General features: G+C 69.1%; 45 protein-coding genes (1 of these 45 cut by a window edge). 24 read left to right on the plus strand and 21 right to left on the minus strand.

Features of this window, described 5'->3' with window-relative positions:
* The 3 genes in view from GV007_RS00515 to ileS are tightly spaced (each overlapping or abutting the next) and all read right to left on the minus strand, a layout consistent with a single transcriptional unit that may run on beyond the window.
* Window positions 1-134, minus strand: the 5' portion of a protein-coding gene (locus GV007_RS00515) for a DUF4233 domain-containing protein (protein WP_236558222.1). The gene continues 319 nt to the left of window position 1, outside the view; only the first 134 of its 453 coding nucleotides appear in the window; its start codon is at window positions 132-134; the stop codon falls past the left edge of the window.
* Entirely contained in the window at window positions 131-1,693 is a 1,563-nt protein-coding gene (locus GV007_RS00520; RefSeq protein ID WP_328809406.1) for a bifunctional folylpolyglutamate synthase/dihydrofolate synthase, read from the minus strand. The genes GV007_RS00515 and GV007_RS00520 overlap by 4 nt, the downstream gene beginning before the upstream one ends.
* Window positions 1,690-4,980 (minus strand): isoleucine--tRNA ligase, encoded by a 3,291-nt coding sequence (ileS, locus tag GV007_RS00525; RefSeq protein WP_160070546.1) that lies wholly within the window; start codon window positions 4,978-4,980, stop codon window positions 1,690-1,692. The genes GV007_RS00520 and ileS overlap by 4 nt, the downstream gene beginning before the upstream one ends.
* Window positions 4,981-5,322: 342 nt before the next feature.
* On the opposite strand from ileS, the gene GV007_RS00530 reads away from it, so the two are divergent.
* The 3 genes from GV007_RS00530 to GV007_RS00540 all read left to right on the plus strand — a co-directional run bounded on the left by GV007_RS00530 (window position 5,323) and on the right by GV007_RS00540 (window position 7,575).
* Window positions 5,323-5,808 carry a hypothetical protein gene (locus GV007_RS00530; RefSeq protein ID WP_160070547.1) on the plus strand — a complete coding sequence of 162 codons (486 nt, stop codon included), beginning with the start codon at window positions 5,323-5,325 and terminating at the stop codon, window positions 5,806-5,808.
* A gap of 182 nt (window positions 5,809-5,990) precedes the next feature.
* On the plus strand, window positions 5,991-6,869 hold the full coding sequence (locus GV007_RS00535; protein ID WP_160070548.1) for a hypothetical protein: 879 nt from the start codon (window positions 5,991-5,993) through the stop codon (window positions 6,867-6,869).
* A 22-nt stretch (window positions 6,870-6,891) separates the two neighbouring features.
* Window positions 6,892-7,575 carry an HIRAN domain-containing protein gene (locus GV007_RS00540; RefSeq protein ID WP_160070549.1) on the plus strand — a complete coding sequence of 228 codons (684 nt, stop codon included), beginning with the start codon at window positions 6,892-6,894 and terminating at the stop codon, window positions 7,573-7,575.
* An 8-nt stretch (window positions 7,576-7,583) separates the two neighbouring features.
* Here the strand turns inward: GV007_RS00540 and GV007_RS00545 are convergent, their stop codons facing one another.
* Window positions 7,584-8,219: a TetR/AcrR family transcriptional regulator gene (locus GV007_RS00545; protein WP_160070550.1), complete on the minus strand. Its 636-nt coding sequence runs from the start codon at window positions 8,217-8,219 to the stop codon at window positions 7,584-7,586.
* A 49-nt stretch (window positions 8,220-8,268) separates the two neighbouring features.
* Between GV007_RS00545 and GV007_RS00550 the strand changes: the two genes are divergently transcribed.
* Genes GV007_RS00550 through nikE form a run of 4 tightly spaced genes read left to right on the plus strand, consistent with a single transcriptional unit; the run spans window position 8,269 to window position 13,439 of the window.
* Window positions 8,269-9,918 (plus strand): ABC transporter substrate-binding protein, encoded by a 1,650-nt coding sequence (locus GV007_RS00550; RefSeq protein WP_160070551.1) that lies wholly within the window; start codon window positions 8,269-8,271, stop codon window positions 9,916-9,918.
* Between the two features lie 40 nt (window positions 9,919-9,958).
* Window positions 9,959-10,942, plus strand: a complete 984-nt coding sequence (locus GV007_RS00555; RefSeq protein ID WP_160070552.1) for an ABC transporter permease — start codon at window positions 9,959-9,961, stop codon at window positions 10,940-10,942.
* The gene (locus GV007_RS00560; protein WP_160070553.1) at window positions 10,939-11,823 is read left to right on the plus strand and encodes an ABC transporter permease; all 885 of its coding nucleotides are present in this window, start codon (window positions 10,939-10,941) and stop codon (window positions 11,821-11,823) included. Before GV007_RS00555 ends, GV007_RS00560 begins: the two co-directional genes overlap by 4 nt.
* Window positions 11,820-13,439, plus strand: coding sequence for a nickel ABC transporter ATP-binding protein NikE (gene nikE / locus GV007_RS00565; RefSeq protein ID WP_160070554.1), 1,620 nt, complete (start codon window positions 11,820-11,822; stop codon window positions 13,437-13,439). The genes GV007_RS00560 and nikE overlap by 4 nt, the downstream gene beginning before the upstream one ends.
* A gap of 35 nt (window positions 13,440-13,474) precedes the next feature.
* On the opposite strand, the gene GV007_RS00570 is transcribed toward nikE, so the two are convergent.
* From GV007_RS00570 to GV007_RS00580, 3 genes are read right to left on the minus strand one after another with little or no spacing between them, the layout of a single operon-like run.
* Complete coding sequence (locus GV007_RS00570) at window positions 13,475-14,317, minus strand: hypothetical protein (RefSeq protein WP_160070555.1); 843 nt, start codon at window positions 14,315-14,317, stop codon at window positions 13,475-13,477.
* Window positions 14,314-15,042: a LuxR C-terminal-related transcriptional regulator gene (locus GV007_RS00575; protein WP_160070556.1), complete on the minus strand. Its 729-nt coding sequence runs from the start codon at window positions 15,040-15,042 to the stop codon at window positions 14,314-14,316. The genes GV007_RS00570 and GV007_RS00575 overlap by 4 nt, the downstream gene beginning before the upstream one ends.
* On the minus strand, window positions 15,030-16,259 hold the full coding sequence (locus tag GV007_RS00580) for a sensor histidine kinase (protein ID WP_160070557.1): 1,230 nt from the start codon (window positions 16,257-16,259) through the stop codon (window positions 15,030-15,032). The genes GV007_RS00575 and GV007_RS00580 overlap by 13 nt, the downstream gene beginning before the upstream one ends.
* 127 nt (window positions 16,260-16,386) lie before the next feature.
* Between GV007_RS00580 and GV007_RS00585 the strand changes: the two genes are divergently transcribed.
* Window positions 16,387-16,923, plus strand: coding sequence for a metallophosphoesterase family protein (locus GV007_RS00585; RefSeq protein WP_160070558.1), 537 nt, complete (start codon window positions 16,387-16,389; stop codon window positions 16,921-16,923).
* Between the two features lie 33 nt (window positions 16,924-16,956).
* Here the strand turns inward: GV007_RS00585 and GV007_RS00590 are convergent, their stop codons facing one another.
* A complete protein-coding gene (locus GV007_RS00590; protein WP_236558223.1) occupies window positions 16,957-18,408 on the minus strand; it encodes a helix-turn-helix transcriptional regulator in 1,452 nt (483 codons plus the stop codon).
* A gap of 231 nt (window positions 18,409-18,639) precedes the next feature.
* Here GV007_RS00590 and GV007_RS00595 point away from each other — a divergent pair, with 231 nt between their 5' ends.
* The 11 genes from GV007_RS00595 to GV007_RS00645 all read left to right on the plus strand — a co-directional run bounded on the left by GV007_RS00595 (window position 18,640) and on the right by GV007_RS00645 (window position 29,752).
* The gene (locus GV007_RS00595) at window positions 18,640-20,514 is read left to right on the plus strand and encodes a phosphoenolpyruvate carboxykinase (GTP) (protein WP_104240910.1); all 1,875 of its coding nucleotides are present in this window, start codon (window positions 18,640-18,642) and stop codon (window positions 20,512-20,514) included.
* Window positions 20,515-20,778: 264 nt separating this feature from the next.
* Window positions 20,779-23,406: a valine--tRNA ligase gene (gene valS, locus GV007_RS00600; RefSeq protein ID WP_160070560.1), complete on the plus strand. Its 2,628-nt coding sequence runs from the start codon at window positions 20,779-20,781 to the stop codon at window positions 23,404-23,406.
* Between the two features lie 67 nt (window positions 23,407-23,473).
* Window positions 23,474-24,001, plus strand: coding sequence for a hypothetical protein (locus tag GV007_RS00605; RefSeq protein WP_146080224.1), 528 nt, complete (start codon window positions 23,474-23,476; stop codon window positions 23,999-24,001).
* A gap of 2 nt (window positions 24,002-24,003) precedes the next feature.
* Complete coding sequence (locus tag GV007_RS00610) at window positions 24,004-24,354, plus strand: hypothetical protein (RefSeq protein ID WP_160070561.1); 351 nt, start codon at window positions 24,004-24,006, stop codon at window positions 24,352-24,354.
* Between the two features lie 201 nt (window positions 24,355-24,555).
* Window positions 24,556-26,646, plus strand: a complete 2,091-nt coding sequence (locus GV007_RS00615) for a M3 family metallopeptidase (protein ID WP_160070562.1) — start codon at window positions 24,556-24,558, stop codon at window positions 26,644-26,646.
* Window positions 26,647-26,867: 221 nt separating this feature from the next.
* Complete coding sequence (locus GV007_RS00620; protein ID WP_236558224.1) at window positions 26,868-27,149, plus strand: hypothetical protein; 282 nt, start codon at window positions 26,868-26,870, stop codon at window positions 27,147-27,149.
* Window positions 27,150-27,261: 112 nt separating this feature from the next.
* Entirely contained in the window at window positions 27,262-27,588 is a 327-nt protein-coding gene (locus GV007_RS00625; RefSeq protein WP_160070564.1) for a hypothetical protein, read from the plus strand.
* Window positions 27,585-28,682 carry a hypothetical protein gene (locus GV007_RS00630; RefSeq protein WP_160070565.1) on the plus strand — a complete coding sequence of 366 codons (1,098 nt, stop codon included), beginning with the start codon at window positions 27,585-27,587 and terminating at the stop codon, window positions 28,680-28,682. The genes GV007_RS00625 and GV007_RS00630 overlap by 4 nt, the downstream gene beginning before the upstream one ends.
* Window positions 28,683-28,795: 113 nt before the next feature.
* Window positions 28,796-29,032 carry a hypothetical protein gene (locus GV007_RS00635; protein ID WP_160070566.1) on the plus strand — a complete coding sequence of 79 codons (237 nt, stop codon included), beginning with the start codon at window positions 28,796-28,798 and terminating at the stop codon, window positions 29,030-29,032.
* A 27-nt stretch (window positions 29,033-29,059) separates the two neighbouring features.
* Window positions 29,060-29,314, plus strand: a complete 255-nt coding sequence (locus tag GV007_RS00640) for a GNAT family N-acetyltransferase (protein WP_268893478.1) — start codon at window positions 29,060-29,062, stop codon at window positions 29,312-29,314.
* Window positions 29,315-29,395: 81 nt separating this feature from the next.
* The gene (locus GV007_RS00645) at window positions 29,396-29,752 is read left to right on the plus strand and encodes a hypothetical protein (protein WP_160070568.1); all 357 of its coding nucleotides are present in this window, start codon (window positions 29,396-29,398) and stop codon (window positions 29,750-29,752) included.
* Here the strand turns inward: GV007_RS00645 and GV007_RS00650 are convergent.
* On the minus strand, window positions 29,749-30,441 hold the full coding sequence (locus GV007_RS00650) for a hypothetical protein (protein ID WP_160070569.1): 693 nt from the start codon (window positions 30,439-30,441) through the stop codon (window positions 29,749-29,751). The two genes, GV007_RS00645 and GV007_RS00650, sit on opposite strands and share 4 nt — an antisense overlap.
* A gap of 121 nt (window positions 30,442-30,562) precedes the next feature.
* Complete coding sequence (locus GV007_RS18990; RefSeq protein WP_201297531.1) at window positions 30,563-31,069, minus strand: hypothetical protein; 507 nt, start codon at window positions 31,067-31,069, stop codon at window positions 30,563-30,565.
* 115 nt (window positions 31,070-31,184) lie between these two features.
* On the opposite strand from GV007_RS18990, the gene GV007_RS00660 reads away from it, so the two are divergent.
* The 3 genes from GV007_RS00660 to GV007_RS00670 all read left to right on the plus strand — a co-directional run bounded on the left by GV007_RS00660 (window position 31,185) and on the right by GV007_RS00670 (window position 33,394).
* The gene (locus tag GV007_RS00660) at window positions 31,185-31,469 is read left to right on the plus strand and encodes a hypothetical protein (RefSeq protein ID WP_160070570.1); all 285 of its coding nucleotides are present in this window, start codon (window positions 31,185-31,187) and stop codon (window positions 31,467-31,469) included.
* 224 nt (window positions 31,470-31,693) lie between these two features.
* Window positions 31,694-32,629 carry a patatin-like phospholipase family protein gene (locus GV007_RS00665; RefSeq protein ID WP_160070571.1) on the plus strand — a complete coding sequence of 312 codons (936 nt, stop codon included), beginning with the start codon at window positions 31,694-31,696 and terminating at the stop codon, window positions 32,627-32,629.
* Between the two features lie 117 nt (window positions 32,630-32,746).
* Window positions 32,747-33,394, plus strand: coding sequence for a biliverdin-producing heme oxygenase (locus GV007_RS00670; protein ID WP_160070572.1), 648 nt, complete (start codon window positions 32,747-32,749; stop codon window positions 33,392-33,394).
* A 950-nt stretch (window positions 33,395-34,344) separates the two neighbouring features.
* Here GV007_RS00670 and GV007_RS00675 read toward each other — a convergent pair.
* The 6 genes from GV007_RS00675 to GV007_RS00700 form a co-directional block, all read right to left on the minus strand.
* Window positions 34,345-37,101: a fibronectin type III domain-containing protein gene (locus GV007_RS00675; RefSeq protein WP_160070573.1), complete on the minus strand. Its 2,757-nt coding sequence runs from the start codon at window positions 37,099-37,101 to the stop codon at window positions 34,345-34,347.
* Window positions 37,098-39,215: a heme ABC transporter ATP-binding protein gene (locus GV007_RS18995; protein WP_201297532.1), complete on the minus strand. Its 2,118-nt coding sequence runs from the start codon at window positions 39,213-39,215 to the stop codon at window positions 37,098-37,100. Before GV007_RS18995 ends, GV007_RS00675 begins: the two co-directional genes overlap by 4 nt.
* Window positions 39,212-40,390 (minus strand): FecCD family ABC transporter permease, encoded by a 1,179-nt coding sequence (locus GV007_RS00685; protein ID WP_442960366.1) that lies wholly within the window; start codon window positions 40,388-40,390, stop codon window positions 39,212-39,214. The genes GV007_RS18995 and GV007_RS00685 overlap by 4 nt, the downstream gene beginning before the upstream one ends.
* Window positions 40,391-40,404: 14 nt before the next feature.
* On the minus strand, window positions 40,405-41,634 hold the full coding sequence (locus tag GV007_RS00690; RefSeq protein WP_160070574.1) for a heme/hemin ABC transporter substrate-binding protein: 1,230 nt from the start codon (window positions 41,632-41,634) through the stop codon (window positions 40,405-40,407).
* 59 nt (window positions 41,635-41,693) lie between these two features.
* Window positions 41,694-43,139 carry a hypothetical protein gene (locus GV007_RS00695; RefSeq protein ID WP_160070575.1) on the minus strand — a complete coding sequence of 482 codons (1,446 nt, stop codon included), beginning with the start codon at window positions 43,137-43,139 and terminating at the stop codon, window positions 41,694-41,696.
* Window positions 43,140-43,286: 147 nt separating this feature from the next.
* Complete coding sequence (locus tag GV007_RS00700) at window positions 43,287-44,690, minus strand: HtaA domain-containing protein (RefSeq protein ID WP_160070576.1); 1,404 nt, start codon at window positions 44,688-44,690, stop codon at window positions 43,287-43,289.
* A gap of 253 nt (window positions 44,691-44,943) precedes the next feature.
* Between GV007_RS00700 and GV007_RS00705 the strand changes: the two genes are divergently transcribed.
* Both GV007_RS00705 and GV007_RS00710 read left to right on the plus strand, forming a co-directional pair.
* Window positions 44,944-48,882 carry a Pls/PosA family non-ribosomal peptide synthetase gene (locus GV007_RS00705; protein WP_160070577.1) on the plus strand — a complete coding sequence of 1,313 codons (3,939 nt, stop codon included), beginning with the start codon at window positions 44,944-44,946 and terminating at the stop codon, window positions 48,880-48,882.
* Complete coding sequence (locus GV007_RS00710; RefSeq protein ID WP_160070578.1) at window positions 48,879-50,237, plus strand: M1 family metallopeptidase; 1,359 nt, start codon at window positions 48,879-48,881, stop codon at window positions 50,235-50,237. Before GV007_RS00705 ends, GV007_RS00710 begins: the two co-directional genes overlap by 4 nt.
* Here the strand turns inward: GV007_RS00710 and GV007_RS00715 are convergent.
* The 5 genes from GV007_RS00715 to tig form a co-directional block, all read right to left on the minus strand.
* On the minus strand, window positions 50,218-50,829 hold the full coding sequence (locus tag GV007_RS00715) for a 4'-phosphopantetheinyl transferase family protein (protein ID WP_160070579.1): 612 nt from the start codon (window positions 50,827-50,829) through the stop codon (window positions 50,218-50,220). The genes GV007_RS00710 and GV007_RS00715 overlap by 20 nt on opposite strands.
* Before the next feature lie 131 nt (window positions 50,830-50,960).
* A complete protein-coding gene (clpX, locus tag GV007_RS00720; protein WP_104240772.1) occupies window positions 50,961-52,238 on the minus strand; it encodes an ATP-dependent Clp protease ATP-binding subunit ClpX in 1,278 nt (425 codons plus the stop codon).
* Between the two features lie 124 nt (window positions 52,239-52,362).
* Window positions 52,363-53,034, minus strand: coding sequence for an ATP-dependent Clp protease proteolytic subunit (locus GV007_RS00725; protein WP_160070580.1), 672 nt, complete (start codon window positions 53,032-53,034; stop codon window positions 52,363-52,365).
* A 14-nt stretch (window positions 53,035-53,048) separates the two neighbouring features.
* Entirely contained in the window at window positions 53,049-53,663 is a 615-nt protein-coding gene (locus tag GV007_RS00730) for an ATP-dependent Clp protease proteolytic subunit (RefSeq protein WP_104240770.1), read from the minus strand.
* A gap of 159 nt (window positions 53,664-53,822) precedes the next feature.
* Window positions 53,823-55,214 carry a trigger factor gene (tig, locus tag GV007_RS00735; protein ID WP_228503431.1) on the minus strand — a complete coding sequence of 464 codons (1,392 nt, stop codon included), beginning with the start codon at window positions 55,212-55,214 and terminating at the stop codon, window positions 53,823-53,825.
* Window positions 55,215-55,523 lie beyond the last annotated feature (309 nt).

The following is a 55,523-nucleotide window of genomic DNA, read 5'->3' on the forward strand; positions in this document are numbered from 1 at the left end:
TCGAGCACGCGCATCCCGAACACCAGCAGCGTACCGAGGAAGACGACGAAGAGCTCGAAGCCCAGGAAGATGGAGCCGATGACCTCGCGGATGCTGCGCTGACGGGGCAGCCGGCCGCTGTTGCGCCGACTCACGACTCCTGCGCCCAGCCTTCGTCGCGCGAGAGGGTGAGCGCCGTGCCGATGAGCGTGACGGAGCCCGTGATGAGCACCGCGGCGTTCCTGCCGTCCTCTGCGCCCTCGGCGAGGAGATCGAGGGCGATCTCGCGGGCTCGCTCGATGGCGTCCTCGGCTCGCTCGAGCACCTCGGGCTCGCCGCCGGTGACCTCGCGCACGATGTCGCCGAGTTCCTCAGCGTCGATGGCACGCACCGAGTCGGACTGGGTGACGACGAAGCGCTCCGCGATGGGCTGCAGGGCACGGACGATGCCGGCCGCGTCCTTGTCTGCTAGGACTCCGAGCACCACGACGACGCGCGAGAAGTCGAACGACTCGGTCACGGCCCTCGCGAGCGCCTCGGCGCCGTGCGGGTTGTGGGCGGCGTCGATGAGCATGGGCGGGGTGACGCCGATGCGCTCGAGGCGACCCGGCGACTTCACCTCGACGAACGCCGCCTCGACGAGCTCATCGCGCAGGCTCCGGTTCGCGCCGAAGAATGCCTCGACGGCAGCGAGTGCGACGGCAGCGTTGTGCGCCTGGTACTCACCGTCCAGCGGCAGCAGCAGGTCCTCGTACGTGCCAGCGACGCCGCGAACCGTCACGAGGCGTCCGCCGACGGCCAGCTGGTTGGTGACGACGGAGAAGTCCTTCGGCTCGGCGTACAGGTGCGCTTCGGACATCTCGGCGGCACGCGTGATCTCCGCGAGCACCTCGGTCTGCTGCTCTGCGGTGACGACGCGTGCGGCGGGCTTGATGATGCCGGCCTTGGTGCGCGCGATCTCCGAGAGCGTCCTGCCGAGTCGCTGCGTGTGGTCGAGCGCGATGGGCGTGAAGACGGCGACCTCGCCGTCGGCGACGTTCGTGGAGTCCCACTCACCTCCCATGCCCACCTCGACCACCGCGACATCCACGGGCGCGTCGGCGAAGCACGCGTAGGCGAGCACCGTGAGCGCCTCGAAGAACGTGAGGCGCGGCTCTCCCGCTGCCTCGAGCTCCGCATCCACGATCGAGAGGAAGGGCGTGATGTCCTCCCAGTTCGCGACGAGTCGCTCGTCGCTGATGGGACTCCCGTCGACGGCGATGCGCTCGTTGATGCGCTCGAGGTGCGGACTCGTGAGGAGGCCAGTGCGCAGGCCGTGGGCGCGCAGCACGGTCTCGATGATGCGTGCGGTCGAGCTCTTGCCGTTGGTGCCAGTGAGGTGGATGACCGGGTACGCCGTGTGCACGTCTCCCAGGAGCTCGACGGCGCGCCTCGTCGCGTGGAGTCGCGGCTCTGGGGCCGCCTCCCCCACGCGCTCCATGAGCTCGTCGAAGACACGCTCGCCTTCGCTGGCCCAGTCGGTGCCCTCGAGGAGCGTTCGCTCGTCTTCCTCGCGCTCCGTCAGGACCTCGTCCTCATCGTCGGAGAGCGCCGGCGTGAACGTCTCGGCGATGTCCCTCGGCTCGAGCTCGAAGTCGCCGGATGCGTCCAAGGCCTCCGATTCGCCGGACTGCTCTTCCCAGTCGCCGGAATCCTGCTGGTCGCGTTCGCTCACGCCACTACCTCCACGTCGATCTCAAGGGCACCATACGTGTCCGCGCTCACCTCGTCGTCAGCCGGCGACGCGAGTCCGCCGGTGACCTGGAACTCCACCGCGAGGGTCTCCCCCGAGATGAGCTCCCGGTGCGCCTCGATGGCGGCGACCGACGCGTCGTCGGCGCGCAGGGCGAGGCGGATGCGGTCGGAGACCTCGAGCCCTGCCTCCTTGCGTGCATCCTGGACCGCACGCACGACGTCGCGCGCGAGGCCCTCTGCGGCGAGCTCCGCACTCACGTTCGTGTCGAGCACGAGGATGCCGCCGCTCGGCAGCAGGGTGATGGCCCGGTCGTCGCTCTCGCCTGCGGTGACGAGCTTGACCTCGTACTCACCCGCCTCGAGCTGCAGTCCGCCGGCCGTGACGACGCCATCGACCTCGCTCCAGTCTCCGGACTTCGAGGCCTTGATCGCCAGCTGCACCTGCTTGCCGAGGCGCGGGCCGGCGGCGCGCGCGTTGACCTGCAGGACGCGGTCGATGCCGTACTTGGCCTCGGACTCGGCGACGAAGCGCTCGAACTCGACGGACTTCACGTTGAGCTCGTCGCGGAGGATGCTCGCGAAGGGCTCGAGCGCATCCGTGTCCGGCGCGACGACGGTGAGGCTCGCGAGTGGGAGGCGCACCCGGCGCCCGGCCTGCTTGCGAAGGGACAGCGCTGAGCTCGTGACGCGGCGGACCGCATCCATCGAGTCTACGAGCGCCTGATCGCTCGGGAACGCCGACGCGTCCGGCCAGTCGGTGAGGTGCACGCTGCGGCCGCCCGTGAGCCCGCGCCACACCGTCTCGGAGATGAGCGGCGTGAGCGGCGCGGCGACGCGCGTGAGCGTCTCGAGCACGGTGTAGAGCGTGTCGAACGCCTCGGTGCTCGTGGCGTCGTCGGTCACTCCCCGCCAGAAGCGGTCGCGCGAGCGACGCACGTACCAGTTGGTGAGCACGTCGCCGAAGTCGCGGAGGCGCGATGCGGCGGTCGTCGAGTCAAGTGCCTCGAGGTCTGCCTGCACCTCGGAGACGAGCACGCCCAGCTTGGCGAGGATGTACTGATCGAGCACGTCGCTCGAGTCGGTGCGGAACGTCGCCTCGTACGCCTCAGTCGAGCCGACCGCGGTGTTCGCGTAGGTCGTGAAGAAGTAGTACGTCGACCACAGCGGCAGGAGGAACTGGCGGACGCCCTCGCGGATCGTCTCCTCGGTCACGATGAGATTCCCGCCGCGCAGCACGGGGCTCGCCATGAGGAACCAGCGCATGGCATCCGACCCGTCCCGGTCGAACACCTCCTGCACGTCCGGGTAGTTGCGGAGGCTCTTCGACATCTTGCGACCGTCGTTGCCGAGCACGATGCCGTGGCTCACGACCCGCTTGAACGCGGGACGGTGAAAGAGCGCCGTCGAGAGCACGTGCATGACGTAGAACCAGCCGCGCGTCTGCCCGATGTACTCGACGATGAAGTCGGCGGGCGCGTGCGAGTCGAACCACTCGCGGTTCTCGAACGGGTAGTGCACCTGCGCGTACGGCATGGAGCCGGAGTCGAACCACACGTCGAGCACGTCGGGGATGCGCCGCATCGTGGATGCGCCGGTCGGGTCGTCCGGGTTCGGGCGCGTGAGCTCGTCGATGAACGGGCGGTGGAGGTCGGTCGGGCGCACCCCGAAGTCTCGCTCGATGTCGTCGAGCGATCCGTAGACGTCGATGCGCGGGTAGTCGGGGTTGTCGCTCTTCCACACCGGGATGGGGCTGCCCCAGTACCGGTTGCGGCTGATCGACCAGTCGCGGGCCCCTTCGAGCCACTTGCCGAACTGGCCGTCTTTGACGTTGTCCGGCACCCAATCGATCTGCTGGTTGAGTTCGACGAGCTCGTCGCGGAACTGCGTGACGCGCACGAACCAGCTCGAGACGGCCTTGTAGATGAGGGGCTTGCGGCAGCGCCAGCAGTGCGGGTAGGAGTGCTCGTAGCTGGCCTGCTTGAACAGCCGACCGTCGGCCCGCAGGAGCTGGGTGAGCGGCTTGTTGGCATCGAAGACCTGCAGACCCGCGACGGGCTCGACGGCTGAGAGGAACTTGCCGCCCTCGTCGACGGAGAGGATCGTGGGGATGCCGGCGGCGTCGCTGAGCACCTTGTCGTCCTCACCGTAGGCGGGGGCCTGGTGCACGATGCCGGTGCCGTCGCTCGTGGTGACGTAGTCGCCGAGCAGGAACTGCCACGCGTTCTGCGTGCCGTAGGTCTCGGTGTCGGCGTAGAAGTCCCACAGGCGCTGGTATCGGACGCCGGCGAGCTCGGCGCCCTTGAGGGTGCGGCTGGTCGCGGCGGCCGCGTCCTCCGCGCTCTCGTAGCCGAGCTCCTTTGCGTGGGCGGCGATGCGTGCGCTGGCGAGCAGGAAGGAGCCCGCGCCCGTCTCCGCGCCGTCTGCCGCGCCGAGCGGGCCAGCTGGTACGACGGCGTAGTCGATCTCGGGGCCGACCGCGAGGGCCAGGTTGGTCGGGAGCGTCCACGGGGTCGTCGTCCAGGCGAGCGCATTCACGCCGGCGAGGCCGAGCGCATCCGCCCGTTCCCCCTCGAGCGGGAAGGTGACGGTGACGGTCTGGTCCTGACGCATCTGGTAGACGTCGTCGTCCATGCGCAGCTCGTGGTTGGACAGGGGCGTCTCGTCGTTCCAGCAGTACGGCAGCACGCGGAAGCCCTCGTAGGCGAGGCCGTCGTCGTACAGCTTCTTGAAGGCCCAGAGCACCGACTCCATGTAGGAGATGTCGAGCGTCTTGTAGTCGTTCTCGAAGTCGACCCAGCGGGCCTGGCGGGTGACGTACTCCTGCCACTCGCGCGTGTACTTGAGCACCGACTCGCGGGCGGCGTCGTTGAACGTGTCGATGCCCATGGCCTCGATCTCGGCCTTCGACTGGATGCCGAGCTGGCGCATGGCCTCGAGCTCGGCGGGCAGGCCGTGCGTGTCCCAGCCGAAGCGGCGGTGCACCTGGCGGCCGCGCATCGTGAAGTAGCGGGGGAAGACGTCCTTCGCATACCCGGTGAGGAGGTGCCCGTAGTGCGGGAGGCCGTTCGCGAAGGGAGGGCCGTCGTAGAAGACCCACTCCTCGGCGCCCTCGCGCTGGTCGATGGAAGCCTGGAAGGTGCCGTCTTCTCGCCAGAAGTCGAGCACCCGCTCTTCGAGGCGCGGGAACGACGGTGAGGCGGCGATGCTGTCTCTTGTCGAGCTGGCGGGATCGGCGGCTGGTCCGAACGAGGCCTTCGGGTAGCTCATGCGGTGGAACTCCTGGCAGTAAGTGGATGTGCTTGGTCTGCTTCAGGGACGCCTTCCGGCGCGGTACCACCCCGATTGCGCGCTCCCCCGGATTATGCTCCGGAGGCGCTCGCCACTCGTTCCGGGCTGTGACGGGCCCTCCCGACCGGTTCTACTTGGCCTGCGCTCCTCGAGAGGCTCGCTCACCGTTCTTCCGGGGACTCCCCGCTGATGGGCGGATCACAGTCATGCTGTGAACATCGTACGCGCCTGGGCAGGCTGCGCGAAACGGACAGGCCAGGCTCAAGGGAAGGCTGTGTACGCTCGCCTCTTCTGGATTCACCGACGGACGGCACCCAACGCATGCTCACCTCTCACCTCTCCAAGCTCGCAGCGACCAGCATCTTCGCGACCATCGCGCTCACCGGCTGCTCAGCGCTCGGCGGAGGGGAGACGGCGACTCCGTCGCCCTCGGCTTCGACGACGACCGAGGCCACGACGGCTGACGGTGGCGGAACCTGCGCGGACGTGCAGGCCGAGATCGATTCGATCAGCACGAGCGTCCAGGGCATCGCCGACCAGGTGCCCGGTGACATCCCCGGAGCCGTCGCGACGCTCGCGACCATAGGTGCCAGCCTCACGACGCTGCAGCAGAGCGTCACGGACCCCGACCTCAAGACGCACGTCGACACGCTCGTCACCGAGGTGACAGAGCTGCAGACGACAGCTGGGGAGCTCGCGAACGGCGAGGGTGGCTTCGCGGCCGCCGCGAGCATCCTCACGCAGCTCGGCGAAGTCGAGTCTGCCCTCTCGTCGCTGACGGCCTACTGCGAGCTGCAGACGAGCTAGAGGAACCGGAGGGCTTCGCTGAGCCCCGGGTCAGCGGTGTCGATGTCCGTGGTGTGCGCTTGGCGGACAACGCGATCACCGGGAAGCTCCGGCATCAGACGGACGACTCGCTCGATCCCAGGAGTGTCGGCGGCACATGCCATAGTCGTGGAATGTTGCACCGGACCTGGAATTGGCGAGAGATGCGCGATTTCGATGAGATCGCCGATGAGCAGCTCGGTACCAAAGAGAAGTTCTGGGCCTACGACAAAAGTGGACAGCAGTGGCTCATCAAGTTCGCGCGAGGTCGCGGCCCTGAGACCCGAGGAGAGGATTGGGCCGAATGGGTCGTGCAGCACCTAGCGGAGGATGTAGGTATTCCGCATGCGGAGATCCTGCCAGTGCGGCACGAACACCGGAGGGCCATCGCCTCGCGAAACGTTCTCCGAGAGGATTCGTCGCAACGTCTCGTCCTCGGCAACGGGCTTCTCAGTGAAATCAGTTCGGGATACGAGGAGGAAATCGGTCGCCGGAACCCGGGATATAGCGTGCCGGCGATCAAGCAGGCGCTGTCTGCAGTCGACCAGCCCATCAGCTTCGTGGGTCCCGGCGAGCTCACTGGCTTCGATGTGTTCACCGGCTATTTGCTCCTCGATGCATGGGTTTCAGGCCGGGACCGACATCACGAGAACTGGGCGATCATCGACGAGAGCGGGAGACGGACCCTCTCACCGAGCTATGACCACGGCAACGCGCTCGGATTTCAGGAGCGGGACTCGAAGCGCGAGCGATGTCTCGAAGTTGAGTGCGTGTTCGCCAAGTGGATCGACAGGGGGACAAGTCCACACTTCGTGGGAAAACCGACGCTGGTCAAAGTCGCCTCCGACGCCCTTGCGCTGGCGACGCCAGCTGCGCACCAGCACTGGCGCTCGAAGTTCTCGAGCATAGACTTGCGATCAGTGGAGGCCGTCATCGACTCGGTGCCACGAGACGTAATGTCCGAGGTCACGGCTAGTTTCACGAAACAACTGCTGCAGAGGAACTTGGGGAGGTTGCATGATGCTCTCGGTCGCTTCGACTGACGTGTCCGAGCATCCTGCTGCTGTGACGCGTGAGCTCCTCCTCATCTGGCAGAACCCGAAGACTCGGAAGTTCCGCATCGCCGGTTCCCTGACTTACTCCGCGGACACGGGTTACAGCTTCCGGTATCAGCCCATGATCGCGTCAGACCCGGACTTCTTCCCTCTTGCCGAGTATCCAGATCTCGAGCACGAGTATGTAGCCGCGCATCTGCCCCCTTTCTTCGCGAACCGAGTCATGTCCACCAGACGCGGCTCCTACTCCCAGTACCTCGATTGGATGGGACTCGACGCCAGCGCCGCCGATCTCCCCATTGAACTCCTGGTCCGAACGGGAGCGTCGAAGGCAACCGACACCTTCCACATCGTCGAGAAACCTGCCAGGAGCGCGACTACGTTCACGAGCCGGTTCTTCGTGTCCGGAATACGCCACCAGCCCGGTGCCGAAGTGACGATTGGGGAGATTCAATCGGGCGAGGAGCTGCAACTTCAGCCTGAACCGGACAACCCTATGAACCCAGACGCACACATCGTGCTGCGGTCGCACGACGAACGGATCGGGTGGGTTCCCGACTGGCTCTGCGGTGAGGTTGCGGCCATGGCCGCGGACGGCTGGTCGTACCGGGTGATCGCTGAGCAGGTGAACCCGAATGCCCCCGCGCACATTCGCGTGCTGTGTCGCCTCGAGGCCGAACGCCTCCAGCGGTAGCCACAGGCCTACTCGGCCGAGTACGCCCGGAAGATCGGGGCGCTCGCCTCGTCCACGACTCTCGAGAAGCTGCCCCGGGTGGGCCCCTCCTCGATCCAGAACACGGTCGCGGCGATGGTCGCCGAGATGATGGACCCTGCGCAGACGGTGCGCTGCAGCCACCCCAGCCCCGGCTCCGCTCGGGCAAGGAAGTCCATGAGCGCCGCCTGCTGGGCCAGCGCGCGCTTCGTGCCAGTCGCGGCGAGGTCTGCGCTCGTGCCTGCCACGCTGCGCAGCGAGCCCGCCCAGCGGACGGTCTCGGGCTGCACCGTGTCGGCGATCTCGAGCAGCACCTTCCGGAGCGTCGCGAGGCCTTCTTCCCTCTTCGGGGCACCGCGCGCGACGAGCTCGGTCGCGGCTGCCTCGAGCCGCGGAGGAACCTCGGCGAGGAGCGGGTCGAGACCGACCCACAGCACGTCGGCCTTCGCTGTGAAGTAGTTGAAGAACGAGCTCCTCGCGACGCCGGCACGGCGGGCGATGTCGCTCGCGCTCGTCTGCTCGTAGCCCTGCTCGAGGAACAGCTCGAGGGCGGCCTCTTCGAGCGTCTCGCGACTCGACGCGGAGGGTCGGCCTCGACGCGCGACCCGTTCCTCGTGCTCCGTCATCATCTTCTCATTTCTGCATGGTGTTCAAATAAGCAGTTACACTCTCCGAGTGCCAGCATCAGCCACCCGCCGCGCGGCGAAGCCCATCGCGCTCCTCGCCCTCGCCGCAGCCCTCATCGTGCCACTTGCCGCATGCTCCAGCGAGGCGACCTCGTCGGACCAGCCGCAAACCCTCAGGTACGCCTCGGGAGACGCTGAGCCCACGTGCCTCGACCCGCACGTCGGAGGCAACTGGCCCCAGGCGATCCTCGCGAACCAGTTCCTGGAGTCGCTCTTCTCGAAGAACGACGCAGGGGAGATCATCCCATGGCTCGCAACGGGAGCCGAAGCGTCCGACGACCAGCTGAGCTGGACGATCACCCTCAAGGAGGGCGTGAGCTTCACCGACGGCACCCCGTTCGACGCGGACGCCGTCGTCGCGAACGTCGAGCACATCAAGGACCCCGAGACCGCCTCGTCGACGGCCATCCTCGCCCTCGGGAAGGTCTCCGAAGCGGTCGCGGTCGACGAGCGCACCGTGCGCTTCGACCTCAGCGAGCCCGACAGCGCGCTCCTGGAGTCGCTCGCACAGACCTGGCTGGCCATCGAGTCCCCCGCAGGGCTCGAGCGCGGGGCGGAGGAGAACTGCCTTGCCCCGATCGGCACCGGCGCCTTCCAGGTCGCGTCGTGGGAGAAGCAGTCCCAGGTCGTGCTGACGCGCAACGAGAACCACACGACAGCGCCGGAAGACGGCGTGACGAGCGAGGGCCAGCCCGGCGCGACGGTCGGCACCATCGAGTGGAAGTTCATCCCGGACGCCGCCACCCGCCTCGCCGCGCTCCAGTCCGACCAGGTCGACATCATCGACTCCGTGCAGCCGGATGCGCTCTCGCAGTTCCAGGCGAACGGCGCGGAGGAGACGCTCATCGGCGCCCGCCCCGGTGTGACGGCCCGCATCGAGCTCAACACGACGCGCGCGCCCTTCGACGACCCCAAGGTGCGCGAGGCGTTCGCCGCCTCGGCCGACATCGACGCTGCGGTCGAGTCGCTCTACTTCGGAACCCTCGACCGGTCGACCTCGGTGCTCTCGAGCGCAACACCCTTCGCGACCTCGCACCCGGACTCCTTCGGGTTCGACGCGGCACGCGCATCCACGCTGCTCGACGAGGCCGGATGGACCGAGCGCGACGCCGACGGCGTCCGCACGAAGAACGGCGAGCGCCTCGAGGTCGCGTTCCCGGTCTCCACGAACCAGTCGATCCCGGCCGAGATCTCCGTGCTCGAGCAGATCGCAGCGACGAGCGCCGAGGTGGGCTTCGATGTGCGGCTCGAGCTGCTCGATCTCTCGACCTGGTACGAGCGCAGCGGCACGTGGGAGTTCGACGCCATCGTCGCGCCGTACTCGAAGAACTCCGCCGATGTGCTCCGCATCGTCTACTCGACCGACAGCATCACCCCCGCCCCGAGCGGCTACCACGCCAACAACACCGGCCTCTCGCTGCCGGCGCTCGACGCGGCGCTCGACGCGGCCGCGAAGACGAGCGACGACGCCGAGCGCGAACGGCTCTACGGCGAGGCACAGCAGCTCATCATCGACAGCGGCACCGTCATCCCGCTCTACGACCAGACGGTGCAATTCGCCTACGGCGCCAACGTGCACGGCTTCCGCCTCCAGCCGAACGTCAACGTGCCCTCGCTCGTGAACGTCACCATCGAGTAGCTGGGCCACGACTGAGCACGGCGCACGAGACAATCGTCGGATGACGAAGGATGCGCGACCTCGCGCGGCACGCCTGCTGCCGCTGATTCCGCGCATCCTCCTGCGTCTCGGCGGCGCGGTGCTCGTGCTGTGGGCCGTCGTCACCGTCACCTTCTTCGCGGTGCGCGCCGTGCCGGGCGACCCCGTGCTCGCGATCCTCGGCGGGCCGGGCTCCAACGCGAGCGCCGAGGCCGTCGCGCAGGCCCGCGCCGAGAACGGGCTCGACCAGCCGCTCTTCCTCCAGTACCTCGCGCAGCTGTGGCGCACGGCGACCGGAGACCTCGGCTTCAGCTACGCCCAGCGCGAGAGCGTCGCGTCGCTCATCGGCGAGCAGCTGCCTGGCACGCTCGCCCTCGCCGGCCTCTCCCTCCTCCTCGCCTGGGCGATCGCGCTCACCGTGGCCTGGTGGTCGACCGGGAGGAGCCGAATCGCGTGGGGCATCGCATCGACGCTCGAGGTCGTCGCGGCGGCGGTGCCGCACTTCTGGCTGGCCTCCGTGCTCGTGCTGATCTTCGCCGGAATGCTCGGACTCCCGGTCGCCGTCTCGGGCCCGGGGTTCGCCGGGCTCATCCTGCCGAGCGTCACCCTCGCGCTCCCCCTCGCCGGGTACCTCGGGCAGGTCATGCGCGAGCAGATGCTCGACGCCCTCGAGTCGCCGTTCGTGCTGGCCGCGCGAGCGCGGGGCGAGGGCCCGAGCGGCATCTTCTGGCGGCACGTGCTGCGCCACGCGGCGATCCCCGCAGTCGGCCTCAGCGGCTGGGCCCTCGGCTCCCTCGTCTCCGGCGCGGTGGTCGTCGAGACGATCTTCGCGAGGCCAGGACTCGGCCGCTCTCTGCTCGCCGCGGTCGGTGCGCGGGATGTGCCCTACGTGATCGGAGTCCTCGTCGTCGTCGCGGCCGCCTACATGGTCGTGACCGTCCTCACCGACCTGATCGAGCCGCTCATCGATCCGCGCTCGCGCGACCGAGCGGGCGTGACCGCATGAGTCTCGACGCGGCAGCGGTCCGGGATGCTCGTGCGGGCACGACGGGACAGCGCGACGGCCGCACCCGCTCCGGCTCCCGGCGCGGGCTCTGGCTCGGCGTCTGGCTCGCCGTGGCGGCGATCTACCTTCTGGCCGCGGTCTTCCCGCAGCTCCTCGCCCCTGGCGACCCGCTCGCCGTGAACCCCGCCGATGCGTTCTCGCCTCCCGTCGCCGCGCATCCGCTCGGCACGGACGAGTCCGGCAGGGGGGTCTACACCCGCATCGTGCACGGCGCCTCGTCGTCGCTTACGATCGGCGCCCTGGCAACCGTGATCGGGCTCCTCCTCGGCGCCGTGTTCGGCCTCGCCGCGGGCCTCGGACCCCGATGGCTCGACTTCGGGACGACGAGGATCGTCGAGGTCTTCTTCGCGTTCCCCGGCATCCTCCTCGCGCTCCTGCTCATCACGCTCGCGGGCCCGGGCGTCGTCACCACGACCATCGCGGTCGGCCTCTCCACTGCCCCCGGCTACGCGCGCCTCATCCGCTCACAGGTGCTGCGCGTGCGGGCGAGCGCCTACATGGAGGCGGACCTCGTGCTCGGCAGGTCGCGCTGGCACAGCTTCACGAGGACGCTGCTGCCGAACGTGGCCTGGCCCCTCTTCTCGCTTGCCACCCTCGGCCTCGGCCAGGCCATCGTGTGGGCGGCTGCGCTCAGCTACCTGGGCCTGGGCGAACCACCACCCAGCCCGGAATGGGGATCAATGCTCTCCGCCGGCCGCCTCTACCTGCCGACCGGCAGCTGGTGGCTCACCATCTTCCCCGGCACCGCGATCGTGGGCGCGGCCGTCACGGCGACGATGCTCGGTCGCATCATGCAGCAGCGCACGAGGCAGGCAGGATGAGCGACGCATCGAGCCCGGAACCCCGGCGGGAAGCGCCGACCGTGCGGGCAGAAGAGCTGCGCATCTCCTTCGGCGACTTCGAGGCGGTGCGCGGAGTCTCCTTCGACGTGCGGCGCAGCGAGTGCCTCGCGCTCGTCGGCGAGTCGGGCTCCGGCAAGTCGGTGACCGCCAGGGCGCTGCTCGGGCTGAGCGGCGACGGCGCCCGAGTTGAGGCTCGAACGCTCAGCCTCGGCGGCGGCGACCTGCCGCTGGCGAGCGGCGACGGCGACTGGCGGTCGATCCGCGGCGGGCGCATCGGGCTCGTGCACCAGGATGCGCTGGTCGCACTCGACCCACTCCGCCCCGTCTGGCGCGAGGTCGACGATGCACTCCGGCTGCACACCGACCTCGGGCACGAGGCGCGCCGCCGCCGCGTCCTCGAACTGCTCGAGCGGGCTGGACTCGAGGACCCCGGGTCGATCGCGCGCCGCCGCAGCGGCCAGCTCTCCGGCGGCCAGCGACAGCGTGTGCTCATCGCCGCCGCCTTGGCGGGGGAACCGGAGCTGCTGATCGCCGACGAGCCGACGAGCTCCGTCGACCAGGCCGTTCAGGCGCAGCTGATCGAGCTGTTCTCCGCACTCAAGGCCGACGGCATGACGATGCTCTTCATCACCCACGATCTGGGCGTCGTCCAGCGCCTCGCCGACCGGGTCGCCGTCATGAGCGAAGGACTCATCGTCGAGACGGCGCCGACGGCGCGGCTCTTCGCGGCTCCCGAGCACAGGGTCACTCGCCAGCTGCTCGCCGCGCAGCCGAAGGCGGCTCTCGACTCGCTCACGGCCACGCCCGAGGTGGATGCGCCTGGGCCGCTCCTGGAGGTGCGCGGCGTCTCGAAGACCTTCCGGGGAGCGGGGAGCGCGCCCATCCAGGCCGTGCGGGAGGCGTCCTTCACACTCTCGCGCGGCGAGACGCTCGGGATCGTCGGGAGCTCGGGCTCCGGCAAGTCGACGCTGGCCCGCATCGCGCTCGGTCTGGAGCGGCCGGACGCGGGCACTGTCTCGTTCCTCGGCGACGCCTGGAGCCCCGCCCCCGAGCGCCTGCGCCGTGCCCGCCGGGCCAAGCTCGGCTCTGTGCCCCAGGATGCGCTCTCGAGCTTCGACCCCAGGCGCACGGTCGGCGAGATCCTCGCCGACGCGCTCACCGCGGGGCGCTCGACGTCCGTCCGGACGAGGCGCGACGCCATCGACGCGGCGCTCGAACGAGTCGGGCTCGACGGCTCGATCGCCGGACTCCGCCCGCTGCACCTGAGCGGCGGCCAGCGCCAGCGCCTCGCCATCGCCCGCGCGCTCGCCCCCGAACCAGAGGTGCTGCTGTGCGACGAGCCCGTCTCATCCCTCGACGTGACCGTGCAGGCGCAGGTGCTCGCGCTCCTCGAACGCCTCGTCGACGAGCTGGGCCTGGCCTGCGTGTTCATCTCGCACGACCTCGCCGTCGTCGCGCAGCTCGCCGACCGAGTCGCCGTCATGAGCGACGGCGAGATCGTCGAGACGGCATCCGTGTCCGAGCTGTTCTCCACGCCGAAGCACCCGGCCAGCCGCGCGCTCCTCGACGCCCACAAGAGCCTCGAGGTGCGCTGAGCTGAGCCGACCGGGCGCATCGCCGCCCGTATCGCCTACTCGACCGTCAGGAACCCCGAGCCGACGGACACCGAGAGCGTGTTCTTGGCGGAGTCCGACTGCCGGACATTGACGTTCGCCATCCCCGACTCGTTCAAGCCCGTCTCGAGCTTGTAGGTGCCGTCCGGCAGCGAGACGCTTCCGAAGCCCGACTCGAGGGAGATGTCGGTGCTCTTCGGGGCCGCTCCCCCGAAGATGGCGTTGAGGGCCCCCGAGCTGGCGGCGAGCACCACATCCCCTGGCACCTCGGCGTCGATGTTGGAAGCGCCAGACCCCGTCGTGAGGCTCAGGTTGGCCGCCGACCCCTCGAAGTTGCTCGCACCCGAGTTCGTCTCGATGACCAGGTCCCCGAAGTCGCCGTCGATGGTCGCGGCCCCCGAGCTGACGTTGACCTGCGCATCCAGCTCCCCGTCCTCCAGGCTCTCCGGGAGGGTCAGCGAGAGCTCCTCCTCACCGAAGCCGCCGCCGTTCCTGCTGCCGCCCACCCGCTCGACGACGAGCGCACCGCCCTCGGTCACGAGCTGCCACTCGTCGGCCTTCGTGAACCCCTTCGACTGCACACGCAGCTCGGCCTGCGAGACGTCGCCGAACTCGATCTCCATGCCGACCGAGTCGATGTCGACGCGCAGCGAGGTGACGCCGGCGACCGACTGGGTGATCGTGGTCTCTTCCCGCAGGACGTCGCGGAGGTTGGCGAAGAATCCGCTGGTCACGGTTCCGGCGACGACCATGCCGCCGATGATCGCGACCGTGATGGTGATCCACCCGAATCGCTTCGGGCTGATGCCATCAGCGTCTGCGTCTGGGCGGGCGTCGGGCTCGAGAGTTGGCGTGGTCATCGGAGTTCTCCGTTCGTGGCGCGGGCGGTGAGGCCCTGTCCATCGAGGTGTGTCTGTGGCTGCGGGCGGGGCGCATGCCCCTGCCCGTCGAGATGGGCGAGCACGGCGAGCACCCTGCGGTTGCCGCCGTCGCCCTGGTCGAGCTCGAGCTTCTGGAAGACCGCAGAGATGTGCTTCTCGACGCTCCCCGCGCTGACGTGGAGCTCCTCGGCGATCGCATGGTTCGAGCGGCCTTCGGCCATGAGTCCGAGCACCTCGGACTCGCGGGGTGTGAGGCGCTCGAAACGCGCATCCCTGGTCTTCCGGGCGAGCAGCTGGGCGACGACCTCTGGGTCGAGCACCGTGCCGCCAGCCGCGACGTTGTCGACGCCGGCGAGGAACTGCTCGACGTCGGCGACCCGATCCTTGAGGAGGTAGCCGAGCCCGCCCCTCGAGCTCGAGATGAGCTCGGACGCGTACCGCTCCTCCACGTACTGCGAGAGGACCAGCACGGCGAGGCCCGGGTCGGTGGCCCGGAGCCGGAGCGCGGCCCGGATGCCCTCGTCGGTGAACCCTGGTGGCAGGCGGACGTCGAGGATGACGAGCTCCGGGTCCGTCTCGGCGACGAGCCGGTCGAGCCTGCCGTCGTCGGCGAGGATGCCCACCATGGTGTGGCCGGCGTCCTCGAGCAGGCGGGCGATGCCCTCCCGCAGGAGCGCGGAGTCTTCGCAGATCAGGATGCGCATGGCACGCTCACCTCGATCGTCGTCGGGCCTTCCGGCGGGCTCGAGATCATGATCGCGCCGCCCGCCGCTTCGATGCGGTCGGTGACCCCGTCGAGTCCGCCGCCGGGGACGAGACGTGCCCCGCCATGTCCGTCGTCCTGGATGCGAGCCCAGAGCATCGAGCCTCGCATGCGGACCTGCACCGAGATCTCCGACGCACCAGAGTGCTTCGCCGCGTTGCCGAGCGACTCGGCGACCGCGAAGTAGACGGCGGCCTCCGCATCCTTCGAGCAGCGGCCGGGGAGCTGCGCATCGAGCACGACCGGGATGTGCGAGCGGGCAGCGAGCCCCGAGAGCGCGGCGTCGAGGCCACGGTCGGTGAGCACGGCGGGCTGGAACCCACGGGCCAGCTGCCGCAGCTCGGTGACAGCGTCCTTCGTCGAGGCGTGCGCCTCGTCGATGAGCTCGGCCGCCCTGGCGGGATCCGAGTCGAGCTTCTGCTTGGCCATGCCGAGTGTCATGCCGATCGACACGAGCCTCGGCTGCACGCTGTCGTGCAGGTCACGCTCGATGCGGTCGCGCTCCGTGGCTGCGCCGCGAACTGCGACGGTGCGGCGACGCCCCGCGTCGCGCACTTCCTCCTCGAGCTGCTGCTCCCGGTCGCGGGAGAGGAGGCTGATGGACGCCGCGCGCTGCACGTAGGCGAACGCGACGATGAGGGCGACGGCGACCAGCAGCATGCCGATGCCGATGAGCAGGCCGATGAACGGGGTGACGGCGAAGTCCATGCCCCAGACGCTCAGGGTCTCCCGGTTCTGCAGCGGCGAGAAGAGCGCGAAGACGCCGGAGACGCCGAGCTGCAGGGCGCCGAGGGAGAGCGTTCCGAGCACCGCGACGATCACGAGGTGCAGCATCGCCTTCCAGTTCGCCCCGTCGGCGAACTGCACGAGCGGCGTGAGCACGAACCGCCAGCCGTCGCGGCGACGCGAGCGGCGCATCCCGGCGTCGTCGAGCGGCCGGTCGTAGAGGGCCGCCACACGGCGCCGCTCGAAGGCGGAGACGCCGCGGAACGAGAACGCGAGGCCAGCGAGGACGACGACGCCGAAGCCAAGCACGAAGAGCAGTCCGACGCCGAGTCCCAGGAGGCCGAACATGAGCGAGAGGAGGAGCGGCGCTATGACGCCGCCGGCGGCGAGGTGCAGCGAGGTCAGACTCAGCTGCTTGACGTTGTTCTTCATGTCCACAACGCTATGGTCGCGCGCCTCGCCGCGACACGGAGCATCCCTCACTCCTCAGCGGGGGTTTTCCCCCAGATGGTCTTCCCCACATCGGGAAGCATCCGGGCGCAGCTGCGAGCATGGATGCATGACTCTGGACGTCGTGATCATCGCCGACACCCACCTCCCGAAGCGCGCGAAGGCCCTCCCTGAGGTGCTCTGGCGGGCGATCGAACGCGCGGACGTGGTCTTCCACGCCGGCGACTGGGTCGACGGCGACACGCTCGATGCGCTGCAAGCTCGGGCGAGCCGGATGGTCGGGGTGTGGGGCAACAACGACGGCCCCGAGCTGCGGGAGCGCCTCCCGGAGGTCGCCAGCGTCGAACTCGACCGCGTCCGTTTCGCGATGATCCACGAGACCGGGCAGAAGGCGGGGCGGGGGCGCCGCATGGAAACGCTCTTCCCCGACACCGACGTGCTCGTCTTCGGGCACAGCCACATCCCGTGGGACACGACCACCCCCAACGGGCTGCGCCTCCTCAACCCCGGCTCCCCCACCGATCGTCGCCGACAGCCGCGGGTCACCTACCTGAGCGTGCGGGTGGATGCCGGGCAGCTCACGCGGGTGGAGCTGCGGGACGCGCGCACGGGTGATCTGGTTCCAGACGCCGACGGCGCTCCCTGAGCACCGGATCCCGACTCCCACCCCGGCTCCCGGCTACGAGTCGGCGGTCGCCGTGTCTGCGTCGATGTCGTGGCGCTCGAGGAACTCGAACACCTCGCGCTGGTCGACCCCGGGGAAGTCGCCCGTCGGGAGGGGCGAGAACACGTGCGCGTGCACTCGGGCGCTCGGCCAGGCCTTCGCCGACCAGCGCTCGCTGAGGTCAGCCCCCGGAGTGCGGCAGCACGCCCCGTCCGGGCAGGTCGACGACGCGCGCTGCTTCGTGTCGCGCCCGCGGAACCAGCGGGCCTCGTCGAACGGCACCCCGATGGTGATGGAGAACTCGCCGGCGTCGGCGTGCCCGGTCTGGGTGGAGCACCAGAACGTGCCGGCAGGGGTGTCGGTGTACTGGTAGGTCTCCGTGGTCCGGTTCGTCCGGGCGAGGGCGCTCACGGCCGAGAACTTCCGGCACACGAACTGGCCCTCGACGGAGCCGGTGACGTCCTGCGGGAGCGGGAGGGAGTCGTTCTCGTAGGCCTTCGAGATGGAGCCCTTGTCGTCGACGCGCAGGAAGTGCAGCTTGATGTCGAGATGTGAGGTGAGCAGGTTCGTCATGCGCAGGGCGGCGGCTTCGTGGGTCACGCCGAACGCGTCCCGGAAGTCCTCGACGGCCATGTCGCGGCGCTCCTTCGCGTCGCGGAGGAACGCGACCGAGCGCGCCTCCGGCATGAGGCAGGCCGCCGCGAAGTAGTTGATCTCGAGGCGCTGGCGCAGGAAGTCGGCGTAGTCCTCGGGGCGGCGGTGGCCGAGCACCCGGTGCGCCATTGCCTGCAGCGCCATCGCGCGCAGCCCGTGCCCACCGGGGATAGAGGCTGGCGGCAGGTAGATGCGGCCGTTCTCGAGGTCGGTGATGGAGCGCGTGGACCTGGGCAGGTCGTTGACGTAGATGAGCTGGAACCCGAGGTGGTCGGCCATCTTGCCGACCGAGTGGTGCATGAGGGCGCCGCGCGTGTGGTCCACCCTGCTGAGCAGCTCGTCGGCGAGCTTGTCGAGGTCGGGCATGTAGTTGTCGTGGGCGCGCATGGCCAGCCGTAGCTCGGTGTTGGCGCGGCGCGCCTCCTCGGGCGTCGCGCTCGCCTCGGTCCGGCGTCGCACGATCTCGCTGTGCATGCCGGTGAGGGCGCGCAGCACCTCGTCGGAGAGCGACTTCGTCGAGGGGATGCGCGGGAGGCCGAGCTCCTGGTACACGGTCGAGGTCTGCGCGCGCTCGAGCTCGATCTCGAGGCGGGAGCGATCGTCCGGCGGCGTGTTGGCGAGCATCTCGCTCAGGTCGACGTCGAACACCTCGGCGAGCTGCTGCAGCACGGAGAGCTTCGGCTCGCGCTTGCCGTTCTCGATGAGCGAGAGCTGGCTGGCGAGCAGTCCGGTCCTCTCACCGAGCGCTTCGAGTGTGAGCGAGCGCTCCTTGCGGTAGTAGCGGATGCGCCGCCCGAGCAGGAGGGAATCCACTGCGCCGCCTTTCCCTGTGGTTGCTGTCGATTTTTGCGCAGCGGGGAAAGGACCGAGTCCGCTCATGGGTGCCTCCGGGCATCTGAATTGCTGATGTGTGAAATTTTGCCATTTTTCTCGGCCAATCTCCATCCCGTGGCCTCCGGCGCAGGTCAACACTGGGTGTACGACGCCATGCACGTATGCGAGACGGAGACAGCTCGCATGCAGAACCGTGAAAGCAGCATCGAAATGACTGAACAGGCACATGACCACCTCGACGTCCCGCAGCGGGCAGCGAACCCGGAAGTCAACGACTGGGTCCGCGAGATCGCCGCGCTGACGAAGCCGAGCCGCATCGTCTGGTGCGACGGCTCCCAGTCCGAGATCGACGCCCTCACCGCCGAGATGGTCGAAGCAGGCACGCTCATCAAGCTCAACGAAGAGCTCCGCCCCGGCTCCTACCTCGCCCGCTCCGACGCCGGCGACGTCGCCCGCGTCGAGAGCCGCACCTACATCTGCTCGGAGAACGAGGAAGACGCAGGCCCCACGAACAACTGGCGCGCGCCCGCCGAGATGAAGGCAGAGCTGAGCGGCCTCTTCGACGGCTCCATGCGCGGCCGCCCCATGTACGTCGTGCCCTTCGCGATGGGCCCGCTCGGCGGTGCGATCACGCAGTACGGCGTCGAGATCACGGACTCCCCGTACGTCGTGCTGTCGATGGCCCTCATGACCCGCTCCGGCGACGGCGCCCTCGAGCACCTCACCCCAGGACGCGACTGGGTGAAGGCACTCCACACGGTCGGCTTCCCGCTCGAGTTCGAGGACGGGTCGAGCCGTCCCGACGTCGCCTGGCCGCACAACGAGTCGAAGTACATCACCCACTTCCCCGAGACGCGGGAGATCATCTCCTACGGCTCCGGGTACGGCGGCAACGCGCTCCTCGGCAAGAAGTGCTTCGCGCTGCGCATCGCGTCGGCCATGGGGCACGACGAGGGCTGGATGGCCGAGCACATGCTCCTCATCCAGGTCACGAGCCCTGAGGGCAAGACCTACACACTCACGGGTGCATTCCCATCCGCGACGGGTAAGACGAACTTCGCGATGATGAAGCCCAAGCTCGATGGCTGGAAGGTCGAGACGCTCGGCGACGACATCGTGTGGATGCGCAAGGCCGCGGACGGTCGACTCAACGCCATCAACCCAGAGTTCGGCTTCTTCGGCGTCGCTCCCGGCACGGGCTACGACACCAACCCCGTCGCGATGGAGACCATCACGACGAACACGATCTTCACGAACGTCGCGCTGACCGACGACGGCGACGTCTGGTGGGAGGGAATGACCGACGAGGCGCCCGCGCACCTCATCGACTGGCAGGGCAACGACTGGACTCCCGAGTCCGGAACGAAGGCCGCGCATCCAAACGCCCGCTTCACGGTGCGCGCCTCGCAGTGCCCGACCCTCTCCCCCGCCTGGGAGGCTCCGGACGGCGTGCCCGTCGATGCGATCCTCTTCGGCGGCCGCCGTGCGAGCAACGTTCCGCTTGTCTTCGAGTCGAAGGACTGGCAGCACGGCTGCTTCCTCGGCGCGACGCTCGCCAGCGAGCAGACCGCAGCCGCAGAAGGCCCAGTCGGCATCCTGCGCCGCGACCCCTTCGCCATGCAGCCCTTCGCCGGCTACCACATGGCCGACTACTGGGGACACTGGCTGAACATCGGCGCCGACCTCGGCGACAAGGCACCCCGCATCTTCCAGGTCAACTGGTTCCGCAAGGACCAGGACGGGAAGTTCCTCTGGCCTGGCTTCGGCGAGAACGTGCGCGCCGTGAAGTGGATCGTCGACCGGCTCGAGAACCGTGCCGACTCGCTGGAGAGCCCCATCGGCCAGCTGCCCGTCACGAGCGACATCGACATCTCGGGCCTCGAGGGCTTCGAACCTGCCGCGCTCGAGGAGATCTTCACGGTCGACCCCGAGTCCTGGCTCGTGGAGGTCGGCGTGACCCGCGAGTACTTCGACAGCATCGGCGAGAAGGTCCCCGCGGCGCTCTACACCGAACTCGACGCCGTGCACGGCGCGCTGGACGCGGCTGCCGCATCCACCCAGACCAAGGCCCCCATCGGGGCCTGACAGACGGCGGCGAGCGGGACTCCGACCACTCGCCGCAAGCTGTGCCCCTCCGCGCGCGCGTGGCGCGGAGGGGCGCACAACTCCTGGCAGCTCGAACCCCTGTGTTCGCAGCTGAGCCCCTCAAGGATGCGCCCCTGAGGGGCTTTTCCTTGCCCTCGCAGGCGACCCGCCCGGCAACCCGCAACACCCCGGGAGCCGCTACCCTGGATGGGTTCACAACAGGCACCCCAGACTCGGTGCCGCCAACATCGACACGGAGTGTGCATGTCCAGCTCGCCCTCAGTTCCCTCTTCTTCCTCAACTCAGGGCATTCCTGACAAGCCCGTCCTCGAGGGCCTCGAAGTCAAGTGGGGTGAGCGCTGGGAGGACTCCGGCACCTACCGCTTCAACCGCGAAGGCGCCACTCGAGGCGACATCTACTCGATCGACACGCCTCCCCCCACGGCGTCCGGCTCGCTCCACGTCGGCCACGTCTTCTCGTACACGCACACCGACGTCGTCGCGCGCTTCCAGCGCATGAGCGGAAAGCGCGTCTTCTACCCGATGGGCTGGGACGACAACGGCCTCCCCACCGAGCGACGCGTGCAGAACTACTACGGCGTGCGCTGCGACCCATCGCTGCCCTACGAGGCCGACTTCACGCCGCCGCACGAGGGTGGCGACGGCAAGAGCATCAAGGCCGCCGACCAGCAGCCCATCTCGCGCCGCAACTTCATCGAACTGTGCGAGCAGCTCACCATTGAGGACGAGAAGGCCTTCGAGGAGCTCTGGCGCCAGCTCGGCCTCTCGGTCGACTGGACGCAGAGCTACCGCACGATCGACGACTCCTCGCGCCGCAAGAGCCAGCTCGGGTTCCTCCGCAACCTCGAGCGCGGCGAGGCGTACCAGGACCAGGCGCCGACGCTGTGGGACATCACCTTCCGCACGGCCGTCGCGCAGGCCGAGCTCGAAGACCGCGAGCAGCCGGGCGCCTACCACCGCATCGGCTTCACCCGCGAGGGTGGCGAGCCGATCTTCATCGAGACGACGCGTCCCGAGCTCCTCCCCGCGTGCGTGGCCCTCGTCGCGCACCCCGATGACGAGCGCTACCAGCCGCTCTTCGGCACGACCGTCACGACGCCCCTGTTCGGCGTCGAGGTGCCCGTGCTCGCGCATCCGCTCGCGCAGAAGGACAAGGGCAGCGGAATCGCCATGATCTGCACGTTCGGCGACGTCACCGACGTCGTGTGGTGGCGTGAGCTGAAGCTCCCGAACCGCACCGTGCTCGGCAAGGACGGCCGCCTCATCGCGGATGCCCCCGAGGCCATCACGAGCGAGGCCGGTAAGGCCGCGTACGCCGAGCTCGCCGGCAAGACCGTGTTCAGCGCCAAGAAGGCCGTCGTCGAGCTCCTCCAGGCGTCCGGCGACCTGGTCGGCGACCCCAAGCCCATCCAGCACCCCGTGAAGTTCTTCGAGAAGGGCGACCGCCCGCTCGAGATCGTCTCCACCCGCCAGTGGTACGTGAAGAACGGCGCGACCGACGTCGACCTCAAGGCCCGCCTCATCGAGCTCGGCCGCGAGATCTCCTTCTGGCCCGACTTCATGCGCGTGCGCTACGAGAACTGGGTCGAGGGCCTCTCCGGCGACTGGCTCATCTCGCGCCAGCGCTTCTTCGGCGTGCCCATCCCCGTCTGGTACCCCATCGACGCCGACGGCGAGGTGCAGTACGAGTCGCCCATCACCCCGGATGCGTCGCAGCTGCCCGTCGACCCGTCCTCCGACGTCCCGAACGGCTACACCGAGGCGCAGCGGGGCGAGGCTGGCGGCTTCCTCGGCGAGGTCGACGTCATGGACACCTGGATGACCTCCTCCCTCACCCCGCAGCTCGCTGGTGGATGGGAGTCCGACGAGGAGCTCTTCGGTCTCGTCTTCCCCTACGACCTGCGCCCGCAGGGCCAGGACATCATCCGCACGTGGCTCTTCTCGACCGTGCTGCGCGCGCAGCTCGAGCACGGCGTAGCCCCCTGGTCGAACGCCACGATCTCCGGCTTCATCGTCGACCCCGACCGCAAGAAGATGTCGAAGTCGAAGGGCAACGTGGTCACGCCCGCCGACATGCTCAAGGCGCACGGCTCCGACGCCGTCCGCTACTGGGCGGCCTCCAGCCGCCTCGGCACCGACGCGGCGTTCGACCCGAAGAACCCGACGCAGATCAAGATCGGCCGCCGCCTCGCGATCAAGGTGCTCAACGCGTCGAAGCTCGTGCTGGGCTACGGCGACCACGTCGGCGAGGTCACGGAGCCGCTCGACCGCTCGATGCTCGCCGAGCTGAACCGAGTCGTCGGCGAGGCGACAAAGGCGTTCTCCGACTACAACCACGCTCGCGCGCTCGAAGTCACCGAGACCTTCTTCTGGACGTTCTGCGACGACTACCTCGAGCTCGTGAAGGAGCGCGCGTACGGCGCCGGCGAGGACGCCGCGGCTCAGGCCTCGGCCGTCACCGCCATGCGCTCGGCGATCGACGTGCTCCAACGCCTCTTCGCCCCGTTCATCCCCTTCGCGACGGCCGAGTCGTGGTCGTGGTGGCACGACTCCGAGCTGCACACTGCGGCCTGGCCGACGTCGGCGGACCTCGCGGCGGCCGGCGACCAGGACGGTGCGCTCCTCGCACTGACGAGCACGGCCCTCACGAGCATCCGCGGCGCGAAGACCGCGGCGAAGGCTTCACAGAAGACGCCAGTGGCGAGTGCCGTCATCGCGGCGCCAGAGGAGTCGGTGGCGCTGCTTCGCCTCGCTTCCGCGGATCTCCGCCACGTCGGTCGCATCGAGCAGCTCGACTTCGAGGTCGCCGAGGCGCTCGAGGTCCGGGATATCGAGCTGCTCGTCGTCCCGCAGACCGAGGCGTCGTCGTAGGCTGGGGGTTCCCCCCAAGTCTGAGTGCAGCAGCGACGTCAGTGACAGAAGAGGAGTCAGGGCCGGCATGACAGTTCCTGAAAAGGCCAAGCCCCGCAAGCGAACGCGGGACCGCGCCGCGGCGCGTCCCAGCATCGAGGTCAGGGCCATGGGCCCGACCGACTACTTCGTCTGGCAGCCGCTGTTCGCGCAGCACGTGGATGCGCTGGGCGAGAGCTCCAACGACGGGCGCGCGCTCGGCGTGTGGCGCCACGTCGCCAGCAAGACGGGCAACCTCGAGGGCATGATCGCGTTCGTCGAGGGCGAGCCGCGCGGCTACGTGCTGTTCCGTGAGCGCCTCGATATCCGCGGTGCGCGCACGGTGCTGAACATCGAGGCGAAGTACTCGGGCGCCGACTCGAACCGGGCGGCCGTCAACGAGGAGCTCCTCGGCGCGGTGTTCGCCGCGGCCGCGAAGCGTGGCTTCGACGCCATCTCGTGGCTGGTCGACGCCGAGGACGAGGTCGGCCTGCAGCAGTCCGCGCGCATGGGCAGCCGCAGCGACGAGGTCCGCTTCGAGATCTCCGTCGACTCGCGCCAGCAGAACGAGGGCTAGACGTGCTCATCGGCGAACGGTGGCGGGCGGGCAGCCGCCCGCCACGCTCGCTCGAGAAGTACCCGGAGTTCGTCGAGTCCTGCTCCGCGCAGGAGCACGTCCTCTCCCCGACGGTCGGCGACGTCTCGAAGCTGTGGTGGACGCTCACCTGGCTCGAGGGACGGCCCGTCGCAGAGCTCGAGCAGGGGCCCCGGGTCGCGCTCCGAGCTGACGGCTCGGTGCACCTGAGCGGCGCCGAGGAACCGGTCGGAGCTGGTGTCGGCGTCGCCGACGGCGACTCCCCCGAGCACGACGTGTTCGACGAAGACGAAGATGACGACGACCTCTTCCCGGAGCCAGCGCCCCGCGCCTGAACGTCGTCTCCGCGCTGCGCGCGCTGCCCCCCTGGTCCCGGGTCCCGGGTGTCGAAAGCTGACTTATGGTCGTCTCGATCGCGTGAGAACGACCACAACTCCGCTCTGCGTTTCGCGGACGGGGTGACGACCGGATGCGTCCGCTGAGCGCGGACAGCGGATGCGCGTGCCATGTCGGTGGTCGCGCCTAGGGTTGGAAGCATGACCCAGACCGTGCAGCTCGACGCCGAGAACCCGTTCGCCAACCCCAGCTCGCTTCCCTTCCAGTTGCCGCCGTTTGGAGAGGTGCGCGAAGAGCACTTCCTCCCGGCGTTCGAAGCTGGCATGGCGCAGCAGCTCGCGGAGGTCCAGGCGATCACGGCGAACCCCGAGCCTGCGACGTTCGCGAACACGGTCGAGGCCCTCGAGCGTTCTGGTCAGCTCCTCGAGCGCACGGCCGCCGTCTTCTTCACGCTCAGCTCCGGCGACGCGACCCCCGGCATCGACAAGATCGAGGCGGAGATCGGGCCTCGGCTGACGGCGCACGAAGACTCCATCACGCTGAACCGGGCACTGTTCGCGCGCATCCAGTCGGTGTACGACACCCGCGAGCAGGCGGGGCTCACCGACGAGCAGACGTTCCTGGTCGAGAAGCTGCACCGCAACTCGAGCCTCGCGGGTGCCGGCCTCGACGATGCGTCGTCGGCTCGTCTGCGTGAGCTCAACGGCCGCCTGTCGGAACTCGAGGTGCAGTTCGACCAGAAGCTGCAGGCCGACAGCAACGCGCTCGCCCTGGTCGTCGACTCCGCAGAAGAGCTCGCGGGGCTCGACGAGAGTGCCATCTCGGCCGCATCCGCTGCCGCGGAGGCTCGCGGGCTCTCCGGCAAGTACTTGATCTCGCTGGTGCTCTTCACGGGCCACCCGCTGCTCTCGACGCTCACGAACCGCGAGACCCGGCGCAAGCTGTTCGAGGCGTCGTCCTCGCGCGGCAGCCGAGGTGGCGACCACGACACGAGGGCCACGGCGCTCGAGATGGTGCGCGTGCGCGCCGAGCGGGCCCGTCTGCTCGGCTTCGAGAACCACGCTGAGGCCGCCGCGGCGAAGTCGACCGCAGGGAGCGCATCCGCGATCCGCGCGCGCCTCGAGCAGCTCTCGACTCCCGCCGCCGCCAACGCGCGCCGCGAGCAGGACGTGCTGCAGGCCACCATCGACGCCGAACAGGCCGCCGCCGGTGAGCCGAGCTTCGCGCTCGAGCCGTGGGACTGGGCGTTCTACACCGAGAAGGTGCGCGCCCGCGACTACGCCGTCGACACGTCGCAGATGCGCCCGTTCTTCGAGGCGAAGGCGGTGCTCGAGAACGGCGTCTTCTCCGCCGCGAACCGCCTCTTCGGAGTCACGTTCACCGAGCGGCCCGAGCTGCGCGGTCACCACGCGGACGCAGTCGTGTACGAGGTGGGCAACGAGGACGGCACCGAGGTCGGGCTGTTCTCGCTCGACCTCTACACGCGCGATTCGAAGCGGGGTGGCGCGTGGATGAACTCGGTCATCCAGCAGAACCGCCTGCTCGGCGAGCCGACGGTCGTGCTCAACACGTTGAACGTGCCGAAGCCCGCTGAGGGCTCGCCGACGCTTCTCACCTTCGACGAGGTGGAGACGCTCTTCCACGAGTTCGGGCACGCTCTGCACGGCCTGTTCGCACTGGTCGGCTACCCGAGCCTGGGTGGTACGAATGTGCCCCGCGACTTCGTCGAGTTCCCGAGCCAGGTGAACGAGATGTGGATGCTGTGGCCCGAGGTGCTGCGCAACTACGCGAAGCATCACGAGACGGGTGAGCAGCTGTCGGAGGAGCTCGTCGAGCGCCTGCTCGACTCGGCGTCATTCAACGAGGGCTTCGGCACCAGCGAGTACCTGGCTGCGTCGGTCATCGACCTCGAATGGCACTCGCTGTCGCCCGAGGAAGCGGCCGAGGTGACCGATGTCGAGGCATTCGAGCAAGCCGTCCTGCGCCGCTACGGGCTCGATCTTCCCGCCGTGCCGCCGCGGTACACGCTCCCCTACTTCCAGCACATCTTCGCCGGCGGCTACAGCGCTGGCTACTACGGCTACATCTGGAGCGAGGTGCTCGACGCGGCGACGGTCGACTGGTTTGCGGAGCAGGCGGAGCTCGGCGGCGGCCTGCGAGCTGCGGGCGAGCGCTTCCGTCGCAGCATCCTCGAGCCTGGCGGTTCGCGCGAGGCGATGTCGCTGGTCAGCGACCTCCTCGGCGGTCCGGCCCCCATCGAGCCGCTGCTCAAGCGCCGCGGACTGCAGTAGTCGCGATGGAGGGGCTTCGGCCCCTCCATCTTGCGGTCACTTCGGCACGCTTCGGAGGCCTCTGGACGCGGACATCTGGGATGACGAGGCGTTCCTCGGCACGAGTTGATGTCCGAGTAGAGTTTCCCGCTCTGACAGCGCTGAGCCGACGTCCAGAGCGGCATGTTCGGCTGGACGGCATGGAGCTCTTTTGGGGAATCGCGTTGATGGTGGTCGGTGGTATGGCATCGGTCGTCGACAACTGGCGCCACGCGGTCGTGAACCCTGAGCACCGGATCCCGTGGATCGGCCGCCCTCCGGCGCTCCCCCGAGCCTGGTACGTGGCGCGCGTGATCATGGGGGCCGCAACGGTGGCAGGAGTGGTCATGGTCATGAACGCCACCGAAATGCCGTTCGTCATGGTCGCCGTGCTCACCGCGGCCGCTCTCCTCCCCGGGTTCTTCGTATCCGTTGCGCACAACAGACGAATCAAGCGGCTTCGGTTTGAGGGCGCCCCTCAGTAGGAATCGAACTGCAGCAGCCCGGGTCGCACTCAGGAAGAGAAACTCCGCGGATTACTGCACCTGCAACGGTGCAACCGGTGCTGCTTTACTCCTCGACCGATACGGTGGATGCATGAGTTCGTCGGTCGTCGTCGTTCCGCGGGGCCACTGGATCAGTGCCTGGTTCCTCCACCTCTTCGCAGTTCCCGTCGTCCGCGTCGACGACGTAGACCACCCGGCCCGTTGGGGACAGCCGACCGAGGTCACCGTTGAGCCTGGCTCGCACAGAGTCGTCGTCGGTGCGAGGTACCACGGAGCCGGAAGCGCGGTCGGCATCGGGGGCAAGGAATCCAGCTTCGTGGTCGCTGAGCAGCAGCGACTCGTCTTGGACGCCAGAAACGGCTTCTTCAACCACGACCCCTTCCGAGTGACCGAGCGCGCGATCGGCACACTTCGGTGACCGGTCCGGATGTCCCGGTCATGGGATGCTCGGGAGCCGCGCGCGATGTCGCCGCCCGCCTGCTCCTCGGCCCCCGCGGGCGCAGGCTGTGCCTCGAGTACGCCGTGCACTCCAGCCCCGCGGTCGGCTCGGCTCGGTTTCCACTCGCGCGTCACCTCGACGTCAACCCGGGGGCTCGCTACAGCCTGACCGGACGCGCGCCCGCGCCAGCGGACGATCCGATCCCCACTGCTGAGGAGTTGGTCGCTTGCCTCCGCACCGTCGACCTGTCAACGGTCGACCCCGAGGGAGTGACGGAAGCGCTGCGCGCGTCACTCAACTCGGCCCGCTACTGGCAGGAGCCAGACGGCAACGACGAGGTTGCGGCGTTGCCCGAAGTCCGGGCCGCACTCCACCCGATCGCTGAACTCGTCGCCGCAGCGCTCCCGGGCCTCGCCTCCCTGCGGGGAAAGGAGCAGTGGGCGGTGGACTGGAACTCGGCGGAGAACGCCGCACCGCTCCCCACCGACCCGGCAGCTGCCCTCCGGATGTGGACGCGGGAGCTGGCAGACGAGGAGCAACGGGCAGCACGAGACCGCCCATTGGATCCACACGCCCGCTGGTCCGGAACGTGGTGGTCGGTGCCACAGACGATCCTCGAAACCCGAGGAACCGTGGACGCGGCGCTCGAGCTCGTGGAGGACTCCTTCGGCTGGACGGCGGCGACCTTCATTCCGGTCAGCGGATTCGGCTCCGTGCTGGAGATCGAGTCGGCAGACGACTGGGCCAGGCTCTGCCGCGACTACCCGGTCGAGGTGACGGCCTCGCGGCGCCACGACTGGTTCCGGACGACTGGGCGGAACGGTCGCTGGGTCATTCCACACTGGGAGCGCGTCGCGCAGGACTGGGACGCCGTGCACCTCACGGCTCTGGGCTACTACTCCTCGGCAACGCAGCTCGTGCGTGTCGATGCGGAGTTCGCATCCGTGATCGCAGGGTGGGCGCCGGACTCGACGCTGTGGCTCCGCGACGTCGCCCGCGAAGCTACCGCGGCACGCCAGGAGTGGTCCCGGCCGACTGATCAGGATGAGTGGGCACGCATCACCGACGCGTAGTCACAACGCCTGACCTTCAACCTGTGGGTAGAGCCGGAGGCAAGGTCGCTCGTACGGGACAAGCCGAGCTACTTTGCAGACCTCTCACGAACAGCGCCGTACGGTTGTGAATCATGATCCAAGACCACGTTCGCGTCGAAACGGCGTCTGAGCTTGACGTTCCCGCGGTATCGGATCTCATCGCCCAAGCGCGTGCCTGGTTGACGTCTCGCGGCATCGACCAGTGGCAGGACGAGGTGCCGATGTCGCTCCTGGAATCCGATGCGGCGGACGGGCGCCTGTTCGTCGTGCGGGACGGGGACCGCACCGTGGCGACAGTCACCCTCTCCGACTCCGACACCGCGATCTGAGGCACCACCGATCGCGCGGCTCTCTACGTGCACCGCTTGGCGGTCGCGCAGACGCACCGGGGCGGCGGTCTCGGCGAGAGCGTCCTCGATTGGGCGCGGTCGCAGGCGACGGCTGGCAGCATTCCGCTCCTTCGCCTCGACTGCGCAACCGAGAACCGCGCGCTGCGGTCGTACTACGAACAGCGCGGGTTTCGGCACGTTCGGGATGCCACCGTCATCTCACCCGACGGTGCACGCGAGCTGCCGTCCAGCCTCTACGAGGCAGAGCTCCCTCGCCTCTGAGAGGTGCTCGTGCCGATCTTCGCCACGAGTCCCACCGCCGCGGTGAGGCGTCACCCAGAACAACGTGTTCGTGTGGGCCATATGGAACTCTTCTGGGGGATCGTGCTGCTGTCCATTGGATCGGCGGCGTGCGCCGTCGACGTCGTCCGACTGTCCAGGAGCAACCCGGGGCAGAGGATCCCGCTGTTCGGCCGGCCGCCGAAGCTGCCGCGCCTGTGGTTCCTCCCCCGCCTGGTCATGGTCTTCTCCGTCATGGGTGGACTCCAGCTGCTCGGGCGAGCCGCAGACGTGACCTTCCTCCTGACCGCCGTCTTGCTTGTGGTGATCCTGCTCGTGCCGGCTCTCGGGGTCGCAGCGCTGCACAACCGCCGGATCGGCATGCTCGACGCGAGGAAGGCGCAGGACGATCTCGGAGGATCCGAGGCCACCGGGCGCTAGCGGATAAAACCCGCCTGCACCCTGCCGCCAACCCGACGCAGCTCCGCGTCCACTCGGTCCGCGAAGGCGGCGAAGTCGAGGTCCAGGAGAGGCGCGGCGCGATCGTCAGCATGCTTTGCGTCCCACCGTCTCAGCGCCCTCACCAGGTGCTTGCTGCTTGCCAGCCAATGCCCATTCGTGAGCAGCAGAAGCTCCGCCGTCTTTTCGAACAGCAGCCCCGCTGTCACGCGCTGTTCAAGGGGGTCGGTGGCGTCTCGCAGATCATCGAGCAGGTCAGTCACCTCGTAGCGCCTGGCCGCGAGCTCCTGCTCGTGGGCGCGCGGGCCCGCCTCAAGGACCGGGCACCAGCGTTTCCGAAGCTCTTCGAGCCGGGCTCCGCCACGCACCTCGAGTCCCTCCGCGAGCATGTTGAGAAGCACAGGTCGGAACGTGGCGAGGTCGCGGCCGACCCACTCCTCGAAAGCCTGCTCGGTGTAGGAGAAGAGCTCCATACTCTCCCCGTCGTAGGCCACGTTCGTCGCAAGGCTCGAGCGCCCGCTCCCGAACATCTCCTCCGGCCCGATGAGCAGCAGGTCGATATCGCTCGCCGCCGTGCGTCGTCCAGATGCGGAGCTTCCGGCCATGACGGCGACCTCCGCCCGCGGGAATCGTTCTGCGACGAAAGCGGCGGAGACTTCGAGCGGTTCCATGTCAAGAGCCTAGGACGCAGCCGGAACCCAGCCGCCATTCGTCGGGATTGCGCGTCACTCCGCGCATCCGCAGCGAGGCGGACGAAGACCTATGGTGAGCAGGCACTGACGGTGCGCGGTGCTAGATCTGCGCGGCCGCTGCGAGGTCAACGACGCGCATGACCTCGCGCTTCGGTGAGAGCTGCACCACCGTGATCGCGGCCGCGAAGGCTGCGCTGTTCTTCTCGCGCGCAACCTGGATGCGGCGCCGGAACGTCCCCAATTGCACGTCGAGCTTCTCGGCAGCATCGGCGACCGACATGCCAGGCAGCTCCCCGCGAGGCGTGGCGCCGATCGCCTCGGATGCGATCTTGTTTCGCTGCGCTGCACGCTCGCGTGACTGCTGCGCCCTGGCCTCGCGCTCCTCGGGGGTGCCGCCGAATCTCGTGGTCGCGGTCGCGCCCGTGACGCCAAGCGCCGCGCCGATCTGCGCCCACGTTGACCCGGCGGCGCGAGCGCGCTCAACAGCATCCACGAGGCCGACTTCCTCCAGCCATCTGGCCGCGTCGCGCGTCGCCGTGACGCGCGCAAGCGGATCGCCGTCGCCCGGGGCCAGTCGTTCGAGGGCAGCTTCAAGGGGTTCACGCATAGCATCCATCTGATCGAGCGTACGTCGAGCAACGGCACCCCGTCCGCAGGCCACCTCGAACCGCTTCGACAGCACTCCCTGGCCGCCTCACGCCTCGGCCGGTATCCTCGGCGGCATGCTCAGCGACGGCAACCAAGTGACTGCAGAGTCGGTCCCAGACTGGGAGTTCCGGTTCAGCACAGGCGAGCGCGAGCAGGCGTCGCTGACCGGGGATCAGCACATCCGCCTGACTCACCTGCAGTCACTTCTCCCGGCGACAGGTCACACCCTGCCCGCGCAGCGCCACGAAGAGCTGACCATGGGGTTGCGAGCGCTCGTCGAAGAAGGGGTCAGCGTCGACCTGCTGGCAGTCGAGCTCCGCCTTCCCCGTGCCTTCGTGGCCAGCATCAACGAGGCTTGAGCCAGGCTCTCTCGGCTCTCGGCTCTCGGCTCTCGGCTCGCGGCTCTCGGCTGATTCGCGATCCGCCCCGCCAGGCGTAGTGTGTTCTCCATCGTGATCCGAAGCCAGGAGGTGACACCCATGAACGCAGGACCAACAGTGGGTGCTCCCCGCAGCTCACGAACTCGCGACTGAGCAGGTCGCGCTGGGAGCGCCCGTCACGTACCGTGCGAAAGGCAACTCCCATGGATCTTCCCTCCTCCTCCGCCCCTCTGCTCGTGCCGTCTGAAGCGCGCGGCCCCCGCCGTGCACTTGTGCTCGGCGGAGGCGGTTCAACCGGCAATGCCTGGCTCATCGGGGTGCTCGCGGGCCTCGACGCGGCGGGCCTCGACGTCGCGTCCGCCGACCTCGTCATCGGCACCTCGGCGGGGGCAACCGCCGGCGCCCAGCTGGCCGGGGCGACACCGTCCGACCTGCTCGAGGCGATTCTCACCGCGCCCACGCAACCCCTCCCGTCCGGGCCACGGCACCCGCCCACACCGGGGGCCGCATCCCAGCAGGTCACAGCCCAGCTCGAACGGATGCAGCGGCTCATCGACGGATCCGCGGACGCCACGGACATGCGCCGACGGCTCGGCGCATCCGCGCTCGATCGACTGGCGGCTGCCGACGGATCGTGGCAGGACCGCTGGCGCAGCATCGTCGCCTCTCGCCTCCCAGTGCTGGACTGGCCCGCGAGGCCGCTGCTGTTCACCGCCGTCGACGCCGGGACCGGCGACCCGGTGACGCTCGACCAGCACAGCGGCGCGGACCTCGTCGACGCCGTCGCAGCGAGCACGTCGAGCGGCCTTCCCTACAGCGTCGGCGATCGGTGGCTCATCGACGGCGGCTTCCGCCGAAACGAGAACGCCGACCTCGCAACGGGCTTCGACCGTGTTCTGGTGCTTGCCCCGTTCTCGGGGAAGAGCCTCACACCACCCGAGTGGGGTCTGCAGCTGGATGCGCAGCTCGAGGAGCTGCGCACGACCGGCAGCACCGTCGAGACGATCTTCCCGGGCGCCGAGCTCGACCACCTGTTCGGGGCCAACGCCATGGACCTCTCGCTGCGACCGTCCGCCGCTCGCGCCGGATTCGCGCGAGGGCAGCGCTATGCCGAAGAGGCGGCTGCGATCTGGGTGTAACGATGGGATGAACTCTTCGCCCAGAGGATTCCCAGAGGAAGTAAGGGTGACCTAAGCTGAGGGAATTCAGTCTTCGGTGCGATCTCCTCGCGCCGATCCCGCCCGAAGGGATCCCTCATGACCATCGTCACCGACACCGCGACGACCATCAGCGCGCGCCTGCGCGAGCGCACCTCGCAGGCCCACGAGAGCGCCGAGCGCTCGCGCTTCCTCGAGCGCCTCCTCGGCGGCGAGCTCGGCATCGATGCCTGGGCTGCACTGCTGCAGCAGTACGGCTTCATGTACGAAGCGCTCGAGAGCGCGGCGGTCCCCGTGCGCGAGAGCGGCACGCTCGGCGCCATCCCGGCCGTCGAGCTGAACCGTGCCGCCTCGATCGCGGCCGACCTCGAGGCGCTCGCGCCGCGGCTCACACAGCCGCTCCCCGGTGAGCTCCCGGCAACCCGCGACTACGCGGAACGCATCACCGCATCCGCCGCCGACCCGGCCCGCTACCTCGCACACCACTACACGCGCTACCTCGGCGACCTGTCCGGCGGGCAGGCCATGCGCGTCATGCTCGACCGCACTTACGGGCTCCCCGCGCACGAGGCGACGTTCTTCGACTTCACCGAGATCCCCGCGATCGTGCCGTTCAAGCGCGCCTACCGCACCCAGCTCGACGACCTCGCCTTCGACGAAGCGGCCATCGTGCGCCTCCTCGACGAGGCCAACGCGAGCTTCACGTGCAACGAGCGCATCTTCGAAGCGCTCGACGCGCGCTTCTAGCGACAACCGCACGCACCGCGCAGGCGCGAGCGGCCCGCATCCACTCGGATGCGGGCCGTTCTTGCGTGCTCGCAGTCCTCCGCACCGACTCGCGCACCTCGCGGGCACGGGCGCCAACCCGGCAAGTGCCCGCAGAGTTGTGGCGAAACGCGGTCAGGGCAAGCAGCAACAGCATCGGGCCACAACCCTGCGCCACCGCCTGAGCCTGGACCTGCACCCGCCACGCGCACCCGCAGCTGTCCCTGCGTCTGCGCGCGCATCCGCATCCGCACCCGCGGCTGCACCTCCACCTGCACTCGACGGCGCCGCCCACGAGCGACACGAGCGCAAAGTTGTGGCCAGGTGAGGTCGGGAAGCGGAGCAACAGCATCCCGCCACAACTATGTCGAGGTAGCAAGGCAGCGAGTAGAGCAGCACGCAGAGCTACAAACGACACGAGCGACCCCCGCAAACGTGGCGAGCGTCCCAGCACAAGGTCGAGAGCTGAGTTGTGGTCGCTACAAGCGCGCTATGACGACCACAACACCGGTTTGGGCGAGCGGACCACAGGTCCGCCCCCTCCGGACATCTCGATTCCCCGCAAACGTGGCGAGCGTCCCAGCACATGGTCGGGAGCTGAGTTGTGGTCGCTACAAGCGCGCTTTGACGACCACAACACCGCTTTGGGCGAGCGGACGACAGGGCCGACCCCTCCGGAAGCCGCGACTACCCGTAAAAGGTCCTGGTCAAGGCCAAGAGCTGAGTTGTGGTCGCTACGAGCGCGTCTTGACGACCACCACACCGCTTTGGGCGAGCGGATGACGGCTCCGCGCCTCCAGAAGCCGCGACCACCCGTGAAAGGTTCAGCACAAGGTCGGGAGCTGAGTTGTGGTCGCTAAGAGCGCGTCTTCACGACCACAACACCGCTTTGGGCGAGCGGATGACGGCTCCGCCCCTTCCAGAAGCCGCACCTACCCGAAGAGGTTCGGGTCGAGGCCGAGCCTTCGCCGGACGAGGAGCGAGATCGACCAGTTGAGACCGGCGATGGCGAGCATGCCTGCACCCCCGCCGAGCACCATAGGCGCAGTGATCTCCCCGATCTGCAGGCTCGAGGCCTCACTCGCGGTAGCGACCGGGCCAGCCTCCGACTGCGCGGCTCCCCCGCCAGCGGTCGCGACGCCGGCCGCCGGTGCCGTCGTGGTGGGGGCGGGCGCGGCCGCGTTCGGAGCACGCGTCCCGCCAGACGCATTGTTCTGCGTGAGCGTGAGCGTCGGCGCGGCCGGCGCGCTATACGCACCCGCGGTGGGCGTGTAGTCGCCGGCGAGGCTCACCGTGAGCGGGATCGTCGGCTTGTACGCGTCGCGAGCGCCGTTCGAGGTGAACCAGTACGAGAACTGGCCGGTCTCCTTCTGGAAGTCGACGAAGTCCGAAGGGAACGCTCCCCAATAGCTGGAGTTCAGCGCTGTGCGTGCCGCCTGCGCCGTAGCGGTCGAGTCGCCCCCTCCGACCACTCCCTGCGACTGGCCCGTGCCGCTGTACGGGACGCCCGCGTAGTCGGGGGTGGTCGTGATGACATCACCGCTGGTGTCGACGCCGGTCAGGTTGGCGAGGGTTATGGTGCGGTCGGCCAGCTGCATCCACTTCGAAGCATCCGTCATCGACGCCCCGTAGCCGGAGGCTGTCGCGGTGATGGTGCCCTTGCCGCTCCCGTCCACCTTGAGCACGGGGTCGGTTGCCGTCCAATAGGTGAGCCCGCCGTAGAAGGCAACGGTGAAGCTGCCCCGCCACTGCACGGTCAGCTCTGAGCCGGAACGGGTCGCCTCGCCGCCCGTGATGCGCACCTGGGATTCCGTGTGGGAGCCGAGCCGTGCCGTCGAGACGGCGGTGCCTGTGCGGTCGATGCACTTCGTCGCCCAGCTCGCCTGCTCGAAGCCGTCGCCGTTGGGCTTGATGATGGTGACGTTGCCGTCGGCGGAGCGGTACTCACTCGCGTTCCAGGCCCGCGATGAGCCCGTGTCGCCGGCCCTGCCCGCCGCGAGGAAGTTGCATCCCCCGGCGTAGGCGCCGCTCGTGGCCTCCTTGTTGAGCCCCCAGTAGAACGTCGCACCGTCGGCTGATTCACCGCCGCCGTCGGGGGGCGTGGTCGGCTCGGTGCTCGGGGGCGTCGTTGGCGCGGTTGTCGTCTCTGGTGGCACGGTCGGCTCTGGGCGCGATCCGGTGCTGAGCAGCTGCGTCGCGGATGCACCAGCCTGGGTCGCGAGGTACGGGGTCACGGTGACCGCGTACTCGGTGTCTGCGGTGAGCCCGGGGACGATCGTCGTTCCCTGGCCGGTCGCATCCGCTGGAACGTGCAGGATCGTGCCGACGGCGGTGCCGCCCTGCGTGAGCTGCAGCTGGTACCCCGTCGGGGGGCCTCCGCCGTCCGCAGGCCAGGTGAGGGTGGTCGTGAACGAAGTGGCCTGGATGTCGCTGACCGTCACTCCTGGCTGCGTCGTCGTCCCGAGCGGCGGCACGACGGTGATGCGGACCGGATGAGCGCCGCCGAGGTCGATCGGGGTCTCGGCTGCGCCGTTGCGCACGGCGAGGGTGAACACGTGCGCACCCTCGGGCAGGTCCGCGACATTCCACGTGCCGAGACCGGCACCGGCCGTGATCTGCGCGGTCGTGTCCGGCTGCAGCTGAAGCTCGCTTCCGTCCGCGGCTCGGAGCAGGGGCTCCCCGGAGATGCCCTCTCCGAGGTTGGAGAATCGCACCTCGATGCCCTCGGTGTAGCCGAGCGGCACTCGCTCATAGGCGGGAGTCGCCGTCGGGGACGTGTCGAAGCGCAGCTCGAGCGGTGCGGCGACCTTCTTCGGGTCGGCGATGCCGCCTGAGGAATACCAGTAGCTCGACTGTCCGGTCGCTTCGTGGAACGCCACGAAGTCCTTCGGCCATGCGCCCCAGTCGTCGCCCGTGCGGGCCTGCGGTGTGCTGACGGTGCCCGCGTCCACACCCCGGTAGTCGGGAGTGATGGTGGCACCGGATGCCGTGAGCTCGGCCGGTGTGGCGTCGATCGTGGCGAGCGTGACGCGCTGCGGGCCGAGTCTCTGCCACTTCGTCGGGTCGTCCATGTCGGCGCCGTAGCCGCCAGCGGTGCCAGTGAGCGTGCCCCTGCCGTTGGTGAGGTCGAGCCTGAGATCGTCCACCGACCAGTACGTCATGCCTCCATAGAAGACCACGGTGAAGGCGCCGTCCCAGGAGACGCTGGCCGTGCCGGCTTCGAGGTCGACGGTGCCGGTGCCATCGGCGAGGTTGACCTGGTTGGCGCTTGTCGACCCGGCTCCCGTGCCGACTCTGCTCCCGCCTGCGTCGAGGCACCTGGAGTCCCAGGTGGCTGGCACCTGGTTGCCGGCGGCGTCGGGCTTCGTGATCGTGACGCTGCCGTCGCTCGCCGAGTAGAGGCGGTCGTCGGCCCAGACCGCGGAGCTGCCGTTGTCGCCGGATGCTCCGGCGGAGAGGAAGTTGCACCCGCCGAAGTAGGCGCCACCGCCGACCTCGTCGTTCATGGTCCACGAGAGGCCGACTCCCGTGACCGGTGTCGATGCCGCCTCGGCGGAGTCGGCGGCCAGGAGGCCGACCCCGGTGAGGAGTCCCATGATGCCGATCCCGGCGAGGATGCGCGTGCCGATCCCCGGAGCCGGCAGGCGGTGCCCGCGCGGGGTGCCCAGGTGCTGTGTCGCTGAGGTCACCGTGCGTCCTCCCGGCGTCCGGTCGCGCTCGAGAGGATGAGGGTGGGCGCATCGCGCTCCTCGCCGCCCGCGTCGGCGCGGGGGTCGTCGAGCGGACTCGGGTGGCGCGGCGACGGAGCGTCCATGGCGAAGAAGTCGACGAGCTTGTCGTTCTCGAGCGGCGCGGGGCCGGCGGGAACCTGCGAGAGCGCCTGCTGGGCCCCGACCGCGCCCAGCCTGCGCCGGGCGCGAGCTTCGCGCTGCTCCTGGGAGAGCCTGACTGCCGCCGTCTTCCTGCGCTGCTTCTCTCGTTCCTGGAGCGCCTTGCGCTCCCGTTGCCCGCGCACCTTCTCGAGTGCGGCCGGGTTGACACCGAGGAGGAGGCTCTTCGCGGCGAGGTACGCGCCGATCCCGACGGCGAGCGCGACGACCGTGAGGCCGACGAGCAGCAGGACGGGCGCCAGCACCACGAGCCAGGCGAGCGCCTCGCCGGCGGCGCCGAGGCCCTGCGACGCGCCTGTGCTCTGCGTTGTCGTCCCGACGGGGGCGGAGGTCGCGACGGGCGCCGCGTCGCCGGGCTGCTCGGCGGGGGCCGCGGGGGCCGCCGCCTGCGGCTGCTGGGCGCTGGCCTCGGCCTGAGGGGCGACGGCTGCCTCGCCGCCGGCGAAGGTGAGCGGCGTGAACGACTCGTTGTTCGTGTTCTTCACGCCGTGCGCGCCGATCGTGATGATGCCGCACTGCACGGTGGTGCAGTCGACCGAGGTCGCGTTCTGGTCGCGGTCGTAGGTCTGGAAGACGGCGCCAGGGATGCGCAGCGTTCCCGACCACGTGCCGTCGGCCGCGACCTCGCCGCCGTTCGCGGCGTAGGAGGTCGACCCGCCCGGGAAGGCGGCGAACAGCTGGTAGCCGACGGGGTTCGTCTCGTCGTCGTACACGTACCGGTAGTCCTCCCCCGTGACGCCGCCGGCGCTCGGCTTCCACGAGCCGCCGTTCGGGTCGTCGACCCACCCGAACAGCACGTAGATGCCACCGAACCCGCCCTGCACCGACTGGAAGCCGGAACCCGACACCTGGATCTCGCTCTGCGCATCCGCCGCGGGCTGCCCGGAGATGGTCACCTGGCCCGCGGCGTGGGCGGGCGACGCGGTAACGCCGGCGAGCAGGGCACCGAGGGCGAGGGCGAGGGCCGCGACGATCGAGGCGGCCGAGTGCGCCAGGGAGAAGCGGCTGGCCGTTGGGGTGGTGGCGGTCATGCGTTCTGCCCTTCTGCGGCGGGGGTCGAGGGGGCCGGTCGGGAGGGGTCGGGAGGGGGTGCGCTTGGGGACGACGATCGGCGATCCGGTGATGGGGTCTTCGAGGATGTGCACGGGGTGCTCGTACACCTGCGTGATGAGCTCAGCCGTGAGCACGTCGGCGGGCGGCCCGTCGGCGACGATGCGGCCGCGGCTGAGGAGCGCGATGCGGTCGGCGTAGGCGGCGGCGAGGTCGAGGTTGTGCACGATGATGACGACGGCGCATCCGGTGCTCGCGTAGCTGCGCACGAGGTCGAGCACCATCTCCTGATGCTTGATGTCCATAGCGGCGGTCGGCTCGTCGAGGAGCATGACCGAGGCGGTCTGGGCGAGCACTCGCGCGAGCGCGGCCCTCGCGCGTTCGCCGCCGGACAGGGACGGGTAGTGGCGGTCGGCGAACCGGTCGATGTCGGTGCGCCGCATCGCGCCCGCCGTGATGAGGTCGTCGCGGTCGCGCTCGCTGACCTGCTGCCAGGGCGCGCGGCCCATGTCGACGACCTCCTCGACCGAGAACGGGAAGGCGATGTCGACCTGCTGCAGGAGCACCGCGCGGCGCATGGCGAGCTCGGTGTTGGTCCAGGCATAGCTGGGGAGGCCGTCGATCTCGACGGTGCCGCTGCGCGCATCCACGTCGGCCGTGATGACGTTGATGAGCGTCGACTTGCCGGCGCCGTTCGGGCCGACGAGGGCGAGTACCTCCCCGGCGCGGATGTCGAGGTCGAGTCCCTCGAGCACGGTGCGCTCGCCGAAGTCGACGCTCACGTCGCGCACGGAGAGCACCACGTCTCCTGGCGCTGTGGCGCGCGGCTTGCGGATGGGGTTCCTGAGGATGGATCCGATCACGACCACGCACCGCCCTTGGCCCGGCTGCGCCGGATGAGGTAGAAGAAGAACGGCCCGCCGATGAGCGAGGTGAGCATGCCGATGGGGAGGTCCGCGTATTCGACGAGGGTCCTCGCGCCGAGGTCGGCGATCGTGAGCAGCAGCGCGCCGCCGAGCACTGAGCAGAGCAGCAGCGCCCGGTGGGACGGGCCGATGATCATGCGGATGATGTGCGGCACGACGAGCCCGACGAAGGCGATGATGCCGGCGAAGGCGACGGCGGCCGAGACGAGGAGGGCGACGTAGATCATGACCAGCAGCCGCACGCGCTCGACGTTGACGCCGACGTGGCGGGCCGCTTTCTCGCCGAGCGACAGCAGATCGAGCTGGCGGCCGATGCCGATGGCGAGGATGCACCCGACGATGATGAGCGGCGCGACGAGCCAGACCTGCTCCCAGCGCGAGCCGTTCATGCTGCCCATCTGCCAGAACACGATCTGCTCCCGCGCCTGCGTGGGAGCGCTGAAGGTGATGAACGCGATGAGGGCACCGCAGACCGCGTTGACGGCGACTCCCGTGAGGATGAGGGTGATGACGTCGGTGCGGCGGCCCGAGCGGGACAGCGAGTAGACGACGAACGTCGTGATGAGGCCGGCGACGAACGCGAACGTCGGCGTCGTGAAGGGGCCGAGGAACGTGAGGCTGAAGAGGATCGAGAAGCTCGCGCCGACTGCTGCACCGGCCGAGACCCCGACCGAGCCTGGCTCGGCGAGCGGGTTGCCGAAGATGCCCTGCATGAGCGCGCCGGCGACGGCGAGCGCAGCGCCGACGAGCACGGTGAGCACGAGTCGCGGGAAGCGCACCTCCGCGAGCGCGGCGGCCCCGAACTCGTGGCTCGGGCCTGGCAGGGCGTCGATGCCGACCTGGTTGAGGAGGAAGCCGAGCACCTCGAGCGGCGGGATGTAGAGCTGGCCGATCATCGCCGACACGAGGCAGCCCGCGATGAGGAGGATGGCGAGCACGGCTGCGAGCAGCGACGCTCGAGCCTTCTTGGTCCGGGGCGGCGCATCCTTCGGCTCGGCGACCGGATCGGGGCGTCGCCGTGCCCGCTCCTGTGCCCCGTCGAGGAGGCGGCGGCGCTGCGGCTGCCGGGGTGCGGCCGGTGGGGTGGTGTCTGGCGGTGTTGCCGTTCTCACGTGTGCATCTCTCATCATTCGCCCGTTCCTGTGCTGGTGGCCGGGTCCGGTTCTGGCACGTAGGCGAGGTCTGGCGCGTAGATCGCGGTGCCGAGCGCCGCGAGGACGGAGGCTGTGCGGGGGCCGAAGCTCATGACCTCGTAGTCGCTCATGTCGACGATGCGCTTGTTGGCTCCTGCTGGGGTCTGCCCGATGCCGGGCAGCTGGACGGCCTCGTCGATGCCGCCGACGGAGGCGAGGCCGAGGGTCATGACGATGATCACGTCGGGGGCGGCACGCACGAGCGCTTCCGCGTTGGTCGGCGACATTCCGGCGAAGCCGACCTCGGTCGCGACGTCGCGCGCCCCGATGCTCTGGATGATCGAGTCGGCGCCGGACCCTGCGCCGAACCAGTAGTAGACGCTGCCGCGCAGGTAGAGGAACACCACTCGTGGCTTCTTCTCCGGGTCGGTGGGCGCCATCGTGCCGAGCTGCTGGATGGTCGTGCCGATCTCGGCCTGCGTGCGCTCGGAGAGCTTCTCCCCCAGCGCCGGCACGCCGAGGGCATCCGCCACGAACTGGATCTGCGGGGCGACGCCGCCGACGCCGTCCTCGTAGGCGATTGGCACCATGACGACGGGGATGCCCGCCTGCCGCAGCTGCAGTTGCACGTCGTACGGCCCGATGGAGGCGTCGGTCACGACCACGGTCGGGGCGAGCTGCAGGATCGACTCGGCGTTGAGCTCGTGCCCGTTCTGCGTGACGAGCGGCAGCTGCTCGTTGCCCGGCATGAGCTTCGTGATGTCGGTGGCGGTGTCGCGCCCGATGAGGTTGCAGCCGAAGCCGAGGCCGATGACGGCTGCCGCGAGTCCGCCGTTCTGGTTGATGGCGAGGATGCGTGTCGTGTCGGTCACGGTCGTCGCGGCGCCGTCGGAGCTCGTGAACGTCGTCGGCAGCTGCTGCACGGCGGTGGCCGCGTCGGTGACGGGGTTGATCGCCGCGGTCTGCGTGTACGCGGTGGTCGGCCCGGTGATGCTGCGCGGCTCCGGCAGCTCCGCCGAGGTGACCTGCGGGAGCACGGGGGCCACGGGGTCCGCCTGCACTGGCTGCGAGACGCACTGCTCGTTGCCTGCACCGTTGGCGGTGCCGATGTTGTGGAACCCGTTGACCCAGAGCACCGAGACGACGACCACGGCGAGCGCTGCCCAGCCGGCGCGACGGATCGTCGAGCGGCGGAAGCGGCGGAGCGTGCGTGGCAATGGCATGGGTTCCTCGGTCGTGCGTCGTCAGGTCGTGGATACGCGTGGATGCGGGGCTGGTGGGCTCAGCCGGCTCGTCCCTTGCGCCGAAGCAGCAGGATGATGCCAGCGGTCAGTGCGAGGGCGCCGACGCCGAGGGCGATCGCGAGCGTCTCCGCGCCGGTGCTGGCGAGTCCCGCGCCTCCGCCCGCCGGCCCGGTGCCGGTGCTCGCTCCTGGGCTGAGCGTCGGCGCGATGCTCTGGCCGGTGCTCGGAACGGTCGTCGGCGCTGCGGTACTCGTCGGGGTGCCCGCCGAGGTGGGCGCGACCGTGGGCGCCGGGATGGTCACCTCGACGATGCCTGACGGGGCGGTGGGGGCCGGCTCTGCGACGGCGGGCGTCGGGCTCCAGAGGCCGGTGGCCAGGGCGAGGGCGATCCCGGCGATGACCGCGAGCGCCGCGCCTCCCGCTGGGCCCCCAGCCTGGGGAGGGGCGAGCCGCTCGGCGCCCGGCGCCGCCTCGGAGTCGTAGCCGGCCATGAGGAGATCGAGCCGACGGCGACGCCAGAACCAGAAGACGATGCCAGCCGCGGCGACCAGCAGCAGCATGACGAGGGTCACGAGCGACCAGGGCAGAGCGAACGCCGAGAGGTCGGCCGTGACGGCGACGGGCACGTCCGTGAAGGCTCCGACGGGCTGCAGGTACACGGTGAGGGCACCGGTGAGCGGACCGATGGCACCCGTCGTGATCTCGCGCGTGATCGTGACCGCCGATCCGGGGAGCAGCTCGGGGATCTCGCCACCGGTCATGGCGACTCCGGCGGCCCCGCCGATGCCGCTCAGGCGCAGATCCTCGAGCGACGAGAGCCGCACGTTGCCGGTGTTCACGAGCTCGTAGCTGACGGTGGTGGTGCCTCCGCCGAAGGGGTTGACGCCAGCGGCACCCCAGTTGGTCGCGAGGCTGCGGATCTCGGCGGTTGGCGCGAGCTCTCCGCTCACGCGCATGTCGATGCGCAGTCCGAGGCGCCGCTCGACCTTGACCTGGTCGGTGGAGTCGCCGGGGAGGAGTGAAGCGACGATCGCGGCGGAGTGGTCGCCGGGCGTCGCATCCGCTGGCACCGTGAGGGTGAACGGCACGTCGATGCTCGCCCCCGGCTCGAGGGAGACCGAGCCTGTGCCCGGGGCGACCCAGGTACCCGCATCCACCGACGGCTCGCCGTTCTCCAGGATGTCGACGGCGCCCGTCGCGGTCGTGAACGCGTCGGCCGCGTAGATCGTGAGCTCGAGCGCGCCTGGCCCGGTGTTGGTCACGTTCATGGAGTCTGCGATGACGTCGCCCGGGTTGACGTCGTAGGTGAAGTTGGGTCGCCCAGAGCCCCGGTCGCCGTCGACCGTGTCGATGCTCCACGCGGGCGGCTGCGTCGTGTCAGCCTGCGCCGCGGTCGGCGCGACGAACGACAGCAGCGCCAGCAGCGAGGTCGTGAGTACGACGGATGCTGTGGCGCGAGTGCGGAGACGGATGGGGAGAGCCATGTGGTCCCTTACGTGGGGCCCTCGCGGCGGGGCCGCGGCGGAGCGAGCGAGCGATGCGGAGGAGCGGGGTGCTGCGAGGGCGGATGCTCGTGCAGCGGGGGTGCGAGTGCGCGGGAGCCTGGTGGGCTCCCGCGCACTCCTCGGCCCCTAGGAGATGGCCGAGATGGTGAGCGTGGCGGAGTACGCGCCCTGCTGCGTTGTGGTGGGGACCGTCAGCGTGAGGTCCGCACCGAGCGTTGCGCTCGCGGCGGTGTTCGACGTCGCGAGGAGCTGTGCCGTGTTGAGGCCCGTCGCCGCCGAACCAGCGGTCACGTTCGCGGCGTTGCCCGCGATGAGCTCAGGAGCCCAGCCGAGGTTCGCAGCCGAGATCGAGTCGATGCCGTTGCTGAAGTCGCTCGACTGGCCGGAGACCGTCCAGCCGTAGGCCGCGGTGCCGCCGGCACGCGTGTCCGTGACCGCGACGTCGCTGATCGAGCCTTTGGCGACGAAGGTGTCACCGGTCTGGACCGCGGTGCCGAGGTCGGCGCCGTTCTGGTCAGCCCAGGCCCACGAGAAGGAACCCGTCTCAGGGTCGACCGGCGTCACTGCGGCTTCAGGGATGACAACCTCCACGTTGCCGTCCGGCGTGCCGGGAACCTCAGGCGCTGCGATCTCCGCGTAGCTCGCGGAGAAGCCCTTCGCGACCTTCTTCGGGTCAGCCGCGCCGCCAGAGGAGTACCAGTACGACGACTGGCCCGTCTTGGCGTTGAAGTCGACGAGCGACTGCGGGAAGGAGCCCCACGTCGCGGCCGTGGTGTTCTGCGGCGATCCGGCCGTGGTGACCTCGACGCCCAGGTAGTCGGGCGTCGAGACCTCGATGCCTGTCGCGGTGACGTCGACGCCGTCGAACGTGGCGAGGTCGATCGTCTCTGGTGCGATCGGAACCCACTGCGACATGTCCTCCATCGACGTGCCGTATCCGGAGGCGGTGCCCGTGAGCGTTCCGACTCCGTTCACGACGTCGAGCACTGGGTCGGAGACCGTCCAGTACGTCAGGCCGCCGTAGAAGACGATCGTGAAGTCGCCGTCCCACGAGATGGTGCCGGTGTCGGTTGCGGGGTTGACGGTTCCAGCGCCCGCCGCGAAGTTGACCCGGTTGTTGGTCGTCGAAGCGGGTGATGGGGAGACGGCCGCGCCTGCCGCGTTCTGGCACTTGGTGCCCCAGGTTGGGGCGATCTGCTCGCCGGCTGCGTTCGGCTTCGTGATGGTCACGTTGCCCTCCGCTGCCTTGTAGAAGCCGTCGGCTTCGGTCCAGAGACGGGAGGAGCCCGTGTCGCCTGCCGTACCGGCGACGAGGAAGTTGCAGCCGCCGAAGTAGGCGCCGCCGCCGGTCTCGTCGTTGAGCTGCCACGAGAACGAGACGTTCTCGACGGTTGCGTCGCCTTCTGCGGCTGACGCTGGTGCTGCGCCGAGGCCGAGGCCCGCCGCGATGAGGCCTGTCGCGGCGAGTGTCGCGCCACCGCGAGCCAGCACAGACGACCGACCAGCCGTCCGTTCTTGCACTGCTGTCATGAGTTCTCCTGAATAGAAGTCACGGCCCCCCGACACGCGCGCAGATGCGCGGCGAGTGCCGTGTACCGAAAGCCCTACGCTTGGACGCCACCCGGTGGAACCGGTTAGGTAACGCTAAGTAAGGCAAGGGTTACCTTACGGGAGATTTTCAGGTTCGACAATGGAGCACGACGATCCGGACACGAATTCACCCCAGAACCACACGCGCCCCGTCGGCAACCACCGCGTTACCTTGGCCCGGTAGCGTTGCTCCGTGCAATCCCCCCTGGACCGATCCGCGGCAGCGCCCACGCCCCGCACGCTCATCGACGTGCTCACGGCCACCGCCACCGCGCATCCCGACGCCATCGCGATCGACGACGGCGACGCCCCGCTCAGCTACCAGGACCTGAGCGCCTACGTCGCGCAGACCGCGAAACGGCTGCAGGATGCGGGAGTTCGGCGAGGCGACAAGGTCGGTGTGCGTCTCGTCTCGGGCACCCGAGAGCTGTATGTCGCGATCCTCTCCGTCATCGCAGCCGGCGCCGCGTACGTGCCGGTCGACGTCGACGACCCCGACGAGCGCGCGGTGCTCGTGTTCGGCGAGGCCAAGGTGCGAGGGACCATCCAGGGCGACGGGGAGTTCACGCCGGCCGCCGACGGCCAAGCGAGCCCCCACCCAGCCGTTCCCCTGTTCGACGAAGGCGCACCGCATCCGGAGAGCACGAGCCTCACCGACCTCGAGGGCCCCCACCTCGACGACGACACCTGGGTCATCTTCACCTCAGGCTCGACCGGCGTACCCAAGGGCGTCGCGGTCTCCCACCGCTCGGCCGCCGCGTTCGTCGACGCCGAGGCGAAGCTGTTCCTGCAGCACGACCCCATCGGGCCAGGCGACCGCGTGCTCGCGGGCCTCTCCGTCGCCTTCGACGCCTCCTGCGAGGAGATGTGGCTCGCCTGGCGCTACGGCGCCTGCCTCGTACCAGCCCCGCGATCGCTCGTGCGATCCGGCGAGGACCTCGGCCCCTGGCTCCTCAGGCACCAGATCTCGGTCGTCTCCACCGTGCCGACCCTCGCGGCGCTCTGGCCCAGCGAGACTATCGAACAGGTCAGGCTGCTCATCTTCGGCGGCGAAGCCTGCCCGCTGGAGCTCACGCAACGCCTCGTCGGCGAAGGCCGCGAGGTCTGGAACACCTACGGACCCACCGAGGCCACCGTCGTGGCCTGTGCCGCCCTCCTCGACGGCAGCGCCCCCATCCGCATCGGCCTGCCGCTCGACGGCTGGGAGCTCGCCGTCGTCGACGCGGACGGCAGGCGCGTCACGGAAGGCGAATCCGGCGAGCTCATCATCGGCGGCGTCGGGCTCGCCCGCTACCTCGACCCCGCCAAGGACGCAGAGAAGTACGCCCCGATGGAGAGCCTCGGCTGGGATCGCGCGTACCGCTCGGGTGACCTCGTCAAATTCGAGGAAGCCGGCCTCGTATTCCTCGGGCGTGCCGACGACCAGGTCAAGATCGGCGGCCGACGCATCGAGCTCGGCGAGGTGGAGGCAGCCCTCCAGGCCGTCACCGGAGTCACCGGCTCGGCCGTCGCCGTCCGCAAGACCTCCGCCGACGTCTCCATCCTCGTCGGCTACATCGTCACCGGCGCGGGCTACGAGCGGCAGCTTGCGCGTGCCGAACTCGGCGAGCAACTCCCGAAGGCCCTCATCCCGCTCCTCGCGGAGGTCGACTCCCTCCCGACCCGCACCTCCGGCAAGGTCGACAAGAACGCCCTGCCATGGCCGCTGCCCGGCGCCGACGATGTCTCCGGTGACCTCGACGGGCACGTCGCCTGGCTCGCCGAGCAATGGCAGGCCGTGCTCGGACTGCCCGTCGGCAGCGAAGACGCCGACTTCTTCGACCTCGGCGGCGGATCCCTGTCGGCCGCCCAGCTCGTCACCCGAGTGCGCGCGCGCGTGCCTGAGTTCACGGTCGCCGACGTCTACGACCACCCCCGCCTCGGCGCCATGACCGAGTCCATCAGCGAAGCGCTCGACGACGAGGACGACGTGATCGCCTCGTTCAGCACGCCAGGCCCCACGCCGCTCTCGGCACGCATCCTGCAGATCGTCGCCGGTCTGCCCCTGCATATCCTGGCCGGCGCGCGCTGGGTCACCTACCTGCTCGCGGCAAGCGCGCTCCTGCAGCTCCTCCCCGGCTTCGACGTGCTGCCGGACGCGCCGCTCTGGCTCATCGTCGCCATGCTGATCGTCTTCGTGACCCCGTTCGGGAAGATGGCGATCTCGGTCGCCGCCGCGCGCATCCTCCTCTTCCGGCTCAGACCCGGCGACTACCGACGCGGTGGCGCGACGCACATGCGCCTGTGGCTCGCCGAGCAGGTGGCAACGCAGATCGACGCCGTCGGCCTCGCAGGCGCACCGTGGGTCGTCTACTACGCTCGCGCCCTCGGCGCCAAGGTCGGCAACAACGTCGACCTGCACTCTCTGCCGCCCGTCACCGGCATGCTGCAGCTCGGAGACGGCGCGGCCATCGAGCCGGAAGTCGACCTCACCGGCTACTGGATCGACGGCAACCTCGTGCGCATCGGCGGCATCCGCATCGGCGCGGGGGCGACCGTCGGCGCCCGAAGCACCCTCGCCCCCGGCACCAAGATCGGGCAGGGCGCCGAAGTCGCCCCGGGGTCGGCGGTCTTCGGCAGGGTCCGCTCGGGCAAGAGCTGGGCGGGCTCCCCCGCCGTGCGCGTCGGCAAGGTGCGCGCGAGCGACTGGCCGGCGGCCCGTCCACCGCAGCCCGCCGGCTGGGCAGTCGTCTACGCCATCGCCTCGGCCGCCCTCGCGCTGCTCCCCCTGTTCGCGTTCGCGGTCGGCGGCGTCGTCATCGCCGCCGGGATGCGCGGGGCCGGGACGCTCGGCGAGGCGACCCTCTCCGCGTTCGCCTGGCTCGCCCCCGCTGTCATCGCGGCCGGCATCACCTTCGCCGGCTTCGTCGTGCTCTTCGTTCGCCTCCTCTCGATCGGCCTGAGGGAAGGCACCCACCCGGTGCGCTCGAGGATCGCCTGGCAGGCCTGGTGCATCGAGCGCCTCCTCGACGCGGCCCGCACCACCCTCTTCCCGTTCTACGCGAGCCTCTTCACCCCCGTCTGGCTGCGGATGCTCGGCGCGAAGGTCGGGCGCGACGTCGAGGCCTCGACCGTGCTCCTGCTCCCCTCCATGACGCAGATCGACGACGGGGCGTTCCTCGCCGACGACACCATGGTCGCCTCCTACGAGCTGCACAACGGATGGATGCGCATCGAACGAGCGCGCATCGGCGCGCGCGCCTTCCTCGGCAACTCCGGGATGGCCGCCGCCGGGCACTCCGTCCCCCGCGACGGCCTCGTCGCCGTCCTCTCCGCCGCCCCGGCGAAGGCCAAGCCCGGCTCATCCTGGCTCGGGTCCCCGCCCGTCCGCCTCCGCCGAGTCGCCGTCGACGGAGACGAGACGCGCACCTACAACCCGCCAAGGGCGCTGCGTGTCGCGCGTGCCCTCTGGGAGCTGTGCCGCATCGTGCCCGTCATCGTCACCTGCGGGCTGGGCCTGGGCGTCCTCCTTGGACTCGCAGCCATCGAGACCTCCGTCGGCGTCGCCTGGAGCATCGTGCTCTCCGGATTCGTCCTCCTGGGTGCTGCCGCAGCATCCGCCCTCATCTCGACCATCGCCAAATGGGTCATCGTCGGTCGCATCCGCGTCTCCGAGCAGCCCCTCTGGTCGAGCTTCGTGTGGCGCACCGAGGTCGCCGACACCTTCGTCGAGATGGTCGCGGCGCCCTGGTTCGCGCGGGGCGCTGCAGGAACGCCAGCCCTCGCGATGTGGCTGCGCTCACTCGGAGCGAAAATCGGCAAGGGCGTCTGGTGCGACTCGTACTGGCTGCCGGAGGCCGATCTCGTCACGCTCGGGGACGGAGCCACCGTCAACCGGGGATGCGTCGTCCAGACTCACCTGTTCCATGATCGAATAATGAGCATGGACACCGTCACCCTCGAAGCAGGCGCAACGCTGGGACCACACAGCGTGATCCTCCCCGCCGCCACCATCGGCGCTCACGCCACCGTCGGGCCCGCGTCGCTCGTCATGCGAGGCGAGTCTGTGCCCGTCGGCAGCCGCTGGAGCGGCAACCCTATCGGCCCCTGGCGGGCCCTGAAGCTGCGCGCCTACCAGTCGAAGGCTTCATGATCCTCGCGACGAGCGCGGAGCCGCTGCCAGGCAACCCATACACGCCGCAGAGCGGCGACGTCAGCATCCGCGTCGAGCACTACGACCTGGCGCTCAAGTACCGGATGCAGAACAACCGTCTCTCGGGAACGGCGACGCTGAGCATCCGCACTGCGGTGCCGCTGACCGCGTTCTCCCTCGACCTCGTGGGGCTCCGAGCGAGCAAGGTCAACGTGCGCGGCGACAAGCAGGCCCGCTTCAAGCAGAGCGACCGCAAGCTGAAGGTCACGCTCTCCAAGCGAGTCGAGGCTGGCGACGCCATCACGCTCGAGATCGTCTACGAGGGCGCGCCCCGGCCGCGCCGCTCCCGCTGGGGAGTCATCGGCTGGGAGGAGCTGGAGGACGGCATCATCGTCGCCTCGCAGCCGACGGGAGCCCCGACCTGGTTCCCCTGCAACGACCACCCGGCCGACAAGGCCAGCTACCGCATCCAGGTCGCCGTCGACAGCAACTACGACGTCGTCGCGACCGGGACCCTGAGCTCGAGACGCGCCTCCGGCGGGCTCACGACCTGGGTGTACGAGGAAGCCGCCCCCACTGCCAGCTACCTCGTGACCCTCCAGATCGGCCGCTACCAGCGCGAGGACGTGCAGCTCGCGGGAGTGGCGGGCCACCTTCACTACCCTCCATCGCTCGCACGACGCGTCGGCACCGACTTCGCCGACCTCGCGAAGATGATGGCGACCTTCGAGCTGACGTTCGGCCCCTACCCGTTCGACACGTACGCCGTCATCGTGACGGCCGACGACCTCGAGATTCCCCTCGAGGCGCAGGGCATGGCCATCTTCGGCGCCAACCAGATCGATGGCGCACGCGGCCAGGAGCGGCTCGTCGCGCACGAGCTCGCGCACCAGTGGTTCGGCAACAGCGTCGGCGTCGCGGGCTGGCAGCACATCTGGCTGAACGAGGGCTTCGCCTGCTACGCCGAGTGGATCTGGTCAGAGGCGAGCGGCGGACCGAGCGCCGACAGCCTGGCTCGGGGCGCCCGGGCATCTCTGGCGAGGCTTCCCCAGGACCTGCTGCTCGGAGACCCGGGAGCCGAGGACATGTTCGACGACCGCGTGTACAAGCGCGGCGCGCTCACCCTGCACGCCCTGCGGCTCACGGTCGGTGATTCTGCGTTCTTCGAGATCCTCACGAGCTGGGCTCAGGTGAAGCGCTTCTCGGTCGCCTCGACGGCGGAGTTCCTCGAGCATGCGGCGTCCCTGGCGCCGGATGCTCCGCTCCAGGAGCTGTTCGACGCCTGGCTTTACCAGCTCACGCTTCCCGACCTCCCTCCGCCTCCTGCGGCGAAGGTCAGTCGCCGCTGGCGCTAGCGGTAGCCGTAGCGGTCGCGACGGCAACCACGAATCGACCGTCGACGAGGGTCTGACGGAGTCGGTAGAGCGCCCCCTCGCCCCTGATGCGGGCCAGACCGTCCGCGTCGAGCTGCACCTCGCTCGGGTCGACCCTGAGCCCACGACCGTCGGCTTTGAGGACCGCTTCGGTAGCCGTCCAGCGTTCGAGCTCTGCCGCGGCGCCGGCACCCGCCTCGAGGCCAGCCTCTTCGACGTCGAGCCCGAGGGCCGAGACATGGTCACTGTCGGCGAGCGCGACGAAGACGGCGCTGCCGGCGTAGGAGATGCTCACGAGCATCGGCTGCTCCCGCAGGCGGGGCTTCCCGTGCTCAGCGGAGCCGCAGTGCCCACACGACGCCTCGAGGAGGGGTGCGGGGTCGTCGAGCGCCACGCTGACGAGCAGCCGCCCGGTGAGGAAGGCATCCGCCCGGGCATCGTTCAGGTGAGCGAGGCGCTTCCGGTCATCCGCGGAGAGCAACCCGAGCGCCTGCCTGCGCTGGCGAGGGCTCAGGCTCGTCGCCTCTGCGCCGAGGAGCCTTGCACTGCCGAGCCGCAGTTCAGTGAAGTCCATATGACGCCTCTGATCGAGGACGACGCGGGAGCACGGATCCGTGCGAACAGCGGAAGCCCCGCGTGCGAGTGCACGCGGGGCTTCCGCTGGGACGCGACAAAGCGCAGCCGTCCTCGATCGACCCGGGACGGTTACGCCGACTTCTCGGCGCGCAGCTCCGGCCGAGGGATGATCGTCGGCGCCGCGTTCTTGAGCACGACGTCGCGCGTGATCTCGACACGGCTCGCGTCGTCGAGAGACGGAACATCGAACATGACCGGCCCGAGCGTCTCCTCGAGGATGGCGCGGAGGCCACGAGCGCCCGTCTGCCGCAGCACGGCGAGGTCGGCGATCTCCTCGAGCGCACCCTCGTCGAAGACGAGCTCGACGCCGTCGAGTTCGAACATCTTCTGGTACTGCTTCACAAGCGCGTTGCGCGGCTGCGTGAGGATGTCGATGAGCGCTCCACGGTCGAGCGGCGACACCGTCGTGATGACGGGAAGACGACCGATGAACTCCGGGATGAGCCCGAACTTGTGGAGGTCTTCTGGCAGCACCTCGCTATAGAGGTCGCGGTCGTCGTTCTTCGAGTGCAAGGGGGCACCGAAGCCGATGCCCTTCTTGCCCGCACGCTGCGAGACGATCTCCTCGAGCCCAGCGAACGCCCCGGCGACGATGAACAGCACGTTGGTCGTGTCGATCTGGATGAACTCCTGCTGCGGGTGCTTGCGGCCACCCTGCGGCGGCACCGAGGCGACCGTGCCCTCGAGGATCTTCAGCAGCGCCTGCTGCACGCCCTCGCCGGAGACGTCGCGCGTGATGGACGGGTTCTCCGCCTTGCGCGCGATCTTGTCGATCTCGTCGATGTAGATGATGCCCGTCTCGGCGCGCTTCACATCGAAGTCGGCGGCCTGGAGGAGCTTCAGGAGGATGTTCTCGACGTCCTCGCCGACGTAGCCGGCCTCGGTGAGCGCCGTTGCATCAGCGACCGCGAACGGCACGTTGAGGCGCTTCGCGAGCGACTGCGCCAGGTAGGTCTTCCCGCACCCGGTTGGGCCGATGAGCATGATGTTGCTCTTCGAGATCTCCACCTCGTCGACGCGGTCTTCGGCCGAGGTGATCTGGCCGAGCGCGCGGACGCGCTTGTAGTGGTTGTAGACCGCGACGGCGAGTGCCTTCTTCGCGGGCTCCTGACCGATGACGTACTCCTCGAGGAACGCGAAGATCTCTCGCGGCTTCGGGAGCTCGAAGTCCTTGACCTCGCTGGTCTCGGAATCGGCCATGCGCTCTTCGATGATCTCGTTGCACAGCTCGACGCATTCGTCGCAGATGTACACACCAGGACCAGCGATGAGCTGCTTGACCTGCTTCTGGCTCTTGGCGCAGAACGAGCATTTCAGCAGCTCGCTGCTTTCACCGATACGTGCCATGAGGACCTCCTTCGCGGTCTGCCAAGACTAACCCGAACCGCCGACATTGCCCGGATGGCCGCGCCAGGGGCACTCCCCGGCGCGGCCATGGACATTGCAGCGTGTTCGATTCGGTCGGATCGAACTAGTCGATGATGACCGGCTCGGCGCCCTTGCGGCTCGTGAGCACCTGGTCGATGAGGCCGTACTCCAGCGCCTCGGCGGCCGACAGGATCTTGTCGCGCTCGATGTCGCGGTTGACCTTGTCGAGCGACGTGCCGGAGTGACGCGCCAGCGCCTCTTCGAGCCACGTGCGCATCCGCAGCACTTCCTGCGCCTGGATCTCGATATCCGATGCCTGCCCCTGGCCGGCACCGCCGGTGGAGGGCTGGTGGATGAGCACGCGAGCGTTCGGCAGAGCCAGACGCTTGCCTGGCTGTCCGGCCGCGAGCAGCACGGCAGCCGCCGACGCCGCCTGGCCGAGGCACACGGTGGAGACCTCGGGGCGGATGTACTGCATGGTGTCGTAGATCGCCGTCATGGCCGTGAACGAGCCACCGGGCGAGTTGATGTACAGCGTGATGTCGCGGTCCGGGTCCTGGCTCTCGAGCACGAGGAGCTGGGCCATGATGTCGTCCGCCGACGCGTCATCGACCTGCACGCCGAGGAAGATGATGCGGTCCTCGAAGAGCTTCGCGTACGGGTCCTGGCGCTTGTAGCCGTAGGCCGTGCGCTCCTCGAACGTCGGCAGGATGTACCGCGACGACGGGGTCTGGACGCCTGCCGTCGAGCCGCCGGTCAGAAATGGGGTGTTCATATGCTCTGGCTTCCTTACTCTGCCGACTCGGACGTGGACTCGGCGTCGCGCTTGGTGCCGCCGCCGCCCGTGACCTCGGTTGCCGAGGAACGGATGTGGTCGACGAACCCGTAGGCCAGCGCCTCGTCGGCGTTGAACCAGCGGTCGCGGTCGCCGTCCTCGTTGATCTGCTCGAGGCTCTTGCCCGTGCGCTGCGCCGTGATCGACGCGAGGCGGGCCTTCATGTCGAGGATCAGCTGCGCCTGGGTCTGGATGTCGCTCGCCGTGCCACCGAATCCGCCGTGCGGCTGGTGCAGCAGCACTCGCGCGTTCGGCGTGATGTAGCGCTTGCCCGGCGCACCTGCGGTCAGCAGGAGCTGGCCCATCGATGCCGCCATGCCGATTCCCACGGTCACGATGTCGTTCGGCACGAACTCCATCGTGTCGAAGATCGCCATACCGGCGGTGATCGATCCACCCGGCGAGTTGATGTAGAGGTAGATGTCTCGCTCAGGATCCTCTGCAGCAAGCAGCAGGATCTTGGCGCAGATCTCGTTCGCGTTCTCGTCGCGCACCTCGGACCCGAGCCAGATGATGCGGTCTTTCAAAAGCCTGTCGAAGACGCTGTTCGGCAGTTGAATATCAGCCACGGTCGCTCCATTTCCCTAACGGTCGTCACCGAATCTAGTGGAGCCACGAGGCCAGCGCTGGCCTGTTCGCCCACGGCACACGGTGCCTGGCAAAGGGCAGGGGATGCACGAAGCGCCGCCGGCGTTATGCCGGCGGCGCTTCGTGGAGTGGGCGGGAGGCTACTTGGCCTCGTCGTCCTTGGCTTCGTCGGCGGCGACCTCGTCGGACTCGACGGCGTCAGCCGATTCCTCGGCCTCCGCTGCGGCTGCCTTGTCCTTGGCGCGCTGCACGGCCACCGTGAACTCGGAGATGTCGACGGCTTCGCCGTTGGTGTCGACGACCTCGGCCTTGTCGAGGACGAAGAGGATCGCCTTCGAGCGTGCGACCTCGCCGATCATGCCGGGGAGCTGGTTGTTCTCCTGCAGCACGCCGATGAACTCCTGCGGAGCCATGCCGTACTGGGCTGCCGACTGGATGAGGAACTGCGTGAGCTCGTCCTGCTCGACCTCGACGCCCTCAGCCTTGATGACCTCGTCGAGGAGCACCTGCTGGCGGAACGACTTCTCGGCGTTTGCGCGAACCTCGACGCCGTGCTCGTCGTCGGGCTGGAGGCCCTCCTGCTCGAGGTGGCGCGTGACCTCGTCGTTGATGAGCGTCTCGGGGAGCGGGATCTCGACGAGCTCGAGGAGCTGCTCGACGATCTTCTCGCGGGCCGCGTCGACCTGCGCGAACGTCTTCTTGCTCTTGGCCTGCGTCTCGAGGTCTGCGCGGAGCTCCTCGATGGTGTCGAACTCGCTCGCGATCTGCGCGAACTCGTCGTCGATCTCGGGCAGCTCGCGGTCCTTCACGGACTGCACCGTGACGGTGATCTCCGCTTCCTTGCCCTCGTGCTCGCCGCCGAGCAGCGTGGAGCGGAAGGTGGTCTCTTCGCCTGCGGTGAGCGTGAGGAGCGCCTCGTCGGTGCCCTCGAGAAGCTGGCCGGAGCCGAGCTCGTAGGAGATTCCCTCAGCTTCGTCGACCTTGTCGCCGTCGACCATGGCGATGAGGTCGAGCGTCACGAAGTCGCCGTCCTCGATCGGGCGGTCTGCCGTGACGAGCGTGCCGAAGCGCTTGCGGAGCTCTTCGAGCTCTTCGTCGACGTCAGCCGCGTCGACGACTGCAGCCTCGACCTCGACCTTGATGCCGTCGTACGACGGGAGCTCGATGGACGGACGCGAGTCGACCTCGACCTCGACGACGAGGTCGCCGGAGAAGTCCGCGACGTTCGGCGTCTCGACGACGTCAGCCTTCGGGCGTCCGAGCGGCTGCACGTCCGACTCCGAGACGGCCTGGTTGAAGAAGACGTCGAGTCCGTCGGAGATCGCCTGGTCGAGGACCGCGGCGCGACCGACGCGCTGGTCGATGATCGGCGTCGGAACCTTGCCGCGGCGGAAGCCGGGGACCTGGATCTGCTCTGCGATGGTGCGGTAGGCCGAGTCGACGTATGGCTTGAGTTCAGCCGGTTCTACGTTGATCGTCAGCTTGACGCGGGTCGGGTTGATCTGTTCGACCGAGGTCTTCACGTGGGGCATCTCCTGAGATACGTGGGGTGACTGCGCGGATTCGCGCGTGGAGCGGGGTGCGACTGCACGCCGCGCACCACCCAGATGGGCGTATCGCCGCACTGATGCGGCTGCGGACAGCCTACGGCACCCACAAACGACAGCACTCTACCGGCAATCAGGATCGTCGTGGGCGGGGAGGCACAATGCGCGCCCTCGTCCGCGCGCGAGAAGTCAGCCAGAAGCAGGCTGACGGACGCGGGAACCTGCATCTCGCTCACTCTTCGCCTCCGGCGAGGGCGGAGGGCGGGAGGGACCAGCAAAGAGGGGGACGGGGAC

Origin of the sequence: Pseudoclavibacter sp. 8L (genome assembly GCF_902506465.1) — a bacterium.
GTDB lineage: Bacteria > Actinomycetota > Actinomycetes > Actinomycetales > Microbacteriaceae > Pseudoclavibacter.

Coding starts and splice junctions, on each gene's coding strand:
- valS (WP_160070560.1), top strand. CDS start 20,779: ATGTCCAGCTCGCCCTCAGTTCCCTCTTCTTCCTCAACTCAGGGCATT.
- GV007_RS00625 (WP_160070564.1), top strand. CDS start 27,262: ATGAGTTCGTCGGTCGTCGTCGTTCCGCGGGGCCACTGGATCAGTGCC.
- GV007_RS00645 (WP_160070568.1), top strand. CDS start 29,396: ATGGAACTCTTCTGGGGGATCGTGCTGCTGTCCATTGGATCGGCGGCG.
- GV007_RS00710 (WP_160070578.1), top strand. CDS start 48,879: ATGATCCTCGCGACGAGCGCGGAGCCGCTGCCAGGCAACCCATACACG.
- GV007_RS00605 (WP_146080224.1), top strand. CDS start 23,474: ATGACAGTTCCTGAAAAGGCCAAGCCCCGCAAGCGAACGCGGGACCGC.
- GV007_RS00575 (WP_160070556.1), bottom strand. CDS start 15,042: ATGCGCATCCTGATCTGCGAAGACTCCGCGCTCCTGCGGGAGGGCATC.
- GV007_RS00595 (WP_104240910.1), top strand. CDS start 18,640: ATGACTGAACAGGCACATGACCACCTCGACGTCCCGCAGCGGGCAGCG.
- GV007_RS00660 (WP_160070570.1), top strand. CDS start 31,185: ATGCTCAGCGACGGCAACCAAGTGACTGCAGAGTCGGTCCCAGACTGG.
- GV007_RS00695 (WP_160070575.1), bottom strand. CDS start 43,139: ATGGCTCTCCCCATCCGTCTCCGCACTCGCGCCACAGCATCCGTCGTA.
- GV007_RS00555 (WP_160070552.1), top strand. CDS start 9,959: ATGACGAAGGATGCGCGACCTCGCGCGGCACGCCTGCTGCCGCTGATT.
- GV007_RS00665 (WP_160070571.1), top strand. CDS start 31,694: ATGGATCTTCCCTCCTCCTCCGCCCCTCTGCTCGTGCCGTCTGAAGCG.
- GV007_RS00650 (WP_160070569.1), bottom strand. CDS start 30,441: ATGGAACCGCTCGAAGTCTCCGCCGCTTTCGTCGCAGAACGATTCCCG.
- GV007_RS00585 (WP_160070558.1), top strand. CDS start 16,387: ATGACTCTGGACGTCGTGATCATCGCCGACACCCACCTCCCGAAGCGC.
- GV007_RS00700 (WP_160070576.1), bottom strand. CDS start 44,690: ATGACAGCAGTGCAAGAACGGACGGCTGGTCGGTCGTCTGTGCTGGCT.
- ileS (WP_160070546.1), bottom strand. CDS start 4,980: ATGAGCTACCCGAAGGCCTCGTTCGGACCAGCCGCCGATCCCGCCAGC.
- GV007_RS00570 (WP_160070555.1), bottom strand. CDS start 14,317: ATGACCACGCCAACTCTCGAGCCCGACGCCCGCCCAGACGCAGACGCT.
- tig (WP_228503431.1), bottom strand. CDS start 55,214: ATGCCCCACGTGAAGACCTCGGTCGAACAGATCAACCCGACCCGCGTC.
- GV007_RS00560 (WP_160070553.1), top strand. CDS start 10,939: ATGAGTCTCGACGCGGCAGCGGTCCGGGATGCTCGTGCGGGCACGACG.
- GV007_RS00715 (WP_160070579.1), bottom strand. CDS start 50,829: ATGGACTTCACTGAACTGCGGCTCGGCAGTGCAAGGCTCCTCGGCGCA.
- GV007_RS00690 (WP_160070574.1), bottom strand. CDS start 41,634: ATGCCATTGCCACGCACGCTCCGCCGCTTCCGCCGCTCGACGATCCGT.
- GV007_RS00725 (WP_160070580.1), bottom strand. CDS start 53,034: ATGAACACCCCATTTCTGACCGGCGGCTCGACGGCAGGCGTCCAGACC.
- GV007_RS00545 (WP_160070550.1), bottom strand. CDS start 8,219: ATGACGGAGCACGAGGAACGGGTCGCGCGTCGAGGCCGACCCTCCGCG.
- GV007_RS00530 (WP_160070547.1), top strand. CDS start 5,323: ATGCTCACCTCTCACCTCTCCAAGCTCGCAGCGACCAGCATCTTCGCG.
- GV007_RS00615 (WP_160070562.1), top strand. CDS start 24,556: ATGACCCAGACCGTGCAGCTCGACGCCGAGAACCCGTTCGCCAACCCC.
- GV007_RS00620 (WP_236558224.1), top strand. CDS start 26,868: ATGGCATCGGTCGTCGACAACTGGCGCCACGCGGTCGTGAACCCTGAG.
- GV007_RS00670 (WP_160070572.1), top strand. CDS start 32,747: ATGACCATCGTCACCGACACCGCGACGACCATCAGCGCGCGCCTGCGC.
- nikE (WP_160070554.1), top strand. CDS start 11,820: ATGAGCGACGCATCGAGCCCGGAACCCCGGCGGGAAGCGCCGACCGTG.
- GV007_RS00535 (WP_160070548.1), top strand. CDS start 5,991: ATGCGCGATTTCGATGAGATCGCCGATGAGCAGCTCGGTACCAAAGAG.
- GV007_RS00635 (WP_160070566.1), top strand. CDS start 28,796: ATGATCCAAGACCACGTTCGCGTCGAAACGGCGTCTGAGCTTGACGTT.
- GV007_RS18990 (WP_201297531.1), bottom strand. CDS start 31,069: ATGCGTGAACCCCTTGAAGCTGCCCTCGAACGACTGGCCCCGGGCGAC.
- clpX (WP_104240772.1), bottom strand. CDS start 52,238: ATGGCACGTATCGGTGAAAGCAGCGAGCTGCTGAAATGCTCGTTCTGC.
- GV007_RS00580 (WP_160070557.1), bottom strand. CDS start 16,259: ATGAAGAACAACGTCAAGCAGCTGAGTCTGACCTCGCTGCACCTCGCC.